General features: G+C 57.6%; 43 protein-coding genes, 2 tRNA genes and 1 riboswitch. Of the genes, 20 read left to right on the top strand and 25 right to left on the bottom strand.

Going from position 1 to position 43,533, the window contains the following annotated elements:
* A partial coding sequence (locus tag FGF66_RS09220) for a transposase family protein (protein WP_139457354.1) occupies positions 1-249 on the bottom strand: 249 nt, incomplete at its 3' end.
* Between the two features lie 101 nt (positions 250-350).
* Between FGF66_RS09220 and FGF66_RS09215 the strand changes: the two genes are divergently transcribed.
* Entirely contained in the window at positions 351-803 is a 453-nt protein-coding gene (locus tag FGF66_RS09215) for a C-GCAxxG-C-C family (seleno)protein (RefSeq protein WP_139457353.1), read from the top strand.
* 24 nt (positions 804-827) lie between these two features.
* On the opposite strand, the gene FGF66_RS09210 is transcribed toward FGF66_RS09215, so the two are convergent.
* The 6 genes from FGF66_RS09210 to FGF66_RS09185 form a co-directional block, all read right to left on the bottom strand.
* Complete coding sequence (locus tag FGF66_RS09210) at positions 828-1,136, bottom strand: HigA family addiction module antitoxin (RefSeq protein ID WP_139457352.1); 309 nt, start codon at positions 1,134-1,136, stop codon at positions 828-830.
* A gap of 187 nt (positions 1,137-1,323) precedes the next feature.
* Positions 1,324-3,240, bottom strand: a complete 1,917-nt coding sequence (gene dnaK / locus FGF66_RS09205) for a molecular chaperone DnaK (RefSeq protein WP_139457351.1) — start codon at positions 3,238-3,240, stop codon at positions 1,324-1,326.
* Positions 3,241-3,324: 84 nt separating this feature from the next.
* A complete protein-coding gene (locus FGF66_RS09200; protein ID WP_139457350.1) occupies positions 3,325-3,723 on the bottom strand; it encodes an Hsp20/alpha crystallin family protein in 399 nt (132 codons plus the stop codon).
* 370 nt (positions 3,724-4,093) lie between these two features.
* Positions 4,094-4,483, bottom strand: coding sequence for an ArsR/SmtB family transcription factor (locus tag FGF66_RS09195; protein WP_139457349.1), 390 nt, complete (start codon positions 4,481-4,483; stop codon positions 4,094-4,096).
* Positions 4,484-4,649: 166 nt separating this feature from the next.
* On the bottom strand, positions 4,650-4,877 hold the full coding sequence (locus FGF66_RS09190; protein WP_139457358.1) for an anti-sigma factor family protein: 228 nt from the start codon (positions 4,875-4,877) through the stop codon (positions 4,650-4,652).
* Positions 4,878-4,912: 35 nt separating this feature from the next.
* Positions 4,913-5,509, bottom strand: coding sequence for a sigma-70 family RNA polymerase sigma factor (locus tag FGF66_RS09185; protein ID WP_139457348.1), 597 nt, complete (start codon positions 5,507-5,509; stop codon positions 4,913-4,915).
* A gap of 182 nt (positions 5,510-5,691) precedes the next feature.
* On the opposite strand from FGF66_RS09185, the gene FGF66_RS09180 reads away from it, so the two are divergent.
* Positions 5,692-7,203 carry an FAD-dependent oxidoreductase gene (locus tag FGF66_RS09180; RefSeq protein WP_139457347.1) on the top strand — a complete coding sequence of 504 codons (1,512 nt, stop codon included), beginning with the start codon at positions 5,692-5,694 and terminating at the stop codon, positions 7,201-7,203.
* 91 nt (positions 7,204-7,294) lie between these two features.
* Here the strand turns inward: FGF66_RS09180 and FGF66_RS09175 are convergent, their stop codons facing one another.
* The 5 genes from FGF66_RS09175 to FGF66_RS09155 form a co-directional block, all read right to left on the bottom strand.
* A complete protein-coding gene (locus FGF66_RS09175; RefSeq protein WP_170181309.1) occupies positions 7,295-8,515 on the bottom strand; it encodes an alanine dehydrogenase in 1,221 nt (406 codons plus the stop codon).
* Positions 8,516-8,620: 105 nt separating this feature from the next.
* The gene (locus tag FGF66_RS09170; protein ID WP_139457346.1) at positions 8,621-9,298 is read right to left on the bottom strand and encodes a 2Fe-2S iron-sulfur cluster-binding protein; all 678 of its coding nucleotides are present in this window, start codon (positions 9,296-9,298) and stop codon (positions 8,621-8,623) included.
* Positions 9,299-9,470: 172 nt separating this feature from the next.
* Positions 9,471-10,136: a 2Fe-2S iron-sulfur cluster-binding protein gene (locus FGF66_RS09165; RefSeq protein ID WP_139457345.1), complete on the bottom strand. Its 666-nt coding sequence runs from the start codon at positions 10,134-10,136 to the stop codon at positions 9,471-9,473.
* Positions 10,137-10,516: 380 nt separating this feature from the next.
* Entirely contained in the window at positions 10,517-11,101 is a 585-nt protein-coding gene (hisB, locus tag FGF66_RS09160) for an imidazoleglycerol-phosphate dehydratase HisB (RefSeq protein WP_139457356.1), read from the bottom strand.
* 26 nt (positions 11,102-11,127) lie between these two features.
* Positions 11,128-11,349, bottom strand: coding sequence for a DUF2905 domain-containing protein (locus FGF66_RS09155; protein ID WP_139457344.1), 222 nt, complete (start codon positions 11,347-11,349; stop codon positions 11,128-11,130).
* A gap of 109 nt (positions 11,350-11,458) precedes the next feature.
* Between FGF66_RS09155 and secG the strand changes: the two genes are divergently transcribed.
* Positions 11,459-11,839, top strand: coding sequence for a preprotein translocase subunit SecG (gene secG / locus FGF66_RS09150; protein WP_139457343.1), 381 nt, complete (start codon positions 11,459-11,461; stop codon positions 11,837-11,839).
* A gap of 5 nt (positions 11,840-11,844) precedes the next feature.
* A tRNA-Lys gene (locus FGF66_RS09145) sits at positions 11,845-11,920 on the top strand.
* A 118-nt stretch (positions 11,921-12,038) separates the two neighbouring features.
* Here the strand turns inward: FGF66_RS09145 and FGF66_RS09140 are convergent.
* From FGF66_RS09140 to FGF66_RS09130, 3 genes are all read right to left on the bottom strand, one after another.
* Positions 12,039-12,662 (bottom strand): cyclodeaminase/cyclohydrolase family protein, encoded by a 624-nt coding sequence (locus FGF66_RS09140; protein WP_139457342.1) that lies wholly within the window; start codon positions 12,660-12,662, stop codon positions 12,039-12,041.
* Positions 12,652-13,542, bottom strand: coding sequence for a bifunctional methylenetetrahydrofolate dehydrogenase/methenyltetrahydrofolate cyclohydrolase (locus FGF66_RS09135; RefSeq protein ID WP_139457341.1), 891 nt, complete (start codon positions 13,540-13,542; stop codon positions 12,652-12,654). Before FGF66_RS09135 ends, FGF66_RS09140 begins: the two co-directional genes overlap by 11 nt.
* A gap of 208 nt (positions 13,543-13,750) precedes the next feature.
* A tRNA-Gln gene (locus FGF66_RS09130) sits at positions 13,751-13,822 on the bottom strand.
* 149 nt (positions 13,823-13,971) lie between these two features.
* Between FGF66_RS09130 and FGF66_RS09125 the strand changes: the two genes are divergently transcribed.
* Positions 13,972-14,637, top strand: a complete 666-nt coding sequence (locus tag FGF66_RS09125; RefSeq protein ID WP_139457340.1) for a phosphoribosylanthranilate isomerase — start codon at positions 13,972-13,974, stop codon at positions 14,635-14,637.
* Here the strand turns inward: FGF66_RS09125 and FGF66_RS09120 are convergent.
* Positions 14,621-15,577 (bottom strand): alpha/beta fold hydrolase, encoded by a 957-nt coding sequence (locus FGF66_RS09120; RefSeq protein WP_139457339.1) that lies wholly within the window; start codon positions 15,575-15,577, stop codon positions 14,621-14,623. The genes FGF66_RS09125 and FGF66_RS09120 overlap by 17 nt on opposite strands.
* 113 nt (positions 15,578-15,690) lie before the next feature.
* Positions 15,691-17,472 (bottom strand): cation:proton antiporter, encoded by a 1,782-nt coding sequence (locus FGF66_RS09115; RefSeq protein WP_139457338.1) that lies wholly within the window; start codon positions 17,470-17,472, stop codon positions 15,691-15,693.
* A 526-nt stretch (positions 17,473-17,998) separates the two neighbouring features.
* Between FGF66_RS09115 and FGF66_RS09110 the strand changes: the two genes are divergently transcribed.
* From FGF66_RS09110 to FGF66_RS09095, 4 genes are all read left to right on the top strand, one after another.
* A complete protein-coding gene (locus FGF66_RS09110) occupies positions 17,999-19,705 on the top strand; it encodes a SulP family inorganic anion transporter (protein ID WP_139457337.1) in 1,707 nt (568 codons plus the stop codon).
* 286 nt (positions 19,706-19,991) lie between these two features.
* Positions 19,992-20,468 (top strand): 2-vinyl bacteriochlorophyllide hydratase, encoded by a 477-nt coding sequence (gene bchF, locus FGF66_RS09105; protein ID WP_139457336.1) that lies wholly within the window; start codon positions 19,992-19,994, stop codon positions 20,466-20,468.
* Positions 20,469-20,488: 20 nt separating this feature from the next.
* On the top strand, positions 20,489-21,502 hold the full coding sequence (bchC, locus tag FGF66_RS09100; RefSeq protein ID WP_139457335.1) for a chlorophyll synthesis pathway protein BchC: 1,014 nt from the start codon (positions 20,489-20,491) through the stop codon (positions 21,500-21,502).
* 7 nt (positions 21,503-21,509) lie between these two features.
* Positions 21,510-22,637: a chlorophyllide a reductase iron protein subunit X gene (locus tag FGF66_RS09095; RefSeq protein ID WP_170181308.1), complete on the top strand. Its 1,128-nt coding sequence runs from the start codon at positions 21,510-21,512 to the stop codon at positions 22,635-22,637.
* A gap of 158 nt (positions 22,638-22,795) precedes the next feature.
* Here the strand turns inward: FGF66_RS09095 and typA are convergent, their stop codons facing one another.
* On the bottom strand, positions 22,796-24,625 hold the full coding sequence (typA, locus tag FGF66_RS09090; protein WP_139457333.1) for a translational GTPase TypA: 1,830 nt from the start codon (positions 24,623-24,625) through the stop codon (positions 22,796-22,798).
* 205 nt (positions 24,626-24,830) lie between these two features.
* On the opposite strand from typA, the gene FGF66_RS09085 reads away from it, so the two are divergent.
* From FGF66_RS09085 to FGF66_RS09070, 4 genes are all read left to right on the top strand, one after another.
* Positions 24,831-25,676 (top strand): cytochrome C assembly family protein, encoded by an 846-nt coding sequence (locus FGF66_RS09085; RefSeq protein WP_139457332.1) that lies wholly within the window; start codon positions 24,831-24,833, stop codon positions 25,674-25,676.
* A 117-nt stretch (positions 25,677-25,793) separates the two neighbouring features.
* A complete protein-coding gene (hemA, locus tag FGF66_RS09080; RefSeq protein WP_139457331.1) occupies positions 25,794-27,074 on the top strand; it encodes a glutamyl-tRNA reductase in 1,281 nt (426 codons plus the stop codon).
* A 20-nt stretch (positions 27,075-27,094) separates the two neighbouring features.
* Positions 27,095-28,033 carry a hydroxymethylbilane synthase gene (gene hemC / locus FGF66_RS09075; protein WP_139457330.1) on the top strand — a complete coding sequence of 313 codons (939 nt, stop codon included), beginning with the start codon at positions 27,095-27,097 and terminating at the stop codon, positions 28,031-28,033.
* Entirely contained in the window at positions 28,033-28,776 is a 744-nt protein-coding gene (locus FGF66_RS09070) for a uroporphyrinogen-III synthase (RefSeq protein WP_139457329.1), read from the top strand. Before hemC ends, FGF66_RS09070 begins: the two co-directional genes overlap by 1 nt.
* A gap of 138 nt (positions 28,777-28,914) precedes the next feature.
* Here the strand turns inward: FGF66_RS09070 and FGF66_RS09065 are convergent, their stop codons facing one another.
* Both FGF66_RS09065 and hisN read right to left on the bottom strand, forming a co-directional pair.
* Entirely contained in the window at positions 28,915-29,427 is a 513-nt protein-coding gene (locus FGF66_RS09065; protein ID WP_139457328.1) for a hypothetical protein, read from the bottom strand.
* Positions 29,424-30,200, bottom strand: coding sequence for a histidinol-phosphatase (hisN, locus tag FGF66_RS09060; RefSeq protein ID WP_139457327.1), 777 nt, complete (start codon positions 30,198-30,200; stop codon positions 29,424-29,426). Before hisN ends, FGF66_RS09065 begins: the two co-directional genes overlap by 4 nt.
* A gap of 162 nt (positions 30,201-30,362) precedes the next feature.
* Here hisN and hemB point away from each other — a divergent pair, with 162 nt between their 5' ends.
* The 3 genes from hemB (at position 30,363) to FGF66_RS09045 (ending at position 33,589) form a co-directional block, all read left to right on the top strand.
* Complete coding sequence (gene hemB, locus FGF66_RS09055) at positions 30,363-31,349, top strand: porphobilinogen synthase (RefSeq protein WP_139457326.1); 987 nt, start codon at positions 30,363-30,365, stop codon at positions 31,347-31,349.
* 295 nt (positions 31,350-31,644) lie between these two features.
* Positions 31,645-32,838: a chorismate synthase gene (gene aroC / locus FGF66_RS09050; RefSeq protein ID WP_139457325.1), complete on the top strand. Its 1,194-nt coding sequence runs from the start codon at positions 31,645-31,647 to the stop codon at positions 32,836-32,838.
* A gap of 34 nt (positions 32,839-32,872) precedes the next feature.
* Positions 32,873-33,589, top strand: coding sequence for a hypothetical protein (locus FGF66_RS09045; protein WP_139457324.1), 717 nt, complete (start codon positions 32,873-32,875; stop codon positions 33,587-33,589).
* 305 nt (positions 33,590-33,894) lie between these two features.
* On the opposite strand, the gene cysE is transcribed toward FGF66_RS09045, so the two are convergent.
* Positions 33,895-34,716: a serine O-acetyltransferase gene (cysE, locus tag FGF66_RS09035; protein ID WP_139457323.1), complete on the bottom strand. Its 822-nt coding sequence runs from the start codon at positions 34,714-34,716 to the stop codon at positions 33,895-33,897.
* A gap of 268 nt (positions 34,717-34,984) precedes the next feature.
* Here cysE and FGF66_RS09030 point away from each other — a divergent pair, with 268 nt between their 5' ends.
* Positions 34,985-35,413 (top strand): 6-pyruvoyl trahydropterin synthase family protein, encoded by a 429-nt coding sequence (locus FGF66_RS09030; RefSeq protein WP_139457355.1) that lies wholly within the window; start codon positions 34,985-34,987, stop codon positions 35,411-35,413.
* Positions 35,414-35,456: 43 nt separating this feature from the next.
* Here FGF66_RS09030 and FGF66_RS09025 read toward each other — a convergent pair whose 3' ends face one another.
* Entirely contained in the window at positions 35,457-35,687 is a 231-nt protein-coding gene (locus FGF66_RS09025; protein WP_139457322.1) for a hypothetical protein, read from the bottom strand.
* Positions 35,688-35,765: 78 nt separating this feature from the next.
* The gene (locus FGF66_RS09020) at positions 35,766-36,077 is read right to left on the bottom strand and encodes a hypothetical protein (protein ID WP_139457321.1); all 312 of its coding nucleotides are present in this window, start codon (positions 36,075-36,077) and stop codon (positions 35,766-35,768) included.
* Positions 36,078-36,326: 249 nt separating this feature from the next.
* Between FGF66_RS09020 and FGF66_RS09015 the strand changes: the two genes are divergently transcribed.
* Together FGF66_RS09015 and FGF66_RS09010 are read left to right on the top strand one after the other, a co-directional pair.
* Entirely contained in the window at positions 36,327-38,636 is a 2,310-nt protein-coding gene (locus FGF66_RS09015) for a hybrid sensor histidine kinase/response regulator (RefSeq protein WP_139457320.1), read from the top strand.
* A gap of 61 nt (positions 38,637-38,697) precedes the next feature.
* A complete protein-coding gene (locus FGF66_RS09010; RefSeq protein ID WP_211342001.1) occupies positions 38,698-38,907 on the top strand; it encodes a hypothetical protein in 210 nt (69 codons plus the stop codon).
* A gap of 100 nt (positions 38,908-39,007) precedes the next feature.
* On the opposite strand, the gene FGF66_RS09005 is transcribed toward FGF66_RS09010, so the two are convergent.
* Together FGF66_RS09005 and FGF66_RS09000 are read right to left on the bottom strand one after the other, a co-directional pair.
* On the bottom strand, positions 39,008-39,946 hold the full coding sequence (locus FGF66_RS09005) for a radical SAM protein (protein ID WP_139457318.1): 939 nt from the start codon (positions 39,944-39,946) through the stop codon (positions 39,008-39,010).
* Between the two features lie 20 nt (positions 39,947-39,966).
* The gene (locus tag FGF66_RS09000; RefSeq protein WP_139457317.1) at positions 39,967-41,331 is read right to left on the bottom strand and encodes a BCD family MFS transporter; all 1,365 of its coding nucleotides are present in this window, start codon (positions 41,329-41,331) and stop codon (positions 39,967-39,969) included.
* A gap of 147 nt (positions 41,332-41,478) precedes the next feature.
* Positions 41,479-41,576: riboswitch (TPP riboswitch) on the top strand.
* 62 nt (positions 41,577-41,638) lie between these two features.
* Here FGF66_RS09000 and thiC point away from each other — a divergent pair.
* Entirely contained in the window at positions 41,639-43,306 is a 1,668-nt protein-coding gene (thiC, locus tag FGF66_RS08995; protein WP_139457316.1) for a phosphomethylpyrimidine synthase ThiC, read from the top strand.
* Positions 43,307-43,533 lie beyond the last annotated feature (227 nt).

Genomic DNA, 43,533 nt, shown 5'->3' with positions numbered 1-43,533 from the left:
TTGACAACGTGGCAAACAGGCCACCAGAATGGTCTCGAACTGCATGGTATCCAGATGACGCCATCGTTGCTCAGTGGCATGGTCATAAATGCTGCATGATGCACCGCATACCGGACACGCGACCTGCTTGCCGGTACAGACCAGTCTGATCTCGACCCGCTTGCCGCTCATCGACACATGAACGTTCTCGACCTTCCAGTTTGAGGAAAGACCTAAAAGTTGGTGGTAATGGCTCGTCAGGCTCTGCATGGGAGTATCAAGGTGCGGTTGGGTAAAGCTCAAAATTACTCTATGTTACCTCATACACACCCTTCTTCCCACGATATTCTGCGAAGAGCCAAAAAATATTCATGCAGAGAAAAGAAAAAGCGCTGGAGTTGTTCGGCAACCGTTGCAATTGCAGCCAGGCGGTGTTCGCGGCTTTTCGGCAGGCGGAGGTGCTTGACGAAGCGAGCGCGTTGCGGCTTGCAACAGTGTTCGGTGGCGGCGTGGCCGGTTCAGGCGGCGAAATGTGCGGCGCGGTAACCGGGGCCTTGATGGCGTTGTCGATGCGCTACGACATGGGCGGCATCGGGGAGCTGGCGAACAAAAAGAGGACGTACGAGCTTGGGCGGCAGTTCATGGAGGAGTTCGAGAAACGCATGGGTTCATGCCGTTGCGAGTCGATGCTCGGTCTCTGCATCGGCGAGCAGGAAAATCTGCAAAAAGCGCGTGAGCTGAAGCTCTTCGAGACGGTTTGCGTCGATGCTGTCGGCACGGCATCGGATATTCTGGAGGAGATGCTGGGCGCTGAGGTTTCGTGAAAGTTTGAGATCGCCGCCGAGCGCTCACTCTTCCATCTGAAAAACGGAGACTTCACGCCTGATGACTTCGCCATTGACCTCGTAAGCTTTTTCGAGGTCGTACTGCATCTGCATTCCAAACCAGAACTGCGCCGAGTTGCTGAAAAAACGGGCCAGACGCCAAGCGGTGTCTGCATTTATGTCGCGGTTGCCTTGCAGAATCTCCTCGATCTCTGATTCCGGCAGATTCAGCCCTTGGGCGACGGTCGCGTTGCTCAGTTGCATGGGAGCAAGGAACTCTTCGGAGAGAATCTCTCCCGGATGAGCCGTTTTCATTTTTGTTCTCGGAAGCATGATCTCTTCTCCTCTGATCTCCCTGAATTTCGGATTAGTGTCTGTTTAATCATTTTACCATTAATTCATGGATAATGCTTCCGGATTCGGTCAAAGAAAGTACAGAAATTCTCAAAACGGCAAGAAAACCAAAAAGCCCCGTTCCTGCTGACACGGGGCTTTTTGGTTGTGGTTGGCTCGATGGCGCTTACTTGTCGTCGCCGTCGATGACTTCGTATTCTGCGTTGACCGCGCCGTCGCCGCCCTTGCCGGGCTGACCCGCCTGGCCGTCGGTCTGCGGCTGCGGGCCGGGCTGGGGTTCCGCGCCGGGCTGGCCGTAGAGATTGGATGCGGCTTCGCTCCAGACCTTGCTCAATTCGTCCATCGCGGGTTTGATGGCGTCAGCGCTGCCGCTCTTGTGCGCCTCTTTGAGCTTTTCGAGCGCGCTCTCGATCTGGCCCTTCTTGTCCGCCGGAAGCTTGTCGCCAAGCTCGGTGAGCTGCTTCTCGGTGCTGAAGATGAGCGAGTCGGCGGAGTTTTTCAGGTCGATCTCCTCCTTGCGCTTCTGGTCTTCGGCAGCGTGGGCTTTCGCATCATCCTTCATCTTCTCGATCTCGGCATCGGTGAGCTTGCCGCTGGCCTCGATCTTGATGCTCTGCTCCTTGCCGGTCGCCTTGTCTTTTGCCGACACGTTCAGGATGCCGTTGGCATCGATGTCGAAGGTCACCTCGATCTGCGGCATGCCGCGCGGAGCCGGCGGAATGTCGCCAAGGTGGAACCTGCCGAGGGTCTTGTTGTCGCTGGCCATCGGACGCTCGCCCTGCAACACGTGCACCTCCACCGAAGTCTGGTTGTCGCCGGCGGTCGAGAAGACCTCCTGCTTGCGCGTCGGGATCGTGCTGTTGGACTCGATCAGCCTGGTCATCACGCCGCCGAGGGTTTCGATGCCGAGCGACAGCGGAGTGACGTCGAGCAGCAAGACGTCGGTGACATCGCCCCTGAGTACGCCGCCCTGGATCGCCGCGCCGATGGCGACCACCTCGTCGGGGTTCACGCTCTTGTTCGGCTCTTTGCCGAAGAACTCCTTCACGAGCGTCTGCACCTTCGGGATTCGGGTCGAACCGCCAACCAGCACCACCTCGTCGATCTCCTTCATGTCGAGCTTGGAGTTCTTGACGGCGCGGCGGCAGGGTTCGAGCAGCTTGTCGAAGAGGGCTGCGCTCATCGCCTCGAACTTGGCGCGGGTCAGGTTGATCACCAAGTGCTTCGGCCCCTCCTGGGTCGCCGTGATGAAGGGGAGGTTGATCTCGGTGTCGGTGCGCGACGAGAGTTCGACCTTCGCTTTTTCGGCAGCCTCTTTCAGGCGCTGCAAGGCGATGGCGTCCTTGCGCAGGTCGATGCCCTCCTGCTTCTTGAACTCGTCGGCCAGAAAATCGATGACCACCTGATCGAAGTCATCGCCGCCGAGGTGGGTGTCGCCGTCGGTCGATTTGACCTCGAAAACGCCGTCGCCAAGTTCGAGAATTGAAATATCGAAAGTACCGCCACCAAGATCGAACACGGCGACTTTCTCGCTCTGCTGCTTCTTGTCGAGGCCGTAAGCCAGCGCTGCCGCCGTCGGCTCGTTGATGATGCGCTTGACTTCAAGACCGGCGATTCGGCCAGCGTCCTTGGTGGCCTGGCGCTGGGCGTCGTTGAAGTAGGCCGGAACGGTGATGACCGCTTCAGTCACTTTCTCGCCGAGGAAGTCTTCGGCGGTCTGCTTCATCTTCTGAAGGATCATCGCCGAAATCTCTTGGGGCGAGTAGCTCTTGTCGGCGATCTTCACCTTGGCGTCGCCGCCCTCGTTGACCACGTCATACGACGCGAACTTCTTTTCGTTCGGCACTTCGTCGTACTTGCGGCCCATGAAGCGCTTGATCGAAAAGATGGTGTTTTTCGGGTTGGTAACGGCCTGGCGCTTCGCCGCCTGACCAACGAGCCTTTCGCCCGTCTTGGTGAAAGCGACCATCGACGGAGTCGTGCGGTTGCCTTCAGAGTTTTCTATGACCGTCGGCTGCGTACCCTGCATGACCGCTACGCAGGAGTTTGTGGTGCCGAGGTCGATTCCGATAATTTTTCCCATGATGTGTAATTCCTTTTTTTAACTGGTTTTGATGTATGGCAAACGGCTCCTTTTGCGAGAAGGCATCTGCCGGGGGAATAACTTTTAGCTGATCGAAATCTCCTTGGTCTTCTTGACCGGCTGCATTTTCGGCAGCGTGACGTGCAGCACACCATTGTCGAAAGCCGCGCCGATGTTCTCCTGATCGATCAGTTCGCCGATGTTGAAGCTGCGCGAGAACGAGCCGTAGCTTCTTTCGATGCGATGATAATCCTTCTTTTTCTGCTCTTCGTTCTGAGCGCGCTCAGCCTTGATGGTCAGCACATCATCCTCGATGTTGAGCGCGATGTTCTCTTTGGTGAGACCAGGCAACTCGGCATCGAGATGAAACGCATGCTCGTCTTCGGAAATATCAACCTTGAAGGAGGGGGCGGCAGGCATCTGGGTTCCGCTCCAGATGTCGTCGAACAGCCTCATCGGGTCTTTCGCGATTTTCATCAACATGGTTGTCTCCTGTATGCTTTGTTTTATATGATGTTCCATGGTATCTGGCGATCTCTGACCGCCTCTGATATTAAATCATCAAAAGCCGTGCCAAAGCTTGAAATTCGGTTTTTGCTCTGTTTTTGTCTGACAAATCTGTGCGCAAATTGGCGTTATCTGACACAGGAACATTCATTTTGTCAGACAGTCGGGCGGGAGAAGATGATTGCGAAAAGCGAGACAGGTGGCAAGGAAAAAGGAGAGCGGAAGGACTTGCCTTTACCGTCAGCCGGAGTCGGTCGGGAATGGATGATTTTGAATCGAGGGCAAAAATAAAAAAGGGCGATGAAGAAACATCGCCCACAAAGGTCAGCTCTATTTAAGGAAAAACTCAGGTGGTCAGGTTGGTGTTGACTTTCTGAATCCAGCTCAACCGGTCCTGAAGATTTTCAACCACGCTTTTCGAGATGAGGAAGCAGGCATAGACGATGCTGTCATCAGAAATACGGTAATAGCACTTTAAACCCTCTTTCCGGCGATTGACGACGCCGTTGTCGTGCATGAGCGCCAGATGCTTGGAGATGTTGGCCTGGCTCGCGCCGACCTCCTTGACGATCTCCTGAACCGTGTGCTCTTTGTCGCAGAGCGTCCTCAGAATTTTAAGCCGCATCGGCTCGGAAAGCAGCTTGAAACGGTTCGATACGGCATCGAGCATCTCGTCCGGCATGTTGAACTGCCATTTTTTAACCTCTTCATCTGATATGGTAATCGATTTGCTCATGTCAAAACTTTGTTAGGAAGCCCTTGAACCCATTCAACGGCATGAAATAAGAAACTCATACAAATATATGCTTATTTAATCATATTAATCAAACCAAAAATAGTCCTTCGCATTCGTATCCGGAATGCTGAAATTCAAGGAAAGTACTGCACCGGCAGGGATGTCCTCAAAAGGTGATACTGGTCAGCCTTGTGATCGATTCGACAAGGGCTGATGGCGCCTTGACGCGCACGATACGCTCTCTGATGATGATTTTGGTTTTTTTTGCATCCTGAAATTCAGCGCGGCATTCAGGACACTCAGCAAGGTGTTGTGCAAGCTCTTCCTCTTCTTTCGGACAAAGCTCTCCATCGATAGCTGCACTCATGAGCACCATCGCTTTGTTACAATTCATGGCGGTCAACTGATAGGTTGTTTGAATTCAAGGAGTCACTCACCGGATTCGGTGTCGTAACCGCGCTTTTTGGCGTAATCTTCGAGCTTGGCACGCAACAGTTTTCTGCCTCTGTACAGACGTGACCGAACCGTTCCGATAGGACTTTCGACCATATTGGCGATCTCCTCATAGGTGAATCCTTCGATATCGCACAACTGTATAACCTCCATGAACTCTTCGGGGAGCGACTGCAATGCCTGGTAAACCTCTTCGTGCAAAAGGGAGTGGAAAAAATCCGACTCGGCTTCGGTGGTGTCGCTCTGCACGTCCTTGATCGTATGGTAAAAATCCTTGATCAGGTCGTAATCGACTTTGCCGGGTTCTCTCGCGTTTTTACGAAACTTGTTAATGTAGTTGTTTTTGAGAATTTTGAACAGCCATGCCTTGCAGTTTGTTCCCCGCTCGAAGGAATTGAAAAATTTATACGCCTTCAGGTAAGTTTCCTGCACCAGATCATGGGCGTCGTCCGGGTTCATCGTCAGGTGCAGCGCATAGTTGTAGAGGGAATTGATATGGGCGACAGCCTCCGCTTGAAACTCCTGCTGTTTAAGCTGTTCCTGAGCTGTGAGAATCTGTTTTTTCTCTTTCATATGGTGTTTTTTTGCCGTAAGCATTGAGGGGATTTCTTCCTGACAGAGCTTTAGAATCGTTGAACCGCGATAATGTCATCCATGACAAACAATATAAATATATATCTTTAGAGGCCTTGGAGTCAAGCGGCAAAAGTTTCTTTATAAAAGAGAGTTTGACTTTCTACAAAAAAATGTAAAAGATGGCTGAAACGGTTGATGTCATTGTCGTTGGAGCGGGTATCGGAGGTCTGACGGCGGCTGCGCTGTTGCAGGAGCGCGGCTTTTCGACCATTGTGTTTGAAAAGAACAGGTTTCCCGGCGGGAGCTGCTCCTCGTTCCGGAAGGGCGGCTACACCTTCGACGCCGGGGCGTCGGTCTTTTACGGCTTCCGTGATGACGATGCCAAGGGGACGCTCAACCTGCATTCGCGGATTTTCCGCAAACTCGGCGTCGAGATCGAGACCATTGCCGATCCGGTGCAGATTCACTACCACTTGCCCGCGGGTTTCGAGGTTCCGGCGTGGTTCGATCGTGACCGCTTTCTCGAATCGCTCAGTCGCCGCTTTCCACATGAACGGACGGGCATCCGGAAATTTTACGACGAGCTCGAATCGGTCTATGCCATTCTGAATGCCCTGCCCGCCGGATCGCTCGAAGATGTGATGCATCTGGGGATTGTGGGCGCTCGCCATCCGCTCAAGACGGCGGCGCTTGGCGTCAAGACGCTCTTTTCGATGGGCAAGACGGCGCGGCGTTACATCAGCGATCCGGAGCTGCTGCATTTCATTGATCTCGAATCGTACTCGTGGTCGGTGCAGGACGCTATTTCGACGCCGCTGGTCAACGCGGGCATCTGCCTGGCCGACCGGCATCACGGCGGCATCAACTATCCCGTCGGCGGTTCCGGGGCGATTCCGGCGGCGCTGGTGAAGGGTTTCGAGAAGTTCGGCGGCTCGGTGCGGTTCGGAAGTGAAGTGGCGAAGGTGATCGTCGAGAAGGGCGCGGCGTCCGGCGTCCGGCTGAGTGACGGCACGGAGGTGAGGGCGAGGGCGGTGGTCAGCAACGCCACCGCGTGGGACACCTTCAGCAAGCTCGTGGACGATCCCCGGCTGCGGATTCCCGACGAGCGCTTCATCAAGGCTCCGAGCTGGTTCCAGGTTTGGCTCGGAGTCGATGGGGCGATCGTGCCGCCGGGATTTCACATGCACCACATCATCGTCGGCGACTGGTCGAAATACGACCAGCTTGGCGGCACGATCTACTTCTCCGCGCCCTCGGTGCTCGACCCGTCGCTCGCGCCGCCGGGCAAGCACGCGCTGCACCTGTTCGTAACCGCCGAGACGTGGCAGTGGGAGCAGTTTGACTATCGCGGCGCGGAATACAAAGCAGCCAAAGAGGCCTTCGCCCGCTCGCTCATCGCGCGAGCCGAAAGCCTGCTGCCGGGATTGCGGGAGGCCGTCGAACTCACGGTGACGGCCACGCCGCAGAGCCACGTGCGCTACCTCAACCGCCGCGACGGCTCGTACGGCCCGCTGCTCAAGCCGGGGCAGAACATTCTGTTGAAGCCGCAGAACCGTACGCCGGTAAAGAATTTATATGCCGCCGGAGACAGCACCTTCCCCGGCCAAGGCGTGATCGCCGTGACCTACTCAGGCGTCTCGTGCGCCTCGTACATTGCGCGGCAACTCGGCAAGCCGCTGGATTACCTGTGAGTTGGGTGCAATGTGGACGACGTGGACAAAAGAGGAAAAAAATTCGCGCAGAGGTTATTATTCTTCAATTCAAAATTCATCATTCTCTTCGCTACGCCGTGGCGAGCAGCATGTCGATTTCGCGGTAGGGCATGTCGGTGAGTTCGGCGAGGATTTTCCTGGTGACGTACCCTTTGTAGAGGTAGGCGCCTTTCCGGAGGCTGTGGCTGTTCCAGAGGATTTCCGGAATGGTCTGGTAGGCGTTCAACTTGAGCAGGAACGGCAGGAGTGTGTTGGTCAAGGCGTAGGTCGCGGTTTTGGCTACCGCTGATGGAATGTTCGGGACGCAGTAGTGCGTTACGCCATGCTTGACGTAAATCGGATTGGTGTGCGTCGTGTGACGGCTCGTCCCGAAGCACGCGCCCTGGTCGATCGAGACGTCGATGATGACCGAGCCGGGCTTCATCGATTGCACCACCTGCTCACTCACCAGCGGCTTGATCAGCTTCAGCTTGGGGCTGAGCGCGCCGATCATCACATCGGACATTTTCGCGAGCTGCGAAATATAGTGCTCGTTGGCGATGGCCGTCACCAAGTGGCGGTTGAAGAACGCTTCAAAACGCCGCAAGCGGTTGATCTCCTTGTCGATCACCGTCACCTGCGCGCCGAGGCCGAGCGCGTCCTGCGCGGCGAACAGACCCACCGTGCCCGCGCCGATGATGGTGACGTGCGCGGGCGGCACCCCGGCGATGCCGCCAAGCAGAATACCGCTGCCGCCGTAACCGGTTTCGAGGTATTTCGCCGCCGTCTGGATGGCCAGCGATCCGGCGATTTCGCTGAGCGTCCGAACGATCGGCAGCTCGCCGTCCCGCGTTTCGATGAACTCGAAGCCAAGCGCCGTGATGTTCTTGTCGATCAGCGTTTTGAGCATCTGACGACTCACCGTGCCGAGATGCACCGCCGAGATAAGCATCTGGCCGGGCAGGAGAAGGTGCAGCTCTTCGAGCTGCGGCGGCGAGACCTTGACGATGACATTGGCCTGCGGGTACAGCTCCTCCGGAGAGGCTGCAATGACCGCGCCCGCTTCGGCGTAATCCTGATCATGAAAGTTGCAGAAACAGCCCGCTTTGCTTTCGACCACCACCCGGATGCCCTGCTCCGACAGAATCTGAACTCCCGCCGGTGAAAGCGCGACGCGCCGCTCGTCCTGGGCGCGCTCCTTCGGGATGGCGATGGCGATGCTCATCGTCTTTTCCGGCTTGAGCAGCCAGCGCTCGAGCGTTTTGACCCCGAGTTCGAATTCAAGAGTTCCAAGATCGGATGAGTAACCCATCGTCGGTATAATCGTCAGGATTTTCTGAAACAGCTTCGTGCAAAACTGAGCGCCCCCCGGTGGCCGTCGATGGCTTCCGGGGGGGCTGGTCAAAGGTTCGGTGGCTTATTTCGTCGAGATGGTAATGCGCTCGATGGATTCCGCCGGTTTGTCGTGCGTTGTGCAGGTCGAACCCGGCAAGTGCAACCGCCCTCCGCTGACAGAGCACAGCGCGCCGGACGCAGTATCGAGCGCCCCTTTGGCCGCGTTGCCAGCCATATCGAGGGGCATCTGCATGAAGGGGAAGGTCTCGATGAAATTGTTCATGGCGAGCTGCGATGCCGGGCCGAGGCCGCTGGCGATCTTGCCGACGGTATCGACAGGATTGAGCCGTCCCGTCTGCACTCTCGACACGATGCTCGAAACGCCAGACGGAAGTTTGGTGGTCACGTTGTAACCAATCGTCTGTGCGTAGGTGATGAAACCGGGAACGTTCAGCCCGAGCACAATCCGGCGGAATTTTTCGGCACGCGTCAGCACCCGGATCGTTCCCTCCTTGACTATTGTGGTGCGGCAGGCGAGGCGTCCACTTTCGGCGAAAAGCTGGTCTGAGATAAAAGCCTTTTCATCTTCGCCCGGTTTCGAGAGGCAATCAGCTCCTTCGAGAACATAGACGAAGCAGCTCTGGCAGATGGCGTTGCCGCCGCAGATGTAACCGATGTGCGATTTGTTGCGTTTTGCGGCGTTGAGCAGCAGATCGCCGACCTGCGCTTCACAAGGTTTGTCGTTGATGTAGATAATCATGGCGGTAAGATTTTCATTGGTGAACGATGGCTTGTCGAAAGAATCGCTGGAAGATTTTCCATGCAGAAATATACCTCCGGTACGATGGGTTTCAAAGAGTACTTCAAGCGTTATTTCGCCAAATGAGCGAAAATGAAAAAAGCCGGGAGTTCCGGCTTTTTTCAGTCGCGGGTCAGTTACAGACCGCGCCTCTCTCCTGATGGAGCTGGAGTACCTCGGCAGAGACGATCCTCGTGTGACCGTTGTCACCGGTTACCGTTTTCGCAAGGAGGGCCGCATCCCGGCAGCAGCCGTTGCCCGCTCTCTCCTCCGGCTTGTCCGCCGGGCGCTTCACGCCGAACGCCGACTGCAAGGCGTCGAATATTAGCTGAACAGCGTCGCTGATGGCCACGGCCACATCGTGAAGCAGTTGTGTCGCTTCAAGCGCATATTCCCCCTGTTCACGCCGCGCCTGAAAGGCGATCGTGTCAGTGAACTTGACCGCCGACTCCCAACCCATCTTGCCCATATATGCCGGAAGCTGGAGCGGATTTTCGAGGGTCATCCTTTTGGCCGCCTCGACCTCGGAGAGAATCGTAATTTTGCCCGGTTTTTCTATGAGGGTCTGGCAGGCCATTCGCGTACCCTCCTTTATCAGCCTGTCGGAAAGCATCGCCTTTTCGGCGTCACTCATCGGCGAAAGCAGCTCCGCGCCTTCGAGCACCCTTACGTAACAGGTCTGGCAGATGGCGTTTCCGCCGCAAAAGTAACCGATATGGCCCTGATGAGGGCGAGCCACATCGAGCAATCTATCCCCGACCTGAGCCGAACACTCCCTGTCGTTTATGGTGATATTCATAACTGTATGTTTTTATGTTTATGAAGTGAATCGCTTCATATTCACCATAACAGCGCAGACTCGGGAAATAGTTTCTAACAATTGTTATAGAACTGCAAGCCGACAAAAGGGACGGCAAGGAGTTCAAAGTGACAGAAAGGACAGCGGGGTAAACGTGATGATGCAAACAGGATTATCGGCTTTGATTCAGTTCGTCGAACGAAGGCGGAATCAGTATGAGCCGATTCTGCTGGCGGGTCTTGATGACTACATTGCTATACGATTGTTTTTCAATAGCTTAAAATAAAAACAACGCAAAAGAGCCACCTTTTCCGGTGACTCTTTTCTGCCAAGAAGCCGCGCTTTTGAGGCAGCTTTTTTTTGTTGCTGATACTCGCGCCTCAGATCACGCCTTTGGTCGATTTGATCTCAGCGCCCTCGATTTTCACCGCCTGCTTCATCGCGTAGGCGAGCGACTTGAAAAGCGCCTCGATCATGTGGTGCGTGTTGCGCCCCTCCAGCACGGCCAGGTGCAGATTCGCGTTCATCGTGCGCGAGAGCGACACGAAGAAGTGCTCCACCATTTCGGTCGAAAGCCCCTGGATCACCGGGCGCTGAAACTCGGCTTTGAAAACGCAGTAGCTCCGTCCACCGAGATCGATCGAGCATTGGGCCAGAGCCTCGTCCATCGGGATAATCGCCCAGCCGTAACGGCCAATGCCTTTCTTGTCGCCCAGTGCGTCCACGATGGCCTTGCCGAGCACGAGCGCCACGTCCTCGACGGTGTGGTGGTCGTCCACCTCCAGGTCGCCGCTACAGCGGAGCTGCACGTCGATGCCGGAGTGGCGGCTGAAGCTGGTCAGCATGTGATCGAGAAAAACCACGCCGGTCTTGATGGACGAGGCGCCCGATCCGTCGAGATTGACGGTGGCGGAGATATCCGTTTCAGCGGTTTTGCGGCTGTGCGAGGCGATGCGCAGGTTCATGGATGTCGAATCTGTCATGAAAGATGTTATCTGAAAAGTTTGTTGATGAGACCGATGACGATGCTCAAAATGATCGAAAGTACAATGGAGCTGCCGAGCGGAAAATAGAGCCGGAAATTCTCTTTCTGGATGTTGATGTCGAACGGCAGGTGGCCGAACCAGCCAAACCAGCCGTTCGCGCCCGATTTCTGGGCCAGCACGACGAGCAGGCCAAGCGCGGCGATCGATACTCCAAGAAAAATGAGCATTTTTCCAATTCCAGAAAACGGGTCTTGCATATTGTGGAAAAGTTGCTAAATTAAGCCCACGTTGTTGAAAGATACGATAGTAAACGGAAATTTCATCAGATAGCTGGTCATGCTCAACGGTTTCATCGTCATCTTCGCCATGCTGGCAGCACTCCTCCTGATTGTGGCGGTGATGTTGCAAAGCCCCAAGGCAGGCAGCGGTCTGACCGGCGGGATTTCAAGCCTCGGTACTGTTCAGACCCTCGGCGTCAGACGTACCGGTGATTTCCTGAGTAAGACGTCGGCGATTCTGGCTGGCGTGGTTATGGTTCTTTGCTTCATTGCACAGTTCACGCTTCCGACCCGTCATCAGGAGGGCGCAGGCAGCAGCATCCTGCAGAAGAGCGCTCCGGCGTCGCTTCCCGCAGGCAACCTCCCGCAGTCGCTTCCGACCGGCAACATCAAGCCTGCGGCGGCACCGGCGGAACAACCGGCGGCACCGGCAAAATAAGATTTGCACTCGTAGCTCAGTTGGTAGAGCAACTGACTCTTAATCAGTGGGTCCAAGGTTCGAATCCTTGCGAGTGCACCAGAGAAAGCCCTGTAAGTCATGATCTTGCAGGGCTTTTTTCGTTTTCTCATCGACGCTGTGGCCTACAGTTAATTTCAATGACTCAAGGGCATCGGCGACAGCAACCTGCCAGCTCTCTTCATCTCCCAACCAGTCTCCGACAATTCTCCTCCAGTCCGTCGAGCGCCTCGCGCATTGCCGTGCGCTTCGCTTCGCAAAACGCGTCGTCGTCGATGCTGTCGAGGTTTACCTCGACGTTGGCTTTGGCGCTGAGCAGGCCCGCGACGAGCAGGTAGCGACCTACGAAAACATCGCTGAGGACGGAGGGATTGGCGATCTGTTCGAGCCGGTCGGCAATCGGCAGCATGGCGATGCAACGGCGGAACAGCTCGAACGGCACTTCGGAGCTTGCTCGCAGCGCGTACTGGATCGCGGCGCGGCGGGCTTCAGCCTCCTCCGGCGTCGTCTTCGGCATCTTGTAAACCTCCATGATCGTGCCGAACACCTCCATGTCGCGGTCGCCGAGGTTGAGCATCTGGCGACGGGCGGTTTCGCACTGGTCGAGAATCAAGCGGATTTCATGCTCGACGTCGGCGAATTTCTTCTTGCCGATGGTCAGGTTGCAGACCATCGAGAAGAGCGCCGCGCCCTGCGCCGCCGTGACCGCCGCCGCCGCGCCGCCGCCGGGAGTGGGATCGGCGCTGGCGAGAGTGTCGAGATAGGCGGAGATTGCGCTCCAGCCGAGTGTGCCGTCAGGCTTCATGGTGGTAGTTGCGATAGAGTTGCAGGGCGTTGCGCATACACATGGCCACCGTCATGGGGCCGACCCTCGGAATGTAGATCGAGGCGGCTTCCCTGGCCTCCGGCTCGAAATTCTGGATGTAGGAGAAGTTCAGGCAGATCGCGCCCGGCTTCAGCTCCCCCGCCCTCACTTTTTCAAAGTGCGGCGACGGTACGCCGGTGATGACAATGTCCGACTGGCCAAGCGCATCCTGGCGCGAGACGGGGCGCGCTTCGTGATCGGAGCTGTTGACGTCAACGACGAAGCCGCCATTGATGTCGAAAGAGTAAACCCGCGCGCCATCGTTGGAGAGCATGTAGGCGAGCGGACGACCGACCACCTCCGAGCGGTTGAAGATGGTGATCTGCTGACCGCCGAACGGCAGGCCGTAAGGTTGATACGCATCGGTAGCTTCGAGCAGCTTGATGATCGCCAGCGGCGTACAGGGCAGGATCGCCTTGAACTTCCGCCCGGCGTCGTCGAAGCGCTCGTTGGCGTAGAGCTTGCCGATCCAGTGCGGCGACAGCCCCTCGACATCCTTGTGCGGCGAAATCAGATCCCGCAGCTCCGCGTCCCGCTCGTCGCCCCAGATCGGGTAATAGACGAAAATACCGTGAACGGCGCTGTCGCGGTTGGCCTCTTCGAGCACACTTCTGACCGATTCCGGCTCGCACCTCCTGAGATCGAAATGAATGCCGACATCTTCGCATCCGGCGCGGGTGTAGTCTGCGTAAGTGATCGAGGCAGGATCATCCGAGGCGAGAATGCCGACGATGTTGATCGTGAGCTGCTCCTCGGTGATCTGCCTACGGACGGCATCACGATACGAGGCGGCGACAGGGTTCGGTTCAAGCACTTTCATGGTTCAATGGTAACGTCGGTTCTGTTCAATGGAATTCCTGAAAAGAGACAACGGACTGGAATGGATTTCAAGAAGATGGCGAGCGATGGGCTGACGAACGGCGCTGTTATCTGTCGGGATGATTTTGACACGGTAATCACGGGGCAAAAAGCGTCGCCCTGAAAGGTGGCGGAACGGTAGCCGGACGAAATGGCGTCCGACTGTCTTGCTGGGGCGGCAGGATTCGAACCTGCGAATGTCGGCTCCAAAGGCCGATGCCTTACCACTTGGCGACGCCCCATCGTTCGGAAGAGATCGTTCTGAAAACGGCTTGAATTATACGGATAAATAGCTTAAAACACAACCCGAAGCCTGAATGAAGCGTGAAAAACCGCGCGGGCTTTTTTACCTTTCTGTTCAACTTTCTGTAACGAACATTCAGTCTCGCTCATGACGAAAATCAAGATCTGCGGCATCACCCGCCCCGAAGACGCCCTCGAAGCCTCGCTCTGGGGCGCGGACGCGCTCGGCTTCAACTTCAGCCGAAAGAGCCCGCGCCGCATCGATGCCGACGCGGCCCGCGCCATCGTCGCCGCGCTTCCGCCGCTCGTCAGCGCCGTGGGGGTCTTCGTCGAGCAGTCGCCCGAAGAGATAGTCGATCTCTGCCGCTATTGCGGCTTGCAGACGGCGCAGCTCCATTCGGATGATTACGACGCTGATAAGACGTTGCGGATCGAAGGCGTCCGGGTGATCCGGGTTTTTCGGCCCGGCCCCGGTTTCAGCGTCGAGGAGGTCAGGAGTTACGCGAAACGGACGGGTTGCCGGGGATTTCTGTTCGATGCGTTCAGCGCCGAAATGGCCGGAGGCACGGGCAATACCATCGAATCCTCGACGGCTTCCATGCTGTTTGACGAGACGCGCGATGTCGGCTGGGCATTGCTGGCGGGCGGGCTGAAGCCGGAGAACGTCGGCGACGCGGTGCGACTCGTGCGCCCCTGGGGCGTCGATACGGCAAGCGGCGTCGAGTCGTCGCCGGGCGTCAAGGATGCGCTGAAGATCCGGCGGTTCGTCGAAGCGGTGCGCGAGGCCGACCGCTCGCTCACGAATGGCTGCTGATGTGCCGAAGCACGATCTCCGCCGCCGTTTGCGGCAATTCGAGCGTGATGAGATGACCGCAATCCGGCACGCAGAGGTAGCTGCCGGATGGGGTCATCTCCTGCAATTTTTTGGCATTTTCGCAGGTCATGACCACATCTCCCTCTCCCGCCGCGAAGAGTATGGGCACCCTGACAGCCCGCACCATTTCGGGCAGCATCCCGGTCGTCTCCATCGCCGTGATCTGCGCGGTCGTCTGCTCGATGGCCTCCGAAGCGCAGAAACCGAGGCTCTCGAAGCCGACCTTGATGTCGTGCATCATGACCGAATTCCTTGACAGCGCGAGCCGCGCGAACATGTAGGCCGGAAGCCACCAGGTGAGCTTCCGCATCATGATGTTGAAGATGAAATTGATCGTGGCGGGCGCGGCCTTCGAGATAAATTCGTTGTTCGGCAGATAGCCGAAGTTGAAAAACACCATCGATCTGACGCTGTTCGGGTACTTGTTGACATAGTCGAGCGCCACGAACGGGCCAAACGAAAACGCGGCAATATGCAAATCTTTCAGCCCGATCGTCCGGATCAGCCCGTCAAGGTCGCGCGCGAAGTCGGAGATGTGGTAGCGATTCTGTGGATCGTTCTCCGACCAGCCGTGACCTTTCATGTCGTAGGCCACCGTGCGGTAGCCCGCCGCGTTCAGCTCGTGGATGATGCGGTGCCACCACATCCACCAGCAATCCCAGCCGTGGATGAGCAAGACGGTGCCTACCGGATTGGCTGGGCCGGAATCGTGATAGTGGTGCAAGAGGCCGCCGACGCTGACGAAATGGCTGTTTCGCATCAGGCCAAGTTCGTACCGGGCGCGGTTGCGTTCGCCCTGGGTGGAGGTCTCGAGCTGGTCGAGCAGCTTCAGGCGGTAAGCCCTGAATTTTTCTGACGATGGCTCCGGCAGGCTATCCATGGCTTTTCACGCTGAAGTTTCAGAGAGACACTACCGTTAAATGTAGGTAAAAATCCTGACTGCACGCAGTTTTTGCGCCACTTTCCAGGAGTGACCGAAGCCATGCCGCAACGTCACTTCACTGCCGGATCGCTGCCGGAGCCGTCCGCGTCGCTTGCCGGTTCACGGAAAATATTGCCGCCTTCACGCCTGATGATCTCCTGCTGCGTCAGAATCGTTTCGGGTGCGACCCGGAAATGCTTGAGCAACTGAGAGAACATCTGGATCGAGGTCTCGAAGATTTCGGTCACGACGGCATCGGCTCCGGCGCGGTAAAACCGGTTTGCCGATTCAAGCGAGCGGGAGCGCGCGATGATGAACGCCCCGGGATTGATCTCCCGCACCAGGCGGATGCACTGAACGGCGGCGTCGATCTCCGGAATGCAGATCACCACAGAGCGGGAGTGATCGACGCCGATGCGCAACAGCGACTTGCGCTCCGTGCAGTCGCCGTAGAAAAGCGGCTCGCCCTGGCGGCGCATCGTCTTGACCGTCTTGCGATCGGTATCGAGCACCGTGTAGGCGAGGTTCGTGGCGTTCATCACGGCGGCGACGTTCCTGCCAATCAGGCCGAATCCGATGATGGCGGCGTGAATTTCGCCCCTGCACGCGATAAGCCCGGCGGCGGCGCGAGCAGGCTGTTTCGGTTCGGGCTTGGATGCGAGCGGCATGAAGCCGAACACCGGAGCCATCTGGGCGGCGAACTTCGGCGCGGCGGCGATCAGCGTCGGCGTGACGATCATGGTGACGACGATGATGGCCAGCATCGACTGGAACATGTGCTGGTCGAGCAGCCCGGCGCTCCGGGCCGTTCCGGCGAGCACGAAGGAGAACTCGCCGATTTGCGCCAGCACCATGCCCGACATCAGGCTGACCCGCAGCGAAAAGCCGAGCGCCATCGAAATGCCGGTCATAATTATCGCTTTGACCACCAGCACCACCAGGGCGATGGCGACGAGCCACGGCAGCTCGATCATGTTCACGTCGAGCAAGAGGCCGACGGAGACGAAAAAGATGCTGGTCATCGCCTCGCGGAAGGGGTCGATGGTGCGGCTGATGCGGTGGCTTCCGTCGGTGCTGGCGATCACCATGCCCGCCATGAACGCGCCGAGCGCGAGCGACAGGCCGATAAGCGAGGCGAGCCACGCCGCGCCGAAGCAGAGCACCAAGGCGCCGAGCACCAGCACCTCGCCCGCGTGAAGCTCGGTGATGACCCGCACGATCTTCGGCATCAGGAACCGGAACCCGCCGAACATGCCGATGGTGAACAACAGAACGAGCGCAATCTCCTCGAGCGAAGCTTCAAGCGGCATCGAGCTGCCTCTCGTCAGAAAGCTGAATCCGAACATCAGCGGCACGATGGCCATGTCCTGGAAAATCAGGATGCCAAGAGCGATCCTGCCATGATCGAAACCGATTTCGCCCCGGTCGGAGAGAATTTTCAGGCACAGCGCCGTACTGCTGACCGAAAACGAAAAGCCGAGCACGAGCGCCTCCTTGCTGCCAACCGACGTGCCGATAGCATCCATCAGCCAGTATGATAACAGGGCGACGACAAGGCCGGTCAACAGAATCTGCGCCGTCCCGCCGAACAGGACGATCTTCTGGAGCTTTTTCAGATCATCGACCGAAAACTCCAGCCCGATGGTAAAAAGGAGCAGCACGACGCCCATCTCGGCAAGCGTCGAAATCAGCCCGCTGTCCCGAATGACATGGAACCCCGTCGGCCCGAGCATGACGCCCGTGAAGATCAAGCCGATCACCGGAGGAATCCGGATCTTCTGGAACACGAGAATGTTGACAATGGCAAGCGCCCCGATCAGGACCAGTTGCCCGAGAAATTCGTACTGATGCATGAAATACCTTGTTCAGAAACGGAATAGACAGAGGAGAAAATCATTGCGAATCACCATACCCAAGAGGCTGTCCGATTTGACAGCAAAGTTATCATGATCACCCTTGTGCTCCGTCATCGCGATGACAAAGAGCAAATATTGTAGAGTCTCGCGAGTTCCCTGCGGCAACCCGTCCGGGCGTTTATGCTGGCCAGTTCTCTGTTATTGTAGTGTAACACCGCAATATAAAAGGCGCAAATGGCTTCGGAATTTTATGGCGCGGCCATTGATAATTCCGTTAAAATCATACATTGTACAACAGTTGACAGTTCCTGCGCCAACCTGGCAACGCTTGCCGGAAAAGCCCCGCGAGAATCCGGATGCGGATTCGGGCTTGACCAGACAAGCTCCCCTATGACACCAGTCAACCCGAATCAATCCTGGAGAGTCGAGACCTTCCGGGCATTACCCGTTCGGGCGATTGATCGATTTGCCGTAACGGATTGCAGAGAACTGCCGTTCCTTCACATCAGACCATTTCCAGCAAATGTTCAAACCCAAACTGTTTACCGTTCTTCCCGAGCTGAACAGGCATCAGCTCGTCCGCGACATCGTGTCCGGAATTCTCGTCGGCATCGTGGCCCTGCCGCTTGCCATCGCCTTCGCCATCGCCTCTGGCGTCTCGCCCGAAAAGGGCCTCATCAGCGCCGTCATCGGCGGGTTTTTGATCTCCTTCCTCGGCGGTAGCCGCGTCCAGATCGGCGGGCCGACCGGCGCCTTCATCGTCATTCTCTACGGCATCGTCCAGCAATACGGCGTCAACGGCCTGATGATCGCCACCATCATGGCGGGCGTGATTCTCATCATCATGGGCCTGTCGCAGCTCGGCTCGCTCATCAAGTTCATCCCTTACCCGGTCGTGGTCGGCTTCACCAGCGGCATCGCCATCATCATCTTTTCGAGCGAGGTCAAGGATTTCCTCGGCCTGCAAATGGCCAGCGTACCCGCCGACTTCATCGAAAAGTGGGCCGCCTACTTCAAAGCCCTGCCGACGGCCAGCCCGGAAACCATCATGGTCGGCGCGGCAGCCTTGCTCATCATCATCTTCTGGCCGAAGGTCTCCACCAAAATTCCCGGCCCGCTGATCGCCCTCATCGTCACCACGCTGGCCGTGCGGATGCTGCATCTCCCGGTCGATACCATCGAAACGCGCTTCGGCGACATTTCGGCCTCGATTCCCGCGCCGAGCTTTCCGTCGCTCGACATGGCGACCATCCGCCACCTCATCATGCCCGCCACCACCATCGCCATTCTTGGAGCCATCGAGGCGCTGCTCTCGGCGGTGGTGGCCGACGGCATGATCGGCTCGCGGCACAAGTCGAACATGGAGCTGGTCGCCCAGGGCGTGGCCAATATCGTCTCCCCGATCTTTGGCGGCATTCCCGTCACCGGCGCGATTGCCCGCACGGCGACCAACGTCAAGAACGGCGGGCGCACGCCAATCGCCGGAATCGTTCACGCCATCACGCTGCTCGCCATCATGCTCCTTTTCGGCTCGTGGGCAAAGCTGATTCCAATGCCGACGCTGGCGGCGATTCTGATTGTCGTCGCTTGGAACATGAGCGAGCACCACGTCTTCCGGCAGTTGCTGAAAAGCCCGAAAAGCGACGTGGCCGTGCTGCTCACCACCTTCGGCCTGACGGTGATTTTCGACCTCACCATCGCCATCGAGGTGGGAATGCTGCTCTCGGCCATCCTCTTCATGAAGCGCATGGCCAGCATGAGCAACGTCGGCGTCATCACCGGCGAGCTGAAAGATGCCGAGGACGAGGATGACCCGAACGCCATCGTCAGCCGCGCCATTCCGGCGGGCGTGGACGTTTTCGAGGTCAGCGGCCCCTTCTTCTTCGGCGCGGCCTCGAAGTTCAAGGACGCAATGCACGTGGTCGGCAAAGCCCCGGCGATCCGGATTCTCAGGATGCGCAAGGTAATGAGCATCGACGCCACCGGCCTGAACATGATGAAGGAGCTGGTCTCCGACAGCCGGAAAACCGGCACGAAGCTGATTCTTTCCGGCGTTCACGTCCAGCCGCTCTTCGCCATGCAGCAATACGGACTTTCGGACGAGATCGGCGAGGAGAACATCTTCGGCAACATCGACGACGCCCTCGACCGCGCGCGAAGCCTGCTCGGCCTGCCCGTACAGGGACGCCCAGCGGGTTTCGTCGCCAGCGTGAAAAGAGAGAAGGAGTAGAGGAGCGAACGATTGAATTGCAAAGACGATACATTCAGGATAAACATCGTCTTGAAGAGCGCCCGGCTATACGTGATTTCCCCATAGCTCAAGACGCCAAGAGCAACGCAAAAGAGTCAAGTTTTCCGGTGGCTCTTTTGCGCGAGGAGGCTGGGGCTTTTGATTCAATTGTCCAGTCACCCCTCGTTCCCCCAGTTTTGCCATCCGGCCTATTTTACTATATTCTCCGTCGTTCTGGCGCGCGATGCGCGCCGTTTCCATCACCGAACTGAACCGATCATCCACCATGCCTCGTTATACACCGGAACAGCTTGAAAAAAGAAATGCGTCCAAGTGGACGACCTCGCAGGCGATTCTTGCGCCGATCCAGTTCCTCATCTTCCTGGCCGGTCTGACGGTGACGTACCTCTATTCGCAGGGCATCTGGATCACCGATTTCTGGTGGGTGACCTTCTTCGTCGCGCTCAAGACCTTCATGCTCGTGCTGATTTTCGTGACCGGAGGCTTTTTCGAACTTGAGGTATTCGGGCAATTCGCCTTCGCGCACGAGTTTTTCTGGGAGGATTTCGGCAGCGCCATCGCCATGATCGTGCACGTATCCTATTTCTTCCTCTTCTTCTGGATCAAGCCGTCTGAACACATTCTCATTCTCACCGCCTACCTGGCTTACCTGAGCTACCTCATCAACGCGGCGCAGTTCGTCATCCGCCTGCTGCTTGAAAAGCATAACGAAAAGAAACTCAAGGCCCGCGGCGCGGTCTGATTTGTAAACCCATCCACAGCATGGAAGCCAAAAAGTCCAAAGCGATCGTCTTCAGCGGCGTCAACAAGATCGAGCTGCGGGAGGTGACCCTCAAACCGGTCTGTTCGACCGACGTGCTGGTTGAAACCTGGTGGTCGTCCATCAGCACCGGCACCGAAAAGATGGCCCTCAACGGCCTCATCCCCTCGCCGCCCTTCATCTTTCCCTTCATTCCCGGCTACGAAACGGTGGGACGGATCGTCAAGGCGGGCGACCATGTCAATCAGGGGCTGATCGGCAAGTTCGCCTATGTGGCGGGGTCGTTCGGCTACGAGGATGTGAACGCGGCTTTCGGCGGCGCGTCGCAGTTCATCGTCTGTCCGGTCGAAAGCATCACGGTGCTCGACGGCATCTCGAATCCGCAATGCGGCATCGCCCTGCCGCTCGGCGCGACGGCGCTGCACATCGTCGATCTCGGCGAGGTGAAGAACCGCAAGGTGCTCGTGCTCGGCCAGGGCGCGGTGGGCATCCTCGCCGCAGAGCTGGCGAAGCGCTTCGGCGCGAGCCTCGTGGCGGTCACCGAGCCGCACCAGCGGCGGCTCGACATCTCGACGGCGGACATCAAGGTCAACCCGGAAACGCAGGATGTGTCGGCAGCGCTGGCGGGTCACGAGTTCGATATTCTCATCGACAGCACCGGCATCATGAGCGCCATCGAAACCGGGTTGCGTTTCCTGAAATTCCACGGCAAGGTGATTTTTGGCGGCTACTACCAGCGCATGAACATCGACTACTCGCAGGCGTTCAACAAGGAACTCTCCTTCATCGCCGCCCGCCAGTGGGCCAAAGGCGACCTGCGTCGGGTGCGCGAGCTGATCGCCGCCGGTAAAATCAACGCCGAAAAGATTTTCACCCACCAGTGCACCGTTGACGAAAACCTCGAAGCGGCGTACATGCGGGCTTTCGGCGACCCCGACTGCCTGAAGATGATCATCCACTGGAAGCATGGCGACGAGGCGGGCGAGAACTTTCCAATCTGCAAAACCGGGCACTGAGCGACTCATGGCGCCAAGAACCATCGCCATTTACGGCAAGGGCGGCATCGGCAAGAGCTTCACGACCACGAACCTCAGCGCGACCTTCGCCATGATGAACAAGCGCGTTTTGCAGCTCGGTTGCGATCCCAAGCACGACTCGACCACCTCGCTGTTCGGCGGCATTTCGCTGCCCACGGTGACCGAGGTGTTCGCCGAAAAGAACGCGAAAAACGAGCAGGTCGAGATCAGTGACATCGTCTTCCGGCGCGACATTCCCGGATTTCCGCAGCCGATCTACGGCATCGAGCTTGGCGGCCCGCAGGTGGGGCGCGGCTGCGGCGGGCGCGGCATCATCTCGGGCTTCGACGTGCTCGAAAAGCTCGGCATCTTCGAGTGGGACATCGATATTATTCTGATGGATTTCCTCGGCGACGTGGTGTGCGGCGGCTTCGCGACGCCTCTGGCCCGCTCGCTCAGCGAAGAGGTGATTCTGGTGACCAGCAACGACCGGCAGTCGATCTTCACCTCGAACAACATCTGCCAAGCCAACAACTACTTCCGCACCATCGGCGGGCGCTCGCGCCTGCTCGGCCTCATCGTCAACCGCGACGACGGCAGCGGCATGGCCGAAAATTACGCCAAAGCCGCGGGCATCAACGTGCTGATGAAGGTTCCCTACAACCTCGAAGCGCGTGACATGGACGACAGCTTCGACTTCGCCGTCCGCCTGCCCGCAATCGGCGAGCCGTTCAAAAAACTCGCGACCGACATTCTCGACAACGCCATCACGCCGTGCGAAGCAAGCGGCCTCGGCTTCGGCGATTTCGTCAAGCTCTTCGGCGAGGTCAGCGACGAGCTGCCCGCAGCCGCAACAGCGGATGAGCTGTTCCGCCGCCCCTCCGCTGACGGCAACACCGCGCAACCGGCCCCCAAAGCCACGGTGAACGACTCCGCGCCTGACGCCGAACGCCTGCGCCTGCTTGCCTGCATCGAAAAACTGCCGGAACCAGAACGCGAACTCTACACCCTGCACGAAGTCGAAGGCAAATCCCCCACAGAGATCGCCGAGCTGAAAAGCCTCAGCGAGCAGGAGGTGAAAGCCCACATCGCCACCGCCCGCAAAGCGATGCGCAAGCTGTTTTTCGAGCAGTAAAAACCAGTTCCAGCATCAGCTTCTCTTATAAGTCGTATACGACCCATAGGACTTATACGACCTATGCTTCGCGATTCCCCCACCCAACAAAAAAGGCTGCCCACTCGGAGCAGCCTTTTCAATTCATAATTCAGAATTCATAATTCATAATTCTCTCCTCACCCCATCGCCTTGGCTTTTTTCGTCGCCTTGGCGCGAAGGTCGGCGTTGAGAATCTTCTTGCGAATCCTGATGTTCTCCGGCGTCACTTCGAGCAGCTCGTCGTCGTTGATGAACTCCAGCGCCTGTTCGAGCGAGAGTCGCTTCGGCGGCGTCAGGCGCATCGACTCGTCAGAGCCGGATGCTCGCATGTTCGTGAGTTTCTTGGTCTTGCAGATGTTCATCGTGATGTCGAGGTCGCGGGTCGATTCGCCGATCACCATGCCTTCATAGACCTTCGCGTTCGGCCCGATGAAGAAGATGCCGCGATCTTCGAGGCTCGAAATGGCGTAGGCCACGGCCACGCCGGTTTCGGCGGAGACCAGCGCACCAGTCTCGCGCGACGGCAGCTTGCCTTTGTAGGGCTGGTAGTTGTGGAACACGTGCGACATCATGCCCTCGCCCTTGGTGTCGGTGGTGAACTCAAGGTTGTAACCGATCAGGCCACGCGTCGGAATTTCGAATTCGAGACGGTTCATACCGCCACGCAGGGTGCTCATGTTGGTCATCTCGGCCTTCCTGCGCCCCATCTTCTCGATGACCACGCCGGTGTACTCCTCCGGAACGTCGATGGTGACATGCTCGACCGGCTCCATCGTCACGCCGTTCTCCTCGCGGAGAATCACCTCGGGACGGGAGATCGCCAGCTCGTAGCCCTCGCGGCGCATCGTCTCGATGAGTACAGAGAGGTGAAGCTCGCCGCGTCCCGAAACCCTGAAGGTATCGGCGCTGTCGGTCTCCTCGACGTTGAGCGCGACGTTGGTCATAATCTCTTTCATGAGCCGCTCGCGAATCTTGCGGCTGGTCACCTCCTTGCCCTCCAGGCCGGCGAACGGAGAGTCGTTCACCGAAAAGAGCATCGAAAGGGTCGGCTTGCTGATGTCGAACGAATCGAGCGCTTCCGGCTGGTCGGGCGAGGCGAGGGTCTCGCCGACGTTGGCCGCCGCGATGCCCGCAAGCGCGACGATGTCGCCCGCCGTCGCCTCCTGCGCCTCGACGCGCTGCGTCCGGTCGAAGAGAAAGAGCTTGGTGACGGTGCCCTTGCCAACAATGCCATCCGGCGTTACCAGCGTGAGCTGGTTGCCGGGCGCGACCTTGCCGCGCAGGATGCGGCCAATGGCGATCTTGCCGATGTAGTCGTTGTAGTCGAGGGTGGTGATAAGCATCTGGAATCCGGCGTCATCGTCGGCTACCGGAGCCGGAATCTCCTTGACGATCATGTCGAGCAGAAGACTCATATCGCCATCCGGGTCATCCATGCTGTATTTGGCGATGCCGTTTTTGGCCGAAGTGAAAATGTAGGGAAAATCGAGCTGCTCCTCTTCGGCGCCGAGCGCGATGAAAAGATCGATGACCTGGTCATGCACCTTGACCGGATCCGATTGCGGGCGGTCGATCTTGTTGATGACCACGATCGGCTTCAGGTGTAGTTCGAGCGCCTTGCGAAGCACGAACTTGGTCTGCGGCATCGGCCCCTCGAAGGCATCGACGAGCAGAAGTACGCCATCGACCATCTTCAGGATGCGCTCCACCTCGCCACCGAAATCGGCATGGCCGGGAGTATCGACGATGTTGATCTTGCAGCCCTTGTGCTGCGCGGCCGCATTTTTCGAGAAAATGGTGATGCCCCGCTCCCGCTCCTGCGGATTGGAGTCCATCACCCTGACGTCAACATGCTGGTTCTCCCTGAACGCGCCAGTCTGCTTGAAAATGGAGTCCACGAGGGTGGTCTTGCCGTGATCGACGTGCGCGATAATGGCGATATTACGAATATTCTGTTTCCTGCTCATCTTTTGCGATAAATAAGTATATTTTATTGCTCTGGTTTTCAATCGGGCCGAATATACACTTTTTCCATTGAATATTATTACCGGGCGGGAGTGAAGATATTTTTCTTTTCAGTTTATTGAATGAACCGGACTCGCCTCAGACGCAGCAATAACTGAAGTATTGTCACAATAATCCTGTCCTTGAAACGACCTCTTCCTACGGAGTATGGCTAATATATTTCTTGAAAACAGCCTCCTTTTTGCCCTGACGCAAATCGTGCCGCTGTTTTACATCGTCACCACCGCCCTGTACGGCATCCATTTTTTCAAGGAGACGCCGCTTGCCGGAAGCCTCAAGCAGCCGGCGCTCATTCTTACCGTCGTCATGCATGTAGCTGATCTCGGCCTGCTCACCTCGACAGCAGGATACCGGCTGAGCTACTCGGCCTACAACCTCATGAGCATGGTGGCTTTGACGCTGGCCATCACCTACATGTTCATCGAATTCACCACGAAAAGCGACAAGACCGGCTTTTTCGTCATCGCCTTCGCCGCGGGATCGGCGCTTTTTTCGTCGATTCTGAGCGCGCAGACTGTCGATTCGGGACCGGCATTCAGCGGCCTGCGCATCGGCGTCCACCTGATCGCGGCAATTTTCGGCTTCAGCTCGGTAGCCATCGCCGGATTGTACAGCGGCATGTACCTGGTGCTTTTCCGCCAGATTCGGCTCAACCGCTTCGGCCTGCTCTTCCAACGCCTGCCGAACCTCGAAGCGCTGGGCCTGCTAATTATGCACGCCGTGGCGTTCGGCTTCTTTTTCCTGACGGTCACTATCGTCGCGGGCGTTCTCGAACAACACGCCTCGAAAGAGGTCATCAACCTCTTTGAGCCGAGACTCATCGCCCTGTTCGTCATCTGGCTGCTCTATGGCGTCAGCCTGGTCATCAAGCCGCTGTTCGGATGGGATATCAAGCACATGGCGGTGCTGCTCATCGCGCTCTTCGTGCTGGTCACGGCGCTCCTGTTCATCATGAGCCTGGTTACGCCAAGTTTTCACGGAATGAGGATTTAACCGATGCTCGATTTGAAAATTCGCCACATTGCGGTATATTAACACACTTTTATAGAATACTCTGTCAAGCTCTCTTTTGAATCGGTTTACCAACGGCTCATTTAAACTAACCCTGCTATGAACATCATTTCAGTTGGTGTCAACCACAAGACTGCACCTATTGAAATCCGTGAAAGAATCGCGCTTTCAGAAGTTCAAAACAAGGAGTTCGTCACGGACCTGGTATCGAGCGGACTGGCCAGCGAGGCCATGGTTGTATCCACCTGCAACCGCACGGAACTGTACGTGGTTCCCGCAATGCTGGAGGTGAACTGCGATTATCTCAAGGATTACCTGATCTCTTACAAGGACGCCCGCAAGGATGTCCGCCCCGAACACTTCTTCAATCGCTTCTACTGCGGCACGGCTCGTCACCTTTTCGAGGTGTCGAGCGCCATCGACTCCCTTGTGCTCGGCGAGGGCCAGATTCTCGGCCAGGTCAAGGATGCCTACCGCATCGCCGCCGAGGTCGGAACCGCCGGAATTCTCCTCACCAGGCTCTGCCACACGGCGTTCAGCGTCGCCAAGAAGGTCAAGACCAAGACCAAGATCATGGAGGGCGCGGTTTCGGTCAGCTACGCCGCCGTCGAACTCGCCCAGAAGATTTTCTCCAACCTCTCCATGAAGAAGGTGCTGCTCGTCGGCGCCGGTGAAACCGGAGAGCTTGCAGCCAAGCACATCTACGCCAAGAACGCCCGGAACATCGTCATCACCAACAGGACGCAGTCCAAGGCGGAGGCGCTCGCCGAAGAACTCGGCACCAACCGTGTGCTTCCTTATGAATCGTACAAGGAGCACCTGCACGAATTCGATATCATCATCACGGCGGTCAGCACCAAAGAGTATATCCTCAACGATGCCGAGATGCAGCAAGCGATGCAGCGCCGTCGCCTGAAACCGGTCATCATGCTCGACCTTGGTCTGCCGAGGAACATCGATCCTGAAGTCGGCAAGTTGCAGAACATGTTCCTCAAGGACATCGACGCCCTCAAGCACATCATCGACAAGAACCTCGAACGCCGCCGCGCGGAACTTCCGAAGGTCAAGACGATCATCGACGAGGAGCTGGTCGGCTTCGGCCAGTGGATCAACACCCTCAAGGTGCGTCCGACCATCGTCGATCTCCAGTCCAAGTTCATCGAAATCAAGGAGAAGGAGCTCGAACGATACCGCTACAAGGTGAGCGAAGAGGAGCTGCGTCGCATGGAGCACCTGACCGACAGAATTCTGAAAAAGATTCTGCATCATCCGATCAAAATGCTCAAGGCTCCGGTCGATACCGCCGACAACATCCCCAGCAAGGTCAACCTCGTCAGAAATATCTTCGATCTTGAAGAACCAAACCAGTCACTCCAATAAAATCAATCAGTCATCGAATTTTGAAAAAAGAGCTTATCATCGGCACTCGATCCAGCCCCCTTGCCCTGTGGCAGGCTGAATTCACCAAGGCAGAACTTTCCAGGCGCTTTCCCGACATGAACATCACGCTCAAGCTGGTCAAAACGACCGGTGATGTGCTGCTCGACTCCCCTCTTTCAAAGATCGGAGACATGGGCCTGTTCACCAAGGACATCGAAAAACACCTGATTGCTGGCGAGATCGACCTGGCCGTGCACAGCCTGAAGGACGTTCCGACCGGTACGCCTGAAGGTCTGGTCATCACCTCCTTCACCGAGCGCGAAGATACCCGCGACGTCATCATCTCCAAGTCCGGCAAGGGCATCAAGGATCTGCCGCCGAACGCACGAATGGCCACCAGCTCCCTGCGCAGAATGTCGCAGTTGCTGAGCATGAGGCCCGACTTGCAGATCATGGACATCAGGGGCAACCTCAACACTCGTTTCAAGAAATTCGATGATGGCGAGTTCGACGCCATGATGCTGGCTTACGCCGGTGTTTTCCGCCTCGAGTTCAGCGACCGCATCTCCGAAATCCTGCCGCACGACGTGATGCTTCCCGCGGTCGGCCAGGGCGCGCTCGGTATCGAAACCCGCACCGATGACGCCGAGACCATAGAGATCGTCCGCGTCATGAACGACGACAACACCGAAATCTGCTGCCGCGCCGAGCGTGCGCTGCTGCGCCACTTGCAGGGTGGCTGCCAGATTCCGATCGGCTGCTATGGTTCTTACATCAACGGCGACCTGAAGCTGCTCGCTTACGTCGGTTCAGTTGATGGCAAAACCGCCCTGCGCAACGAGCTGACCAAGCCGGTCAACACTCCGGAAGAGGCCGAGGCTGTCGGTATCGAACTGGCCGAGGTGCTCCTTTCGATGGGCGCGGAGAAAATTCTCGCTGACATCCGCAAAACCCGCTGATGAAAACTGTTCTCGTTACACGCCCGAAACATCAGGCGGAGCCTTTTGTAAGGGAGCTTGCGCAGTACGGCCTGAACTCGGTTGTCTTCCCGACGATCGAGATCAGGCCGGTTGCCGGCTGGAGCGTCCCCGACCTCACCCGGTTCGCGGGCATCTTCTTCACCAGCGCAAACAGCGTACAGTTCTTCCTCGAACGGTTGCTCGAAGAGTCTGCCGCCGAACTGCCGAACCTGCAACAGGCCCGTGTCTGGGCGGTCGGCAAAACCACCGGCGGCGATCTGGAGAAGCATGGCGTCACCATCGAGCCGCTCCCCAAAAGCGCCGATGCGGTCAGCCTCATGTCGGGCATCGACGCCAGTGAAATCGAAGGCAAAACCTTCCTCTTTGTTCGGGGCAGCCTCTCACTCGGCACCATTCCCGAAGTCATCGCCAAACGAGGCGGCATCTGCGTGGAGCTGACCGTTTACGACAACATCCAGCCTTCGCTCGAAGAAACTCAAAAGGTCAAATCGCTGCTCGCCGAAGGCAAGCTCGACTGCCTCTCTTTCACCAGTCCCTCGACCGCCATCAACTTTTTTGACGCGATAGGCTCGAAAGAGCTGCCCGAATCCGTTCAGATTGCGGCTATCGGCACCACCACCTCCGGCGCGCTCGAAAAGCTTGGCATCAAGGTGGACATCATCCCCGAATACTTCGACGGCCCCAGCTTCGCCAAAGCGATTGCGGCGGCAATGAAAGCCTGAGCTTTCGTCCGAATTTCCGGCACATAGGTCGAATAGGTCTTATACGACTTATAGGATTCACCTTATAGACAGTCGCCAGCCGCTCTTCTCCCCCAGTTCATCATTCGACACTCATAATTCATCATTCGCCTCCCGCGCTCACTCCGCATCCGGGATGTCATCGACGTAGCCCATGTGGATCGTCTCCGGCTCAGGTGTTTTTGGGGCAAGCGCTTCACTTGAAGTTGGCGAATTGACTGGCAAGTCTGTACTCATATCTGCTTTACCAGAGAACAACGGAATCTGTATGGCCTGCAACACGGAAAGCTGACTACCGTTGTCAGCATCCTCTTCCTCGGCAATGATCGGGGCGACAACTGGATCGGCAGTCTGCGGCGACTTGGCGCGAGCGTTTTTTCGCGAGCGACTTCTCGGTGCGGCGGCGGCCATCTCTTTCTCGACCGACTCCTTCACGGCATCCTCGATCACGATGCGGATAGATTTCATGAGCTGAAGATTGTCGCCCCGCTGCTCCAGAATCTCGCGACGCAAACTGTTGCCAAGCCGCTCGATCTCCTCGCGTTGCTTGCCTGGCCAGCCGGTCGCGAGCATCGCGACGATCACAAAAAGGAGCAGAATAATGACCACCAGCAGCAGAATCAAGAGGTTCATTGAGCGCTCTCCCCTTTGCCGATGGCCTCCATGAGATCCGCTCCCATCACCCGGTTCGCGCTGACGAGCCCCTGACCCATGATGGTTGTCACGCCATGATAATCGAAACAGCAGCCACCGGCTTCGGTGACAATCGGAATGACCGCCGCGCAGTCCCACGGACTCATAATCTTGTCCACGGCCACCTCGGCGCGGCCCGACGCGACCAGCATGTGGCCGTAGCAGTCGCCCCAGCCGCGCACCAGCCCGGCGCTCGAACGGAGCTGATCGACCGGATGGGTCGATGGCGGATCGAGCAGGTACTCTTTTTCGGTGAAAACCACCGTGGCCGCCGCCGTCTCCGAAATTGCCGAGACTTGCAGCGGTGTGCCGTTCATGAACGCTCCGCCACCAACTTCGGCGTGGTAGCGTTCGCCAAGAGCGGGAAAGTTGATGACGCCAAGCCTGAGTATGCCATCGACTTCGAGCGCGATCATCACGCCGTAGAGCGGCACGCCGTGGATGAACGAGCGGGTGCCGTCGATCGGATCGATGATCCAGCGCCGCCCGTTGCTGGAGGGGCGCTCGTCGAACTCCTCGCCAAATACACCATCGTCTGGAAAGCGTGACGTAATTCCCTGCCGTATCAGCTCCTCGGCTTTGCGATCCGCTTCGGTCACTGGCGTATCGTCGCGTTTGGAAAAGACCTGAAGCGACCGCTTGCCGAAGTAATCGAGCGTGAGCCTGCCTGCCTGTTCGGCCAGTTCGAGCGCGAGCTGCAGTTCGGGAGTCATGGGTGAACAGTCCGGTTAAGTGGTTGGAAATGCAAATGATGACGTAAGATAATCAACGGAGACCGAACCTAATGATATGCAGTGAAAAACGCAAGGCCGCCTTCACGATGTTGACGGATTTTCTTATCTTGGTTTTTCTTTCCAACAAAATCATCCAGAACCATGAGCCAGCTCGACCTCCTCAATATCGTTCACCGCCCGAGAAGACTTCGCAGAACCGCCGCTCTCCGCAACCTCGTTCAGGAAAACACGTTGACGGTCAACGACCTCGTGTTCCCGCTGTTCGTCATGCCCGGCAGCAATAACATTGAAGAGGTTTCGTCCATGCCCGGAAGCTTCCGCTTCACCATCGACCGCGCTGTCGAGGAGTGCAAGGAGCTGTACGATCTCGGCATCCAGGCGATCGACCTGTTCGGCATCCCGGAACAGAAAACCGAGGACGGCAGCGAGGCTTACAACGACAACGGCATTCTCCAGCAGGCGATCCGCGCCATCAAGGCTGCCGTGCCCGAGCTGTGCATCATGACCGACGTCGCGCTCGACCCGTTCACCCCCTTCGGCCACGACGGCCTCGTCAGGGATGGCATCATTCTCAACGACGAAACCGTCGAAGTGCTCCAGAAGATGGCCGTTTCGCACGCCGAGGCTGGCGCTGACTTCGTCTCTCCGAGCGACATGATGGACGGCCGCATCGGCGCGATCCGCGAGGCGCTCGACGAGTCTAGCCACTCCGATGTCGGCATTCTCTCTTACGCCGCAAAATACGCTTCGAGTTTCTACGGCCCGTTCCGCGACGCACTGCACTCCGCACCGCAGTTCGGCGACAAGACCACCTACCAGATGAACCCGGCCAACACCGAAGAGGCGATGAAAGAGATCGAACTCGACATCATCGAGGGCGCGGACATCGTCATGGTCAAGCCCGGCCTGGCCTACCTCGACATCGTCTGGCGCACCAAAGAGCGCTTCGACGTGCCGGTTGCGATCTACCACGTTTCGGGCGAATACGCCATGGTCAAGGCTGCCGCCGCCAAAGGCTGGCTCGACGAAGAGCGCGTCATGATGGAGTCGCTCCTCTGCATGAAACGCGCCGGCGCCGACATCATCTTCACCTACTACGCCAAAGAAGCCGCAAAAAAACTGCGCTGATTTCCGGCTGAGTAGTCACGACACCAAGCCCGGCGCGCAATCGCCGGGCTTTTCGTTATCTTTCTTGCACTTGATTTTAGTGATTGTCATTCTGAACAAAGTGAAGAATCCAGTCTTTTTCGAGTGGCACAATACTTGACTACTCAGAAATATCTGACGTAACTTTCTGGATTCTTCGCCCGACTACGTCAGGCTCAGAATGACAGGAGGCGTAAACGAAAAACGATCAACAAGACAACTCAGCTTTAACTTCTGAGTTTTCTGAATTTCTACCTTTATCTCTTCCCGCACTGATATGATACGCTATTTCACCGCAGGCGAATCGCACGGCCCGGCGCTTTCGGCCATTGTTGAAGGACTTCCCGCAGGCGTCGCGCTCGTCGAAGCTGACATCAATGACCAGCTTGCCCGACGCCAGCAGGGCTACGGACGCGGCGGTCGCATGAAGATCGAAACCGACCGCGCCGAAGTGCTCTCCGGCGTCCGGTTCGGCAAAACCATCGGCTCGCCAATTGCCCTCGTCATCCGCAACCGCGACTGGGAGAACTGGACGACGCCGATGGCGCAGTTCGAAGATCACGCCACCGAGGTGCAGAAGATCACCATCCCGCGCCCCGGCCACGCCGACCTCACCGGCGTCATCAAGTACGGCTTCGACGACATCCGCCCGGTCATCGACCGCTCCTCGGCCCGCGAAACCGCCGCCCGAGTGGCCGCCGGATCGCTCGCCAAAGCGTTCCTCCGCCAGCTCGGCATCCAGATCGGTAGCTACATCTCCACCATCGGCCCCGCCGCTGAATCAGCCACGCCAGCCTCGTTGCAGGCGCTGCTCGATGCTGGAGCCGAAAGCCTCGCCGCCGAAGCCGACAAATCGCAGGTGCGTATGCTCGACCCCGAAGCCGAAACCGCGGCCATTGCGGCCATCGACCAGGCCAAAGCCGACGGCGACACCCTCGGCGGCATCGTCGAGATTTACATCACCGGCGTCCCGATGGGCCTCGGCAGCTACGTCCAGCACGACCGTCGCCTTGACTCGGCGCTTGCCGCCGCCATCATGTCGATCCAGGCGATCAAAGGCGTCGAAATCGGCCCAGCCTTCGACAACGCCCGCAAACCCGGCTCACAGGTGCACGATGAGCTGTTTGCCGGTGGAGAGAAGGGATTGAGGCGCGAAACCAACCGCGCCGGAGGCATCGAAGGAAGCATGTCGAGCGGCCAGCCGATCCACATCCGCGCCGCCATGAAGCCGATCTCATCGCTCGTCTCCCCGCTCCGCTCCTTCGACCTCGCCACGCTCGAAGCCGTCCAGTCGCGCTTCGAACGCAGCGACACCTGCGCCGTCCCCGCCGCCGGAGTCGTCGCCGAAGCCGTAGTCGCGCCAGTCATCGCCAACGCTTTACTGGAAAAAATCGGCGGCGATCATATGGCGGAGATTAAGGAAAGGCTTGAAGCTTACCGGGAAGCGCTGAGGATGAGATTCGGGGGATGATTTAACATATAATTTACCACCAAAGGGTACAAGCGTGAATAATACAGAATTCAAACCCCCATATTTTGAAGCCAAAAATAAACTTCCAGAACCAGTGGCCGAATATGTAGCTTGGCTTGATGTTATGGGAATTCAATCAAGCATGATGAGATCGCTTCATACAGCAGCAAATTTTATCTTCAAGCTTCATGTCGCAGCATTGGAACAGAAAAAGCCAAAAATGCGCCTCTATCCAATAATGGATGGTGTTTATGTAACAACTCCAGACAAAGAAGAGATGCGTTCATTTTTATCAGAGGTTTTTCACCGACTTGCTACCTGTTTTAATGAAGAAAATGAAAACAAACACCGCTTTTTAGCAAAAGCATCAGTTGCATTTGGCCTTGTAATTCATGGTCATAATGTCAACAGCTTTGCCAGTGGTGTACTTAAAGAGAACGAAGAATACAAAAACTCTATCTTACTCGGAATGCCTGTAGTTCTTGCCAATCAAGGCGAAAAATTTGCGCCGCCATTTGGCATAATCCTCCATTATTCTGCTCTTGACATGGCAACCCGAGATGAAAAAAAATGGTCTCACACGTGGTGGCCATGGTTCGAGTTTGGAAATGACGCAATCGCCCAAAAATTAAAAAAAGAAATTGAATCGTATTTTCGTTGGTGTGAAGAACGAGCCGGAGTCATCAACTATGATCCAGCTCGCATAAAACATCACAGAGCACAACTCATACAGTATTTAGTAGATGCTTAGTGGATTATTCCCTATGGCATTTTTTTGAACTTTTGATACGCTCCTAAAAACCTCATCCCACCCACCCACTCCGCCAACGCCTGTCTGACGCCTTCGCGCTCGCGGGGGATGACGGACAACAGCACACGCTACTCGCGATCCGGTTTGCGGCGCTTCTGCTCCCAAGCCTGCACGGCCCGAATATCGAATCCAAAACACCTCGAAAATTCCGGTTGCGTCAATCCCGGGCTCTTTCTGTATTTATCGTCCTGCCACCTGTATATCTGAAAGGGCGGGCATGAAACCCACCCCTACAGGCCATGCGCTCACAGGCAGGAGTGTTGCTCTCCTTTCTGCTTTTGCTTGTCCGGAAAAATGAGGCGCTGGTTCATTTCGAGCGACGGTTCGGGCACTTCGGTACGGCCCACGATGTGCGCGGGCACGCCGGCGACCGTGTAGTGCGGCGGTACGTCGTCGAGCACCACGCTGCCCGCGCCGATTTTGGCGCCTTCGCCGATTTTGATGTTGCCGAGAATCTTGGCTCCCGCGCCGATCATCACCGATTTGCCGACCTTCGGATGGCGGTCGCCACTCTCCTTGCCGGTGCCGCCGAGCGTCACTTCGTGCAGAATCGAAACGTTGTCATCCACCACGGCGGTTTCGCCGATCACGAGGCTGGTGGCGTGGTCGAGCAGAATGCCCTTGCCGATTTTGGCCGCCGGGTGAATATCGACAGCGAACACTTCAGACATACGGTTTTGCAGGAAGTAGGCAAGTGATTTGCGACCATTCTGCCACAGCCAGTGCGCGAGACGGTAGGATTGAAGCGCCTGGTAGCCCTTGAGAAAAAGCATGATCTCGAAATAGTTCACCGCCGCCGGGTCGCGCTCGCGGGTGGCCTCCATGTCGCAGGCGGCATAGCGGACGGAGTCGGGACTCTGTCGGTAGAACTCCTCGAAAATCCCTTCGAGCACCGGCGGCGGAAAGTGCTTCGAACCAAGCTTCACGGAGAGCAGCATCGCCAGCGCCGGAGCGAACTCCTCATACCGCAAAATGTGCTGTTCGAGAAACAGCCGGATTTCAGGCTCGCGCTCACATTCGAGGCGCGTCTCTTCGAGAATCAACGACCAGATATCCTGTACGCTCATAACTTCCTTGTGGATGGATTGCGGCAATGCGAAACAACTGCTTGCCGCATCATGCAATAAAGCGCCGCCCGCAGCTTAAAGGTTTCCCGCTCGCGACCAGCGGCGCTGACGACCAATGTACGCAAAACAAGGCAAACCACCCGCTTGCCGCCATTCCGGATCATCCCTCGAAAACCACCCGACGCTCCCGGTCGATAACCTCCATGTTTTCCAAAAAATTTTGCGTACAATTGGCTACAGCTTTATGAAAACGACACCGCGCGACACCATGCTCATCTCAAGGAAAATCGAGATCGACTACGGCCACACCCTTCCGAACAGCTTCAGCTTCTGCAACCAGTTGCACGGCCATCGCGGCGTCATCGTGGCGACCGTCGAAGGGCCGGTCATCGAGCGCCATGGCGACGCCGAAGAGGGCATGGTGATGGATTTCAAGTTCCTGCGCCAGATCATGGACGAGCACATCCACGACCTGCTCGACCACGGCTTCGCGGTCTGGAAGGAGGACAAGGAAGACCTCGAATTCATCCTCAGGCGCAACAGCCGCGTACTCGTGACCGACGAACCGCCCACCGCCGAATACCTTGCCAAATGGGCCTTCCGCCAGATCAGTGGCAAACTCCCCGAAGGCGTCAGGCTCAAAAACCTCCGCTGGTACGAAACGCCCAACAACTGGGCGGACTACGACGACGAGTGAGCTTGAAGCGAGAACGTCCGGCTGGTAAATCATTTTCACGCCGTCAGTTCAGACTCACGTCGATTTCGGCGATTTCGTGATCGATGACCAGCGGGATGCCGAACAGCTCGATACCGTTTTCGGAAATCCTGAGTTGCTGCATGAAGGCAACGAGAAAGAGATGGTAGTTTTCCGGAGAGGCTTTGATCGACTCCGGTTTCCGGCCCGCTTTTCTGGCGTCGTGCAGTTGGGTGAGCACTTTGTGCTTTATCGATTCGACTGATTCGCGTACCATAGTCATCCTCCGCCATTCATGGGTATCGTTGATTCGCCGTGGATTGCCGCACAGGCTCTCGAGATCGTGACGATTCGCTCAGGCCTCGGCGAGCGCCGGTTCGCGTTGCCGCCAGAGCGCTTCGAGATCGATGCCGGAATCCAGCAGCCGAACGCACCGACCGGCCCCTTTCCTCCTGCCCACAATTTCGCACAGCACACGCTGACCGTCATGGTCGATAGCCAGCACCATGCCTGAATTGAGGCCGCTTGCGGGATAGAACCCGACCAGCCACTCCTGCCTCTCCCTTTCGATGCATTCGATAAACCTGACCATGAGCGGACGCTGGTAATTGTAGAGGCTGATGTTGCCCTGGAAAAATTCGCCGTATCTCAGTGCCTGGAATTTCATTGCTGTTCGGCGGTTTTTGAAGTGAATGCGATCCGTGACCGTGATGTTCTCCCTGATCCGGCAACCGGTACGAACATAGCATTTCGAATGGTTTCGTTTCTGCAAACAGTACGTTGCGTATCGATGCCGCCACTGTCGCGACCATCGCCCGCGTCAACGGGGATGCGCGGAATAGTCGCGCCTTGCATATATATTTAAAGCTCGCTGTGAAGATCAGACAAGGCGTTTCAGTAATACATCTTTTTTGTCATGTCAGTTGAAAACCCGGAGTTCGGCTTGCTCAGGGAGTTCCCGGAGCCGGTCTGCCTGATGAATCTGGAAGGCGCGATCCTCGATGCCAATGAAGCGTTCGTTTCCCGTTTACCGGAAACAGGCGCGGACATCCGGGGATGCAACATCTACGAGCTGCTTGCGAGTACGCTCCAGTCGCCGGAAATCGCGACAAAAAGGAGAGCGATGGTCCAGCAGGTGCTCCTTACCGGCAGGCACATCTCCTTCGACAACGAGAAGGATGGCATACACTGGCGCTACCTCGTCCATCCGGTGCGGAGTGCTGAAGGCCAGATTACCCGGCTGCTCGTCATCGTTCACGACATCACCAAAACGAAAGCGGAAGAACTCCAGTCAAGAAAGGACAATCTCGTCTTCAAGGCGCTGATGGACGCCACGCCCGGTTCGGTCATCATCCTCGACGCCGCAGGACGGATCAGCGGCATCAATCGCTATGCAATGGAGGTTTTCGGGAAAAGCGAGTCTGAGCTGTACGCCTGCGATCCGTTCGAGATCGTTCATCCCGAAGACCGGCACGTTGTCCGGGAAAAGTTCAGGGCCATTCTGGAAAGAGACATCGAGGAGACGGTCGAAGCAAAAATCTGTGTGCATGGCAATCCTGAGCAAGCGAGGTGGTTCATCATTCACGCCCGGAAAACCGAGATCGACGGCGAGCCGTTCGTCGTTACCGTCGGCCTCGACATCGATGAACGCAAGCAGATGGAACAGGCGCTGAAACGCAGCCGCGACCGGCTCGATTTCACCCTCGAAAAGTCTCACCTGGGGTGGTGGGAGTTCAACCCCGTGACCAACTCGACGAGACGTACGCTCGAACACGACCGCATTTTCGGCTACGACGCCTTCTTGCCGGAATGGAGTTTCAGCCTGTTTGTCGATCACATCATCGACGACGACCGCGCGATGGTGAAAAACCTGTGCCATCAGGCGATGGAGAAACAGGAGGATTTCGCCTTCGAATGCCGCATCCGCCGCAACGATGGCCAGATCCGCTGGATATGGGTGGCGGGCGGATTTCAGTTCGACGCGCGGGCGAACCATTACCTCATGTCGGGACTTGTCAGGGACATCAGCAAGCGCAAGCAGCAGGAGGAGCGGCAGGAGGAGTTGCAGCTCGAACTGCAACAGGCGCAGAAGATGGAGGCGATCGGCCAGCTTGCCGGCGGCATCGCGCACGACTTCAACAATGCGCTGACGGCCATTCTGGGCAATGCCGAGCTGCTCGCCAAAAAAGTCCCCCCGGCATCGCGCTTCATTGAACACATCGACGACATCCGCAAATCGGCGCTCCGCTCGGCCAGCATGACCCGGCAGTTGCTCGCCTTCGCCCGAAAGGAGATCGTGACGCCGAAAGTCTGCCCGATCGACCAGGAGATCGAGCACCTGCTTCCGATGATCGAATCGCTGATCGGAAGCCACATCCGCTTTCTGTGGCGTCCGGCAAGCGGCGGACGCTGCGTACACATGGATCCGTCGCAGATCGACCAGATTCTGATCAACCTGTGCGTCAACGCGCGGGACGCCATCACCGACAACGGTACGATCACCATCGAAACCGCCCCGATCATCATCAAGGGCGGCGAATCCACCCCCGGTCACCCCTGCCGGATTCCGGGCGAATATGTCCGGATCGCCGTCTGCGATACCGGATGCGGCATCGACACCAGGGCGCTCCCGCATATCTACGAACCCTTTTACACCACCAAGGAGCCGGGAAAAGGCACCGGCCTCGGCCTGTCCACGGTTTACGGTATCCTGAAGCAGAACAAGGGGTGGATCGACTGCGTGACCGAACCCGGCGAGGGCGCGACCTTCATCGTCCATCTGCCCGCCTTTGGCGACGACGGGGCCGTCATCCGGAGCGATGAACCCGACAAGACCATCATCAGCACGTCCAGTGCGACCATTCTTCTCGTCGAAAATTCCCCCGATATTCTCTCGATACTGCAAGGAGTGCTCGAAGAGAAGGGCTTCAGCGTGCTCGCCGCCCAGAGCGCCGGAACCGCCGTCAGGGTTGCCAGCCAGCACCCCGCCGCTATCGATCTGCTGGTGACTGATATTATGATGCCGGAGATGAACGGGATCGATCTGAGCGAAAAACTGGAAGCCGCGCGGCCCGGTCTGAAAACACTCTTCATGTCCGGTTACGCGCAGGAAACCTTTTACCAGCCAAAAAACCTGTATAAGAAGGCGAACTTCATACAGAAACCGTTTAACATCAACAGTTTTCTGGGAATGGTTTCAAAAATGCTGGCGTCGCCTCGAAGTTGAATCGGCTTCGGCGTCGAATGATATGTGACGCAATCCATGCTGTGCTACGTTTCCGATAACCATGAAATATCAGGAGGCCATCATGAAAAAACTGCTTGCCTTGACACTGCTGATCTCCCTCGCCGGTTGCAGGTCGTATTACCATAATGACGGACGGGGAGACCGATACGACAGGGATCGCCGCGAGTACAAACGCGACCGCGACGACCGCAGGGATCGCGAGGATCGTCGTGACCGCTACGACGACCGGTGGAAAGATCGTTATCAGTGACCCGTGACCGGCGAAGCGTTGCCGGTGGCGCTTGGCCGGTGGCCGTGTGGCGGAAAACCGGATAATCCGGCAATCGCGATTCAGCGACTGAAAGCCCGGATTATGCTGTTTTGACGATCCAGTACAGCTCTTCGCCTTGGCGCACCTTGTCGAAGCGGCCCGAGGCGAAGAGCGAGTCGAGCGCCTCTCGGATTTTCGCGGCGTCGCCGTCGAAGAGCTTGCCGAGCGCCGTTTCGAGTTCCCGCTCCTGCACCGGGTGGCGGGAGGCGATGGCGGCGACGGTGTCGAGCAGATTCTCCGCCGAACCGAGGTTCATTTCGCCCTTGGCGGGATGCAGCACCGGCGCGGCGGCGGAAAGAATGAAGACCGCACGCTGGACGAGTTCTTCGTCCGGAATGCCGACCATGCTTTCCGGCGCAGGTCGGGTCGGCAGGACGAGGTGAATCATGTCGGGACGAATCTCCGCGAGCACCGCCGCCATATCGTTCAGCGCCGCCTCCGAATCGTTCAGCCCTCTGATGAGCATCACCTCGACCCAGAGCTTTCCCCGATACTCCTGCCTTAAGAGCCGCAACCCTTCGACATGCTTCTCGAAGGTAAAGCCCGACGCGGGGCGGTCGATGCGCTCGAACAGCTCCGCCGAACCGGCGTTAAGCGACGGCAGCACCGCGTCAGCTTCGAGCAGCTCCTTGCGGACTTCCGGCAGACAGAGCAGCGATCCGTTGGTGATGACCGCCACCGGAATTTCCGTCGCCTTTTTGACTTCGGCGATCAGCCAGTCGAGACCCTTGTAGAGCGTGGTTTCGCCGGAGCCGACGAAGGTGATCCAGTCGATCTTCTTGCCGCTCGAGACCGCGTCGAGAATCTCCGCCAGAATATCTTCTTTCGGGAAAAATTCGCGCCGCTCCGTCACGTACTCCTTCGTGCGCCCAAGCTGGCAGTAAACGCAGTTCCAAGTGCAGCTTTTCGATGGCAAGAGATCGACGCCGAGCGACTGGCCGAGGCGTTTCGATGAAACCGGTCCGAATACGTAGTTCATAACAAAGCTCCCATTGAAGATCAGCCCGCTTCTGCGGCGGCTTCCAGTTCCGACATTTTGGCGGAACTCTCCGCCTCGAACGCCTCGCGCGACACATGCGGCAGCACCAGGCTGGAGACGGTAAAGGCGATGATCTCCAGCGCGAAAATGGCCGCGTAGGCCAGCATGTGGTTGCCCGAAAAGTGGAAGACAAGGTCGCGAATCACCCCGGCGCTGGAGTGGCCGAGAAAAATGGCGAGGCTCTGCGCGGTGCCCCACAAGCCCATGTAGATGCCGCTGCGCCCGGCGGTCATGTTCATCATCATGGTGATGTTCGAGACGCTCGCCGCGCCGAGACCGATGCCGGTCACGACCAGCGCGATGCGCAAAAACTGCATGTCGTGCATGAACCCGGCGGCGATAATCAGCCCGAAGCCGACCGCGCCGAACACGTTACCGAAATAGGCGCCGCGTCTCGTGCCGATGCGGGAGAGCAAAAAGCCCGTCAGCAGCATGAAGATGAGCTGTGTGCCGCCCATCAACGGCTTGAAAAGCTTGGTGGTCTCCGAAACCTGCATCCCGAACACCTCCGCGCCGAACGGATCCATCACCACCTCGTTGGCGAAAAGGGCGAAAATGGAGATGAAGATGTAGAACGCGAAGAGCATGGTGTTGGGTGACGAAGCGAGCAGGCGGATCGCCTGTGAAAACGGGATGCTGTGCTTCTCCTTGCCCGTGCCGACCGCGGCGTTCCGGCGTTCGACGCCAAGCACGGCGACCAGGCCAAAGGCGAGGGAGACGAGGCCGCCGATCTCGGCAACCTGGGTCAGCCGCTCCGGCGTGAAGACTTTCAGATAGACGCCGATGGAGTAGTTGGAGATGATGGCCGTCAGCACCATGAGCGTCCAGCTCGCCCCGGCGATCTTGCCAATATCTTTTTCGTCAACCATGTCGGCGATCAAGGCGTAATAGGCGGTCGTGGCCACCTGGAGGCCGAAGCCGAAGATCAGGAAGATGACGCTGAGTTTCCAGAGGCCGACATCCCCCAGCGCGGAAAAGATGATGCTGACGAGGCTTCCCGCTCCGTCGAGCCGCACCTCGTAGGCCGCCGTTGGCGCGAGGATGAACGAGACGATGCAGCTCACCAGGCCAATGAGCACATACGGTGTGCGGCGATAGCCGAAGATGCTGTGGCGGTCGGAGAGGTTGCCCGCCCACACCTTGACGCCGAGAATGGCGAGAAGCTCCTTGAGGCTGATGAGGCCAAGCGCTATAGTCGCCGGCAGGAACAGCTCCTTGATCATGACCCGGTTCAGAATGTCCTGCACGAAACCGAGCATGATGCCGAATCCTATCTGAAACAGCGAGAGCCGGACAAGATTGAAAACCCGAAAAAATTTATTCATGGAGCGCCGGAAAATGGATTGGAGCCGGATGGAAGTCACTTCGTCAACAGAGGCCGTAATTTACACAAAACCCTTGCTTTCTCAAGGATCGCGCCCGGCGGCCACTCTTGGAAATCAGGCCGATTTTGGTTATCGTGACTGGGTACAATATCATCCTGGGGGTGCTTTGCTTCGGCAAGGCTGAGATCACACCCCTACAACTTGATGCAGGTAATGCTGACGCAAGGAACGATGAAGCACACACTCCCCTTCCCTGCTTCACCCTCCCTTCCAACGGAGAAACCCTGTTTTCCTTCTGACTTGCTCCATGAATAATGAGAATGCCTCCTGCCCCGAAAAGCACTTTTTCGGCCCCTCTTCATCCAGAATCACCGTCAAAGGCTTTACGTACCCGATCGAGGTCGGCATGAGGAGCGTCGCCCTCACCCGCAGCTACGAGTGCAAGGGCGAGAGTTTCACCTCGATGCCGCTCTACGACACCAGTGGCCCGTTCGGCGATCCCGATTTCAGCCACGACGTGCGCAAAGGGCTGGAGCCGGTGCGCGACGGATGGGGCTTCGACTGCGGCGCGGTCGAGTCAGCGGGCGCGGCACTCTCGATGACCGGGCGCAAGCCGCGCGTGGCGAAAGCGGGCGAGGCGGTCACGCAGATGCACTTCGCCCGCAAGGGCGTCATCACGCCGGAGATGGAGTACGTGGCGATCCGGGAGAACCAGGCGCTGGAAAGCTGGATCGAAAAGCGCGGCGGCAAACCGGTGACGCCGGAGATGGTGCGCGACGAGGTGGCTCGCGGACGGGCGATCATTCCGGCCAACATCAACCACCCGGAGATCGAGCCGATGATCATCGGGCGCAACTTCCGGGTCAAGATCAACGCCAACATCGGCAACTCGGCGCTCGGTTCTTCGATCGACGAGGAGGTCGAAAAGGCGGTCTGGGCCTGCCGCTGGGGCGCAGACACGGTGATGGATCTCAGCACCGGCAAGAACATCCACCAGACTCGCGAGTGGATTCTGCGTAACTCGCCGGTGCCCATCGGCACGGTGCCGCTCTACCAGGCGCTCGAAAAGGTGGGCGGCAAGGCTGAAGAGTTGAGCTGGGAGGTCTATCGCGACACGCTCGTCGAGCAAGCCGAGCAGGGGGTCGATTACTTCACCATCCACTCCGGCATCCTCGCCGCAACGCTGCCCTACGCCGAAGCGCGGCAGACCGGTATCGTCTCGCGCGGCGGCTCGATCATGGCCCGCTGGTGCCGCGCCCACAAGCAGGAGAACTTCCTCTTCACCCGCTTCGACGACATCTGCGACATCCTGCGCAGCTACGACGTGGCCGTCTCGCTCGGCGACGCGCTGCGCCCCGGCTCCATCGGCGACGCCAACGACGTGGCGCAGTTCAGCGAGCTGAAGACCCTCGGCGAGCTGACGCTTCGCGCCTGGGCGCGTGACGTGCAGGTGATGATCGAAGGCCCCGGCCACGTGCCGCTGCACATGATCCGCGAGAACATGGAGATGCAGCTCAAGCACTGTCACGAAGCGCCGTTTTACACGCTCGGCCCGCTCGTGACGGACGTGGCTGCCGGGTACGACCACATCAACTCGGCCATCGGCGGTACGCTCATCGCCAGCCTCGGCTGCTCGATGCTCTGCTACGTCACGCCGAAGGAGCACTTGGGCCTGCCCGACCGCGACGACGTGCGCGAGGGGGTGATCGTGCACCGCGTCGCCGCCCACGCGGCGGACATCGCCAAAAGCAGCCCGACCGCCTGGCTGCGCGACGAGCTGATGAGCAAGGCGAGATACGCCTTCGCCTGGGAAGACCAGTTCAGCCTGGCGCTCGACCCGCTCAAGACGCGGCAGATTCACGCCCAGAACATGGCCGCCACCGGCGACACCGCCGCCACCGCCAAATACTGCACCATGTGCGGCCCCGACTTCTGCTCGATGAAACGCTCACAGGAAACGGCTACCGGTCTTTAATTTCTTCCTTCTTATAAGTCCTATAGGTCGTATAGGACTTATAAGACCTTAGGCGCACACTTTATCGTGGCTATCAACGATTTTGCCGATTGGAGCCAGTTCGAATAGAAGTGCAGTGTCGGGTTCGGAATTGGGATTGGGAGGAGATTCGGGTCAGTGAGATAAAGTGTGTAAACGGTCATAGATTCCACTCATGAAACAAGGAGCAAAACTATGACCAGAAAGAA

Origin of the sequence: Chlorobaculum thiosulfatiphilum, from assembly GCF_006265165.1 — a bacterium.
Taxonomy (GTDB): domain Bacteria; phylum Bacteroidota; class Chlorobiia; order Chlorobiales; family Chlorobiaceae; genus Chlorobaculum; species Chlorobaculum thiosulfatiphilum.
This window is presented reverse-complemented; position numbering and strand designations above follow the sequence as displayed.

Excerpts from the sequence above, each read along its gene's own strand:
- FGF66_RS09215 (WP_139457353.1), top strand. The coding sequence starts at position 351 with ATGCAGAGAAAAGAAAAAGCGCTGGAGTTGTTCGGCAACCGTTGCAAT.
- FGF66_RS09210 (WP_139457352.1), bottom strand. The coding sequence starts at position 1,136 with ATGCTTCCGAGAACAAAAATGAAAACGGCTCATCCGGGAGAGATTCTC.
- dnaK (WP_139457351.1), bottom strand. The coding sequence starts at position 3,240 with ATGGGAAAAATTATCGGAATCGACCTCGGCACCACAAACTCCTGCGTA.
- FGF66_RS09200 (WP_139457350.1), bottom strand. The coding sequence starts at position 3,723 with ATGTTGATGAAAATCGCGAAAGACCCGATGAGGCTGTTCGACGACATC.
- FGF66_RS09195 (WP_139457349.1), bottom strand. The coding sequence starts at position 4,483 with ATGAGCAAATCGATTACCATATCAGATGAAGAGGTTAAAAAATGGCAG.
- FGF66_RS09190 (WP_139457358.1), bottom strand. The coding sequence starts at position 4,877 with ATGAATTGTAACAAAGCGATGGTGCTCATGAGTGCAGCTATCGATGGA.
- FGF66_RS09185 (WP_139457348.1), bottom strand. The coding sequence starts at position 5,509 with ATGAAAGAGAAAAAACAGATTCTCACAGCTCAGGAACAGCTTAAACAG.
- FGF66_RS09180 (WP_139457347.1), top strand. The coding sequence starts at position 5,692 with ATGGCTGAAACGGTTGATGTCATTGTCGTTGGAGCGGGTATCGGAGGT.
- FGF66_RS09175 (WP_170181309.1), bottom strand. The coding sequence starts at position 8,515 with ATGGGTTACTCATCCGATCTTGGAACTCTTGAATTCGAACTCGGGGTC.
- FGF66_RS09170 (WP_139457346.1), bottom strand. The coding sequence starts at position 9,298 with ATGATTATCTACATCAACGACAAACCTTGTGAAGCGCAGGTCGGCGAT.
- FGF66_RS09165 (WP_139457345.1), bottom strand. The coding sequence starts at position 10,136 with ATGAATATCACCATAAACGACAGGGAGTGTTCGGCTCAGGTCGGGGAT.
- hisB (WP_139457356.1), bottom strand. The coding sequence starts at position 11,101 with ATGAACCTGCGCATCGCCTCGCACAGCCGCAAAACCGCTGAAACGGAT.
- FGF66_RS09155 (WP_139457344.1), bottom strand. The coding sequence starts at position 11,349 with ATGCTCATTTTTCTTGGAGTATCGATCGCCGCGCTTGGCCTGCTCGTC.
- secG (WP_139457343.1), top strand. The coding sequence starts at position 11,459 with ATGCTCAACGGTTTCATCGTCATCTTCGCCATGCTGGCAGCACTCCTC.
- FGF66_RS09140 (WP_139457342.1), bottom strand. The coding sequence starts at position 12,662 with ATGAAGCCTGACGGCACACTCGGCTGGAGCGCAATCTCCGCCTATCTC.
- FGF66_RS09135 (WP_139457341.1), bottom strand. The coding sequence starts at position 13,542 with ATGAAAGTGCTTGAACCGAACCCTGTCGCCGCCTCGTATCGTGATGCC.
- FGF66_RS09125 (WP_139457340.1), top strand. The coding sequence starts at position 13,972 with ATGACGAAAATCAAGATCTGCGGCATCACCCGCCCCGAAGACGCCCTC.
- FGF66_RS09120 (WP_139457339.1), bottom strand. The coding sequence starts at position 15,577 with ATGGATAGCCTGCCGGAGCCATCGTCAGAAAAATTCAGGGCTTACCGC.
- FGF66_RS09115 (WP_139457338.1), bottom strand. The coding sequence starts at position 17,472 with ATGCATCAGTACGAATTTCTCGGGCAACTGGTCCTGATCGGGGCGCTT.
- FGF66_RS09110 (WP_139457337.1), top strand. The coding sequence starts at position 17,999 with ATGTTCAAACCCAAACTGTTTACCGTTCTTCCCGAGCTGAACAGGCAT.
- bchF (WP_139457336.1), top strand. The coding sequence starts at position 19,992 with ATGCCTCGTTATACACCGGAACAGCTTGAAAAAAGAAATGCGTCCAAG.
- bchC (WP_139457335.1), top strand. The coding sequence starts at position 20,489 with ATGGAAGCCAAAAAGTCCAAAGCGATCGTCTTCAGCGGCGTCAACAAG.
- FGF66_RS09095 (WP_170181308.1), top strand. The coding sequence starts at position 21,510 with ATGGCGCCAAGAACCATCGCCATTTACGGCAAGGGCGGCATCGGCAAG.
- typA (WP_139457333.1), bottom strand. The coding sequence starts at position 24,625 with ATGAGCAGGAAACAGAATATTCGTAATATCGCCATTATCGCGCACGTC.
- FGF66_RS09085 (WP_139457332.1), top strand. The coding sequence starts at position 24,831 with ATGGCTAATATATTTCTTGAAAACAGCCTCCTTTTTGCCCTGACGCAA.
- hemA (WP_139457331.1), top strand. The coding sequence starts at position 25,794 with ATGAACATCATTTCAGTTGGTGTCAACCACAAGACTGCACCTATTGAA.
- FGF66_RS09070 (WP_139457329.1), top strand. The coding sequence starts at position 28,033 with ATGAAAACTGTTCTCGTTACACGCCCGAAACATCAGGCGGAGCCTTTT.
- FGF66_RS09065 (WP_139457328.1), bottom strand. The coding sequence starts at position 29,427 with ATGAACCTCTTGATTCTGCTGCTGGTGGTCATTATTCTGCTCCTTTTT.
- hisN (WP_139457327.1), bottom strand. The coding sequence starts at position 30,200 with ATGACTCCCGAACTGCAGCTCGCGCTCGAACTGGCCGAACAGGCAGGC.
- hemB (WP_139457326.1), top strand. The coding sequence starts at position 30,363 with ATGAGCCAGCTCGACCTCCTCAATATCGTTCACCGCCCGAGAAGACTT.
- aroC (WP_139457325.1), top strand. The coding sequence starts at position 31,645 with ATGATACGCTATTTCACCGCAGGCGAATCGCACGGCCCGGCGCTTTCG.
- cysE (WP_139457323.1), bottom strand. The coding sequence starts at position 34,716 with ATGAGCGTACAGGATATCTGGTCGTTGATTCTCGAAGAGACGCGCCTC.
- FGF66_RS09030 (WP_139457355.1), top strand. The coding sequence starts at position 34,985 with ATGCTCATCTCAAGGAAAATCGAGATCGACTACGGCCACACCCTTCCG.
- FGF66_RS09025 (WP_139457322.1), bottom strand. The coding sequence starts at position 35,687 with ATGGTACGCGAATCAGTCGAATCGATAAAGCACAAAGTGCTCACCCAA.
- FGF66_RS09020 (WP_139457321.1), bottom strand. The coding sequence starts at position 36,077 with ATGAAATTCCAGGCACTGAGATACGGCGAATTTTTCCAGGGCAACATC.
- FGF66_RS09015 (WP_139457320.1), top strand. The coding sequence starts at position 36,327 with ATGTCAGTTGAAAACCCGGAGTTCGGCTTGCTCAGGGAGTTCCCGGAG.
- FGF66_RS09010 (WP_211342001.1), top strand. The coding sequence starts at position 38,698 with ATGAAATATCAGGAGGCCATCATGAAAAAACTGCTTGCCTTGACACTG.
- FGF66_RS09005 (WP_139457318.1), bottom strand. The coding sequence starts at position 39,946 with ATGAACTACGTATTCGGACCGGTTTCATCGAAACGCCTCGGCCAGTCG.
- FGF66_RS09000 (WP_139457317.1), bottom strand. The coding sequence starts at position 41,331 with ATGAATAAATTTTTTCGGGTTTTCAATCTTGTCCGGCTCTCGCTGTTT.
- thiC (WP_139457316.1), top strand. The coding sequence starts at position 41,639 with ATGAATAATGAGAATGCCTCCTGCCCCGAAAAGCACTTTTTCGGCCCC.